Source organism: Escherichia sp. TC-EC600-tetX4, from assembly GCF_019356055.1.
In the GTDB taxonomy this organism is placed as follows: Bacteria; Pseudomonadota; Gammaproteobacteria; order Enterobacterales; family Enterobacteriaceae.
On sequence record NZ_CP079924.1, the window covers coordinates 230,687 to 288,357 of the forward strand.

The window sequence follows — 57,671 nt, forward strand, 5'->3', positions numbered from 1 at the left end:
TCATCGAGCCGTTTTACCCCAAGGCTGGTAATGGCCGGCGACCTTATCCGCTGGAAACCATGCTACGCATTCACTGCATGCAGCATTGGTACAACCTGAGCGATGGCGCGATGGAAGATGCTCTGTACGAAATCGCCTCCATGCGTCTGTTTGCCCGGTTATCCCTGGATAGCGCCTTGCCGGACCGCACCACCATCATGAATTTCCGCCACCTGCTGGAGCAGCATCAACTGGCCCGCCAATTGTTCAAGACCATCAATCGCTGGCTGGCCGAAGCAGGCGTCATGATGACTCAAGGCACCTTGGTCGATGCCACCATCATTGAGGCACCCAGCTCGACCAAGAACAAAGAGCAGCAACGCGATCCGGAGATGCATCAGACCAAGAAAGGCAATCAGTGGCACTTTGGCATGAAGGCCCACATTGGTGTCGATGCCAAGAGTGGCCTGACCCACAGCCTGGTCACCACCGCGGCCAACGAGCATGACCTCAATCAGCTGGGTAATCTGCTGCATGGAGAGGAGCAATTTGTCTCAGCCGATGCCGGCTACCAAGGGGCGCCACAGCGCGAGGAGCTGGCCGAGGTGGATGTGGACTGGCTGATCGCCGAGCGCCCCGGCAAGGTAAGAACCTTGAAACAGCATCCACGCAAGAACAAAACGGCCATCAACATCGAATACATGAAAGCCAGCATCCGGGCCAGGGTGGAGCACCCATTTCGCATCATCAAGCGACAGTTCGGCTTCGTGAAAGCCAGATACAAGGGGTTGCTGAAAAACGATAACCAACTGGCGATGTTATTCACGCTGGCCAACCTGTTTCGGGCGGACCAAATGATACGTCAGTGGGAGAGATCTCACTAAAAACTGGGGATAACGCCTTAAATGGCGAAGAAACGGTCTAAATAGGCTGATTCAAGGCATTTACGGGAGAAAAAATCGGCTCAAACATGAAGAAATGAAATGACTGAGTCAGCCGAGAAGAATTTCCCCGCTTATTCGCACCTTCCCTAAATTTGCGTCAGTGAAATTTATATTAAGTAGATCTTCGAAATAAAACCTTGACAAGGTTAGAACGAACCCGGACAGGTTCTGTCCTGTCATATTGAAATCAATAAAGTTGGTTCCGGCAAAGACTTTCATCCTGTTTTTATTTTCACTGTGCTCAATATATAACTTCGTCATTTTTTGATACAGGCTTTGAATATCTTTTATATTAGTTGGTAAGTCAGCTCGTTGTTCAGCAATAAAATTAGTATCTGAAAACATGGTTTGGACACTGAATGTTATGGGTATTCCCTCTTCTACGCTAATTTTAGTTATGATTGCCTTGTCGGGTTTAGGATTAGCGATAACAATGATTCGACATTCAGCACTTTTGTTTTTTTCATATCTAATGTTATTAATCTGATTAAGTATTGATTGTGTCTGTTGCGTAAGTTGTGTCGAACTTATCGTTTCAATGTTAGTAATAAGACTTACAAGTTGAGCCACAACTTTTGAGTAGTCTGCATTTGTATATGTAGTGTTCGTGTGGCACGCATTAATTTGTTGAAGTTGGTGTTGCGCTAAATCATATTGATCAGAGATATATCCTTCTCCAGAGAATGTGGAATTAATGGGTTGTTGTTCTTCCCAATTATCGCAAGGCCACTTCGGTGTGTCTGGCGTTTTAGCATTATCGGTATTTGTTGTGCAGTTATAAATATCGCCGTGATATGTATTTATTATACCTGGGGTAAAGTCAATTGACATAAAATTCCTTATTCATCATTTGTTTTATGCTAAGATGTTTAAATTGGATAATTAGAACAGGAATGGATTTTCTTCTACACACAATAAATGTAATGCGTTATATCTTCCTGATATAATTACCTTTGATTTCCCTTTTATCTCCACCCGGTAATATTTGTGTGTAAAAAAAGGGTAGTGATAGTATCGTAAAGGAAATCGTTAACAACTATCAAAATGCGCTCATTTTAAAAAGTTATTATGTTCTCTGATAGTGTGTGAAGTGATTTTTTTTGTGATGTTTTAGATGTGTAATAATAAAATGGGTTAAGGTATCTTATAATTATTTAATAATTTGTTGTGTAAACCACTGATAAATCATAATCCAGTACGTCTTTAAACTACTGCGCTGTATCGCTGATAACTAAGCAGCTCACTGATACACCATGCTGGACGCGATAATTGGAATCTCACGCAGGGAGTACTGTGTAAATAGCAAAATCGCCTGATGCGCTACGCCTGTCAGGCCTACAAATAACATACTATTCATCGAATTTTCATAACTTTGTAGGTCGGATAAGACGCGCCAGCGTCGCATCCGACATAAATAAAGCGCACTTTTCTAACAACCTGTGGGGGGGATATCGCCGCTTTATTTCAGGCGCTTACCCGCTTCATCAACCACTTTCTCGCCATCTTCCTTGGAGAATGCGCCTTTTTGCGCATCTGGCAGAATTTCCAGCACCACTTCTGAAGGGCGGCACAGGCGAGTTCCCAGCGGCGTCACCACAATCGGGCGATTAATCAGAATCGGGTGCTGAAGCATAAAGTCGATTAACCGATCGTCAGTAAATTTATCTTCCGCAAGGCCCAGCTCCTCATACGGTTCGACGTTTTTACGCAGCAGCGCGCGTACGGAAATCCCCATATCGGCAATGAGTTTGACCAGTTCATCGCGCGTTGGCGGAGTTTCCAGATAATGGATAATAGTCGGTTCTGTGCCGCTGTTGCGGATCATCTCCAGCGTATTACGCGACGTGCCGCAGGCCGGGTTGTGATAAATGGTAATGTTGCTCATATCAGTATCTCATTACAAAGTGAAAGAGAGACGTAGCGCCAGCGCAGCCAGCGTCACAAACAGCACAGGCAGGGTCATGATAATCCCTGTACGGAAGTAATATCCCCAGCTGATAGTCATATTCTTCTGCGAAAGTACGTGCAGCCAGAGTAGCGTAGCCAGGCTACCAATTGGGGTAATTTTCGGTCCCAAATCGCAGCCAATCACATTGGCATAAACCATCGCTTCTTTGATAACGCCAGATGCCGTGCTGCCATCAATGGACAACGCGCCAACCAGTACCGTCGGCATATTGTTCATAATAGAAGAGAGGAAGGCGGTGAGGAATCCGGTGCCGAGCGTCGCGGCCCACAGGCCGTTATCCGCCAGCACGTTGAGTACGCCAGAAAGATATTCCGTTAATCCGGCATTGCGCAGGCCATAAACCACCAGATACATGCCGAGCGAGAAGATGACAATCTGCCAGGGGGCACCGCGCAGGACTTTACCCGTATTAATCGCATGACCGCGTTTAGCGACGACAAATAATATCAGCGCGCCCACAGCTGCAATGGCGCTCACCGGAATGCCGAGCGGTTCCAGGACGAAAAATCCCACCAGCAGAAGCAGTAAAACAACCCAGCCAGTTTTGAACGTAGCAGGATCTTTGATCGCTTCTGCGGGAGATTTCAGCAGCGCCATATCGTAGTTCTGCGGAATATCTTTGCGAAAATAGAGATGTAACATCACCAGCGTGGCAACAATCGCGGCGATATCCACCGGCACCATCACCGAGGCGTATTCGCGAAAGCCGAGGCCAAAGAAATCAGCGGAAACGATATTCACCAGGTTGGAGACAATAAGCGGCAGGCTGGCGGTATCGGCAATGAATCCGGCCGCCATCACGAACGCCAGCGTAGTGCCTTTACTGAACCCTAAAGCCAGCAGCATGGCGATGACAATCGGTGTCAAAATAAGCGCCGCGCCATCATTGGCAAACAGGGCGGCAACGGCAGCACCGAGCAGGACAATCCAGGTAAACAGCAAGCGACCACGACCATTACCCCAGCGTGAGACGTGCAGCGCCGCCCATTCAAAAAAGCCGGACTCATCCAGCAGCAGGCTGATGATAATGACGGCGATAAACGCAGCCGTCGCGTTCCAGACGATATTCCACACCACCGGAATATCACCCGGATGGACCACGCCCGTAACTAACGCCAGTACTGCGCCGAGCGTTGCACTCCAGCCGATGCCTAAACCTTTCGGCTGCCAGATAACCAATACGATGGTCAGGACAAAGATAGCGCCTGCCAGTAACATAATGCCTCCCGGATAAAACACATCTGAAAATTCATATGTGTTTAGCTAAATTTTTAACTGCAAATGTTCTTACTGTCCCCGGAACAGTTTTGTCGAGCCAGGTTGCGGACAATCGCCTGAACCTTTTCCTGTTCACATCGCCAGGCCTCATCAATAATTTTCGCCGCCCATGCTGGAATATGCGGTGATAAGCGGTAATGAACCCACTTACCTTGCTTGCGGTCCAGCAATAGCCCGCTTTCACGCAGCAATGCCAGGTGGCGGGAGATCTTGGGCTGCGACTGGTCGAGAGCAGTGCAGAGATCGCAGACGCATAACTCTCCCAGTTCGCTGAGCAGTAAAACGATGCCCAGACGGGTTTCATCAGCAAGAATTTTGAACAATTGGATGGGTAACAGAAATGACATATTGCGCTCCTGATTGTTGCAGGTAGTGTCTCTCTTCGAAGCGGATAAGTCAAAAACATATATGACTTAACGAATGTGTAAGTGCAGAGGAAGGTAATAGGTGTGAATTTTGAGTTGGCTATTCATTTGAAAGGAGGTCTGAATCAGGACGTAAAAAAACCGACTTTGCGTCGGTTTTTTACTTTCCAGCCCTGAGTTGGTGGCTCTGGCTGGAGTGAGAGAGTTCTTATCTAACAGCTCAATACTATTAGCCAGTGGCTAACATTGCAAGAATTAGCGATTTCTTCAGCTGGCGGAGGGAGCACTTCGGTATATATCGCAGTGACGATTTATATACTTTCACTGGGTCATCGTCATATTAAGCCTTGTCCGAATCCGGATGTAAAAAAACCGACTTTGCGTCGGTTTTTTACTTTCCAGCCCTGAGTTGGTGGCTCTGACTGGAGTGAGATAGCCATCATCTAACGCATCAATGCTAATACCATACTGAAACTATTGCAAGGACGTGCTGGTTTTATAACCTGCATGTACTGTATGATTATCCAGTTAGCTCTGAGGCATTTTCACTCTGGCAATGCGCATAAACGCTTTCAAAGTCCTGGTCAGAAGTACGGGTGGTGCCGTTAACTGATGCTCTGGCCGGAGTGAGAGAGTTCTTATCTAACAATGAGACATGCGCCGTGACAGGCAGTGGATGAGTAAGCGGATGCATTCTCACTCCATCGCATGGAGAAAACGGGTGATTGATAAAGCAATCATCGTTCTAGGGGCGTTAATTGCGCTGCTGGAACTGATCCGCTTTCTGCTTCAGCTTCTGAACTGATAGCGGAAACGTAATTAAGGGCTAAGAGCACACTACTCTTAGCCCTTTAACATTTAACGCATTGTCACGAACTCTTCTGCCGCCGTTGGGTGAATGGCGACGGTATTGTCGAAGTCTTTTTTGGTTGCCCCCATCTTCAGCGCCACCGCGAAGCCCTGCAACATTTCGTCCATACCAAAGCCAATGCCGTGAATACCGACAATCTTCTCTTCCGATCCAACGCACACCAGCTTCATGCGGCACGGCTGGCGGTGAGTGGTGACGGCGGTATACATCGCGGTGAAAGAGGATTTATACACTTTCACCTGATCGTCGCCATACTGCTCGCGCGCCTGCGGTTCCGTTAAACCAACAGTACCAATCGGCGGATGGCTGAAGACCACGGTCGGAATGTTGCTGTAATCCAGATGCTCATCCGGCTTGTTATTAAACAGGCGTTCAGAGAGACGGCGACCCGCTGCAACTGCCACCGGTGTCAGCTCCACTGCACCCGTGTTATCGCCCACCGCGTAAATACCTTCAATATTGGTGTTTTGATATTTATCGACGACGATATAGCCTTTTTCGTTAGTTTTAACGCCAGCGGCTTCCAGGTTGATGTTGTCATTGGCAGGCTCGCGACCAATCGCCCAAATCAGGCAATCCACCGTTTCACTGCGACCATCTTCCAGCTCCAGCGTCAGGCTACCATCGGTATTTTTCACTACCGCTTTCGGGATGGCGTTGGTGTGCAGCTGCGGGCCTTCGGCGTTCATCACTTCGACCAGCGTTTCGGAAATCATCGGGTCGAAGCTGCGCAGCGGCGCATGTTTACGCACAAACAGATGCGTTTTCGCGCCGAGGCCGTTAATCACGCCCGCCAGCTCAACGGCGATGTAACCCGCGCCAACAACCGCCACGCGCTCTGGCAAAGCAGGAAGGGCGAAGAAGCCATCAGAATCAATACCGTATTCCACGCCCGGAATATCCGGGTGGCTCGGACGACCGCCTGTGGCGATCAGAATATGATCGGCCGTGATGGTTTCGCCGTTTACCTCCAGCGTTTTGGCATCAACGAAGCGGGCAAAGCCTTTGATTACATCAACGTTATTTTTACCGAGCACGTTTTCATAGGAAGTATGAATACGGTCGATATAGGCGGTACGGCTGGCGATCAACGTTTCCCAGTTGAATTTATTGATAGTGGTATCAAAACCATAATCCGGGCCGTACATATGGATCGCTTCACGGATTTGCGCCGCGTGCCACATCACTTTTTTCGGCACACAGCCAACATTTACGCAGGTGCCGCCCAGCTCTTTGGCTTCAATCAGCGCACATTTCTGGCCGTACATAGCCGCGCGGTTGATGGAGGCGATACCGCCGCTGCCGCCGCCGATGGCGATGTAATCATAGTGTTTAGTCATGACAAAGTGTCCTTATCGTTGATTACCGCGATTGTAGCGCGAGACGTAATAGGTGCCAGCAATGGCTGCAATTACTCCGGCACGATCCAGCTTACGGTGGCGTGCCCGGTGCCTGCCGGAACCAGTTTGCTGTGCAGCCACGGCAGCACGTTATTCATCTGTTGTTCCAGTTTCCACGGCGGGTTAATCACAATCATGCCGGAAGCGGTCATGCCACGGCGATCGCTGTCTGGCAGTACCGCCAGTTCAATTTGCAGAATTTTGCGAATACCGGTCGCTTCCAGATCGTGGATCATGCGCTTAATTTGCTGACGCAGCACCACCGGATACCACAGTGCGTAAATACCAGTGGCGAAACGTTTGTAACCTTCTGCTATCCCGCTGACCACCGCTTGATAGTCAGTTTTCATTTCATACGGCGGGTCGATAAGGATTAAACCACGGCGGGAAACCGGCGGCAGTTTGGCCTTAAGCTGCTGGAAACCGTCGGCTTTTTCGACACGCGCACGGCTATCTTTCTGAAATTCAGAACGCAACAACGGGTAATCGCTCGGGTGCAGTTCGGTCAGTTGCAGGCTGTCCTGTTCACGCAGTAGCAGGCGAGCAATCAACGGCGAACCGGGGTAGTAACGCAACTGACCGCTACGGTTGAAGTGTTTTACCACATTGATGTACGCCTCCAGTTCTGCGGGCAAATCGTCCTGCTGCCAGATACGGGCGATGCCTTCGAGATATTCGCCGGTACGCTCGGCATGTTCGCTGCCTAACTGATAACGCCCGGCCCCTGCGTGGGTGTCGAGATAGAGAAACGGTTTATCTTTCTCTTTCAGCGACTCGATGATCAGGCTCTGAACGGTATGTTTAAGGACGTCGGCGTGGTTGCCAGCGTGAAAGCTGTGGCGATAACTGAGCATGGGTAAAGGTGTTCCGGTAAGTAAAAATCGGCCCGTATTCGGGGCGCACAAAAGCGTATCAGGACAGTATACCGAAAAGAGGCCGCCGCCGCGAAAGCGTAACGTTTCTCATTGAAATTCACTACACTTAACCCCATGCTACACACATTATGTAAAGCGCCTGTTGAGCGCTTCCTTAACCTCTTTAACCAGGACTGCGCGAATGACGAATCCGTTACTGACTCCCTTTGAATTGCCTCCGTTTTCTAAAATTCTCCCGGAACATGTCGTTCCAGCCGTGACTAAGGCATTGAACGACTGCCGCGAAAACGTGGAGCGCGTAGTAGCGCAAGGGGCACCGTACACCTGGGAAAATCTCTGCCAGCCGCTGGCGGAAGTGGACGATGTGTTGGGGCGTATCTTCTCCCCGGTCAGCCACCTGAACTCGGTGAAAAATAGCCCGGAACTGCGTGAAGCCTACGAACAAACCCTGCCGCTGCTGTCGGAATACAGCACCTGGGTAGGGCAACATGAAGGGCTGTATAAAGCGTATCGCGACCTGCGCGATGGCGATCATTACGCCACGCTGAACACGGCGCAGAAGAAAGCGGTTGATAACGCACTGCGCGACTTTGAACTCTCTGGCATAGGTCTGCCGAAAGAGAAACAGCAGCGTTACGGCGAAATTGCGACCCGTCTTTCTGAACTGGGCAACCAGTACAGCAACAACGTCCTCGATGCGACAATGGGCTGGACCAAACTCGTTACCGACGAAGCGGAGCTGGCGGGGATGCCAGAAAGCGCGCTGGCTGCGGCAAAAGCCCAGGCCGAAGCGAAAGAGCTGGAAGGTTATTTGCTGACGCTGGATATCCCAAGCTACTTGCCGGTAATGACCTACTGCGACAACCAGGCTCTGCGTGAAGAGATGTATCGCGCTTACAGCACCCGCGCCTCCGATCAAGGCCCAAACGCCGGTAAATGGGATAACAGCAAGGTGATGGAAGAGATCCTCGCGCTGCGTCACGAACTGGCGCAACTGCTGGGCTTTGAAAACTACGCCTTTAAATCCCTTGCCACTAAAATGGCAGAAAACCCGCAGCAGGTGCTGGATTTCTTAACCGATCTGGCAAAACGCGCGCGTCCACAAGGCGAAAAAGAGCTGGCGCAATTGCGTGCCTTTGCCAAAGCCGAATTTGGCGTCGATGAGTTGCAGCCGTGGGATATCGCTTACTACAGCGAAAAACAAAAACAGCACCTCTACAGCATCAGTGACGAACAGCTGCGTCCGTACTTCCCGGAAAACAAAGCGGTTAACGGCCTGTTTGAAGTGGTTAAGCGTATTTACGGCATCACCGCTAAAGAGCGTAAAGATGTTGATGTCTGGCATCCGGATGTACGTTTCTTCGAACTGTATGACGAAAATAACGAACTGCGCGGTAGCTTCTACCTCGATCTGTATGCCCGTGAAAACAAGCGCGGCGGGGCGTGGATGGATGACTGCGTAGGCCAGATGCGTAAAGCTGATGGTTCTTTGCAAAAACCGGTCGCGTATTTGACTTGTAACTTCAACCGCCCGGTAAATGGTAAACCGGCGCTGTTCACTCACGACGAAGTGATCACCCTCTTCCACGAGTTCGGTCACGGCCTGCACCATATGCTGACCCGCATCGAAACCGCTGGTGTTTCCGGTATCAGCGGTGTGCCGTGGGATGCGGTCGAACTGCCGAGTCAGTTTATGGAAAACTGGTGCTGGGAGCCGGAGGCGCTGGCGTTTATCTCTGGTCACTATGAAACCGGCGAACCGCTGCCGAAAGAGTTGCTGGATAAAATGCTGGCGGCGAAGAACTACCAGGCGGCGCTGTTTATTCTGCGTCAGCTGGAGTTCGGCCTGTTTGATTTCCGCCTTCATGCCGAGTTCCGCCCGGATCAGGGGGCAAAAATCCTCGAAACTCTGGCAGAAATCAAGAAACTGGTTGCCGTGGTGCCATCTCCGTCCTGGGGCCGTTTCCCGCACGCTTTCAGCCATATTTTCGCCGGTGGTTATGCCGCAGGTTACTACAGCTACCTGTGGGCTGACGTACTGGCGGCAGATGCTTTCTCGCGCTTTGAGGAAGAGGGCATTTTCAACCGTGAAACCGGGCAGTCGTTCCTCGACAACATTCTGAGCCGTGGCGGTTCAGAAGAGCCGATGGATCTGTTCAAACGCTTCCGTGGTCGTGAACCGCAGCTGGATGCGATGCTGGAGCATTACGGCATTAAGGGCTGATCATTCAGTGAAAATCTGCTTAATTGATGAAACAGGCACCGGAGACGGTGCCTTATCTGTTCTGGCGGCCCGCTGGGGGCTGGAGCACGATGAAGACAACCTGATGGCGCTGGTGTTAACGCCGGAACATCTGGAATTGCGCAAGCGTGATGAGCCAAAACTTGGCGGCATCTTTGTTGATTTTGTTGGCGGAGCGATGGCGCACCGACGCAAATTCGGCGGTGGTCGCGGTGAGGCGGTGGCGAAAGCGGTGGGCATTAAAGGCGATTATTTGCCGGATGTGGTGGATGCCACTGCAGGACTTGGGCGCGATGCCTTTGTACTGGCTTCAGTCGGCTGCCGCGTGCGGATGCTGGAGCGTAATCCAGTGGTTGCCGCGCTACTCGACGACGGCCTGGCGCGTGGTTATGCGGATGCGGAAATCGGCGGCTGGTTGCAGGAGCGGTTGCAGTTAATTCACGCCTCCAGCCTGACGGCGCTGACTGATATTACCCCGCGCCCGCAGGTGGTTTATCTCGACCCGATGTTCCCGCATAAGCAGAAAAGCGCGCTAGTGAAAAAAGAGATGCGTGTCTTTCAGTCGCTGGTGGGACCGGATCTTGATGCCGATGGATTACTGGAGCCTGCACGCTTGCTGGCGACCAAACGCGTGGTGGTAAAGCGCCCGGACTACGCGCCACCGCTGGCGAATGTCGCCACGCCAAACGCGGTAGTCACTAAAGGGCATCGCTTTGATATCTATGCAGGTACGCCAGTGTAAAACTAAAACAGGGTAGCGATAACGCTACCCTGCTTTCTGCAAGAATAATTAATGGCTTTCCGGCGTCGCAATCATGCGTTTCAGCCACGGCACCATCAACAGCATCACTACTGCAACGCCCAGCGTGACCAGACCAATCTTACCAAACACGTTGGTATAGACGGGCAACGTCTCAAGCGGATCGGTAATGTTGTCCGGCACCGCGGTAAATGTTGCCACATAGCCGCCCAGCAAGAACGCGGCAGCCTGCGTCAGGAACCACATCCCGAGAATAAAGCCCATCAAATGCTGCGGCACCAGGGCAGCAATCATCGCCAGGCCAAGGGCGCTAATAAACAGTTCACCTAAGCTCTGGAATAAGTACACCAGCACGATAAACCATGGCGATGTCAGCCCTTGTGCATCCGCAAACCACATTCCCGCAGCTGCCGCCGTCAAAAAGCCCAGTGAGCACATAAACATGCCGAGAGTAAATTTCATCGGCATCGAGAGGTCTTTGCCTTTGTTACCCAGATGCGTGTAAATGCCTGCCAGTATTGGGCTGGCGAGTACCACCCAGAACGGGTTAAGCGCCTGGAAGCTGACCGGGTTGATGGAAAAACCGAGAATTTCATGATGCACGTTGTTGATGGCAAAGAAGTTCAGCGATGTTGGCATCTGGGCGTAGAGAATGTAAAACACCACCGCTTCGAGCATCAGGACAAAGGCGACAAACATTTTATTGCGCCCGGTTTTATCCAGCTTGAATGCCTGACGAAAGAAGATGATGGTGACGACGATGGAGAGAACAATCAGCACCAGATTGGCGACTTCTACGTTGTGCATCAGCCATGCGCATACGAAGATCATCACCACGCTGCCAAGTAACACGTACAACAGTTTGCTGAAGCTCATTGGCCGGAAGTCGGGTTCAGAACCAATGTCTTTCACCATTCCACGACAGGCGATGTAAACCAGTAATGCGATAATTAACCCCGCCCCGCACAGGTTGTAGGTGACTGAATAACCGAATCTATCAGCGATCACAGGGGCCAGCGATAACGCTATCAACGAGCCGATGTTGATCGACATATAGAACAGGGTGAATGCGCCATCAAGCCGCGGATCTTTCGGCGGATAGCACTTCGAAAGCAAGCTGGCTGGGTTAGCTTTAAACAGGCCGTTACCGACAGCGATAGTCCCCAGGGCGATGAAAATCAGGTCAGGCTTAAGTAGCGACATGCCGGTCATGAAGTAGCCAATCGCCAGCACAAGTGCTCCAAGAACAATGGTGCGTTTGGTCCCCAGCAGGTGGTCGCCGACATAGCCGCCAATGGAAATGAGGCCATAGACCAGCGCAGCAAAAGCACCAAAAGTGACAAAAGCCTGCTCTTGCGAGAATCCAAGCTGTTTAACGAAGAAAACCGCCAGTACGCCCTGCACGCCGTAGTAGCCGAATCGCTCCCATAACTCGACAAAAAAGATCATGAAAAATGGGCGAGGTTGCTGCAGCATCCCCATGGGTGTTGTTGTATTCATATTTATTAACCTTCCAATACCATCCTGAAAAGTATGAACGCGTAAGGGATAACGCGCGAAAAAGTTTACATCTGTCAGAGATTCTTAATATTGATGCGGTGAATAGATTAATACACTATTACAACAGAAAATAACCAGATGATCACACTAATGATGGAAAATATGATGGTGTTAAATGTTGTATTGGCTGGGGATTTTGATTGCGTACGCAGACCGTAGGCCAGATAAGGTGTTTACGCTGATCAGGTAACAAGGCGCGCCAAAAAGCAAAACGCCCGCATATGCGGGCGTTCAGGAACACGTCGTAGAGGGAAGATTATTCTTCTTCGTCGCGCAGCGGAACAATCAGCATATCAACGTGAACGGTGTTGATCAGCTGACGTGCGGAAGACATCAGTTTGCTCCAGAAGTCCTGGTGGTGACCACAAACCACCAAATCCATATCGTATTTCTTGATTGCATCGACCAGAACCTGGCCCAGGTCGCCGCTGCCGCTCAGGGTTTCAGTGATTGGGTAGCCTGCATTAGTGGAAAGCTCGGTCAGTGCATGATGTGTCTCTTCAGAGATGCGTTTCTGCATATCACCCAGATTCACATCAATAAGCCCGGTGTATAGGTCAGAGTAGTTTACATCTACGTGGATCAGAGAAACTTTCGCATTGTAGGGGCGAGCCATAGAGACTGCTTTCTCTACCAGAACTTTGCTTTCCGGGGAGAGGTCGACCGCGATGAGAATGTGTTTATAAGCCATAGTGTTACTCCTTCCATAAAGTTGTCGATGACTGGCCAGCTAGCGTTTCTTGTGCCGTTACGTCACCCGCGTCCTGCGAACTACGTGCGCGGGGCTAACCCAGCCGTAAAGATTCAGTGTTAAGACCATCCTTACCTTATAGCGACCCGGATGATCCGTCAATCCGCCTTGCTTACTCGTTAGATAAACAAATTTTCGACATGAATATATTGATAGTGGTTAACCTTCTGGAAAAAAAACAACCTGATCTCCTACACTATCTATAGAGCCGCTCGTATGTTGGTCACCACAAAAGCGGTTTCTCCAGGACCTGGTGTTAACTGATTGGCAGCGTATCGGGAGCGGTAGCCCCGGGGTGGAACTCCGCGGGCAGGTCGCCGGGGAGGAGGTATGATAAGCACCGTCGCATTATTTTGGGCTTTATGTGTCGTTTGCATTGTTAACATGGCGCGCTATTTCTCATCACTACGCGCGTTGTTAGTGGTACTGCGTAACTGCGATCCATTGCTCTATCAATATGTTGATGGAGGGGGCTTTTTTACCTCACATGGCCAACCCAACAAACAGGTGCGTCTCGTTTGGTATATCTATGCCCAACGTTATCGCGATCATCACGATGATGAATTTATTCGCCGCTGTGAGCGGGTGCGTCGGCAGTTTATTCTGACCAGCGCATTGTGTGGTCTGGTGGTGGTCAGCCTGATTGCATTGATGATTTGGCATTAAGCACTTCAGCAATAATAACGCATAAAAAAAGCGGGCCAGTAAACTGACCCGCTCGAGACTGATTACAAACGCAAAATTGCCTGATGCGCTACGCTTATCAGGCCTACATAATCTCTGCAATCTATTGAATTTGCATGTTTTTGTAGGCCGGATAAGGCGTTCACGCCGCATCCGGCATGAACAAAGCGCACTATGTCACAATCTGAAGCGGGCCAGCTGACCCGCTCGTTTTGGTGCGTACGATTACAGGAACTGCAAGGAGAGCCAGTACAGCCCGCCGGAAAGCAGTACCGCAGCCGGAAGGGTAAACACCCAGGCCATCAGAATGCTGGTCACGGTTTTACGCTGTAAGCCGCCACCATCTACCACCATCGTCCCCGCGACAGAAGAGGAGAGTACGTGAGTAGTGGAAACCGGCATCCCGGTATAACTCGCCAGGCCGATAGACACTGCCGCCGTCATCTGGGCAGACATCCCCTGAGCGTAGGTCATGCCTTTCTTACCGATTTTCTCACCGATAGTCGTTGCCACACGGCGCCAGCCAATCATCGTACCGATACCTAACGCCAGCGCGACCGCCATGATGATCCACACCGGTGCATACTCGATGGTGCTAAGCATGTCGGACTTCAGTTTCTTCAACAGGCGCTGATCGTCAGCACTCACGCCAGGCATCTTCACCACTTTGTCGATAGTGTCAGAAACGCACAGCATAATGCGGCGCATCTGGCTACGTTGATCAAGCGACAGCTTGTCGTAGCTTTCCACATCGGTGGTCAACATACCTTTCAGGCGGTTGAGCGCGTTAATGGTATTCGACGGATGGCAGTGGAACTCCGCAGGTTGCGTTGCGCCAGCTTCCGGAGCCGGTACTAACTGATCAGCACCGGTAGCCTGTTTGAGCAGCGCAGGATGCTGCTCAAAGTAAGCTTCGACGTTGTTGATGGCATCACGGGTACGGGTGATTTCGTAGCCAGTGGCATTCATGTTCACCACGAAGCCTGCTGGCGCGACGCCAATCAATACCAACATAACCAGACCAATGCCTTTCTGACCATCGTTCGCGCCGTGCGAAAACGCCACGCCGATAGCGGAAAGGATCAGCGCAATACGCGTCCAGAACGGCGGCTTTTTCTTGCCGTCTTTCTTTTCACGCTCCGCTGGGGTCAGGTGGATACGGGCGCGTTTCTTGGTGCCGCTCCAGTAGCGACGCAGCAAGAAAATCAGACCGCCAGCAAACACCAGGCCGACAATAGGGGAAACGATCAGAGAACCGAAAATACTTAATACTTTCGGGATATTGAGTGCATCCACCACTGACGTCCCGGTCATCAACGCATTGGTTAAACCAATCCCGATGATCGCGCCAATCAGCGTATGAGAGCTGGATGCAGGTAAACCAAAGTACCAGGTACCCAGGTTCCAGATAATCGCCGCCAGCAACATAGAGAACACCATGGCAAGGCCATGAGACGATCCCATATTAAGCAGCAGATCCGTCGGCAGCATATGCACAATGGCATAGGCAACACTCAGACCACCCAGCAAAACACCCAAAAAGTTGAATACCGCCGCCATAACCACGGCGAGCTGAGAACGCATCGCGCGGGTATAGATAACGGTTGCCACGGCGTTGGCTGTGTCATGGAAACCATTGATGGCTTCGTAGAACAGCACAAAAGCCAGTGCAAGCAATAATAACAGCCCGGTATGCAAATCCAGGCCAGCAAACAAATGTAGCATAGGACGTTACGCCATTTTGAGGACATGAACGCGGCGCATTATCAGTGACTTTCGCGGCGCGGGCAAAGTGAAATATAGACTTTTTTTGATTTGCCCCCTGTATGGATTTCACTCAAAAAATAATTATCTTATATAATTCAGGCAAATACTTCCTTTTAGTAATATTGATGCTGGTGCGACCACTGAGGAATCTTTACAATTCACGCCCGTTTTTTCTAAGAGGAGCGCAACGTGGAAAGGTTTGATGCCATTATTATAGGCGCTGGTGCGGCGGGTATGTTCTGTTCTGCGCTGGCAGGTCAGGCAGGACGCCGGGTTCTGCTGATCGATAATGGTAAAAAACCAGGGCGCAAAATCCTTATGTCTGGCGGTGGGCGCTGCAACTTTACCAACCTTTATGTCGAACCAGGCGCTTATCTGAGCCAGAATCCGCATTTTTGTAAGTCTGCACTCGCACGTTTTACCCAGTGGGATTTCATTGATCTGGTCAATAAACACGGCATCGCCTGGCACGAGAAAACGTTAGGGCAACTCTTCTGCGATGACTCCGCGCAGCAGATTGTCGACATGCTGGTGGATGAGTGCGAGAAGGGCAATGTGACCTTCAGATTGCGTAGCGAAGTGCTGAGTGTGGCGAAGGATGAAACAGGCTTCACGCTTGATCTGAACGGCATGACTGTCGGTTGCGAAAAGCTGGTCATCGCGACTGGTGGGCTGTCAATGCCGGGGCTGGGCGCGTCGCCGTTTGGTTATAAGATTGCCGAACAATTTGGCCTCAACGTGCTGCCGACCCGCGCGGGTCTGGTGCCATTCACTCTGCATAAACCGTTGCTCGAAGAGTTACAGGTGCTGGCGGGCGTGGCGGTGCCTTCCGTGATTACCGCTGAAAACGGCACCGTTTTCCGTGAGAACTTACTCTTCACCCACCGCGGCTTGTCTGGACCGGCGGTGTTGCAGATTTCAAGCTACTGGCAACCGGGGGAATTTGTCAGCATCAATCTGCTACCGGATGTGGACCTCGAAACCTTCCTGAATGAGCAGCGTAACGCACATCCGAATCAAAGCCTGAAAAACACACTGGCGGTTCATCTACCGAAGCGGTTGGTTGAACGCTTACAGCAACTCGGGCAAATCCCGGATGTTTCGCTAAAACAGCTCAACGTGCGTGACCAACAGGCACTGATTAGCACATTGACCGACTGGCGCGTACAACCCAACGGCACTGAAGGCTATCGCACTGCCGAAGTGACGCTCGGCGGCGTGGACACCAACGAACTCTCTTCACGGACGATGGAAGCGCGCAAAGTGCCTGGGCTGTACTTCATCGGCGAAGTGATGGACGTCACCGGCTGGCTGGGGGGCTATAACTTCCAGTGGGCGTGGTCGAGTGCGTGGGCTTGTGCGCAGGATTTGATTGCAGCAAAGTCGTCCTGACCTATTTCCTAAAGATGAAAATTATTAGAGTCGCATTAAAAATGAGCTAATTTTGATAGTGGTTATCTTGTGATTATTTTCTAATGAGCCCGTGAACTGAAACCCTCCATGCTTAATATAAGGTGGATGGAAAGGTGATTGAAAACTCACTCAGTGGCCAGATCTTTATGAAATATGAACAGGTTGAAAAAAACAGTAACTTTGCTGTTTTTTATACTTAACCACTATGCATTAATGCTGCGTTATTTCATGATGCCTAAGAAAAACCAGCGTTACGCAAATGGTCAACGCTGGTTTTATCCGGTACGTTGCAATTATTTTTTAGCAGAACCCGCTTCTAATATTGAAACGATTGAGAACAACGTAAAGCATACCGCTCCCAAACCGACCAGAACTCGCGAAGGAATAAAATATCCCATGTCGGTCTGCGCCATTTCCGCAAGAAACGATGCCAGGAAAAGGCAAAACAGGCAGGTGAAGACGGGAATCATCGGTATTCTGTTGGCTAACGAACAGGTACGTCTCCATACCAGTGCCAGTAGCCAGACTTTTGAGAATATGCTGTAACAGATCATTCCGAGGCAAATAAGAATAATGCCGGGAGCCAGTCGGGCGCTTGCATCGGAACTGACTAAGACGTATATCCCCTGCAGTACCGTGATTGAGCCGAGAAAAATAACCCAATAACACCACAGCCAGTGTTCTTTAGTTGAAAACGTATTACGTGTTTGATGGACAATTGTGGCAACAAGGCCAATTAGACAGGCACAGATTGCGGTTAACCCAAGCAATACGTGACCCGCGACATAATGCGGAGTTATGTCAGCACTACGTAACAGCGTAATAGACCAAATGAAACCGAGCAGGGTGAGTAAAACGGGAACGGCAATGAGGCAGTTACCGATTAATGAAGAATAAGCCTGTACCGGTGTTCCGTCGCTCTTGCTCCCCGCTGCATTTTTGGGAATGAGCAGAAAGTGACCGGATGACGCTGCCACCGTCGATACACAGGCGGCAATCATACCAACGCCGAAAATAACATGGCCGGCGACAAACTCGTCTGCCATCACATCATTGCCTGCTAACAGTGCCCAACCCCATATCATGGTGATAATTGACCCCGCATAGCCAATAATGGGGAACAATGTATTGTAAAACGTATTAACGCCGCGCGTGAGCTGCGAAATGATAATAAATGCGGTAGTGAATAATGCCAGGCATATGGCCGCCAGAGAAATCAGCACATGACCCGCGACGAAATACTCGCTTTGCCCTGAACTTTCCAGCACAAAGCCACCTAACGCGATACAAATTAAGCCCATAATCAAAGGGATTAATTTGAAAAGCCACCCGATATATATGTTCACTTTAAACTCCTCAGGTATCCCTGCTAATATTGAAATATGCATTAATGATAATTTCATCCTGTTAATATAATGACGAGATATCATTAAAGACAAATGCATAGCATAACTATAGCGGGGTTTACTTTGCAGAGCGCTACTTTTCAGCGTTCAAAAGGCCATGATAAATAAAAATTTATCCTAAGATTAATTCTTATGCTGTTGTTTTTTACAATTATCTTCCAGGGAGGGATTATTCTTCATTATTTGGTAAAAGACCGGATAGTCTCGGTGCTTAAAATCAGCGAACATATAAGTATTATTATTTTATATCGTCGTAAATCTGTTTTTCAGACAAGTATCATTTATTTTGTTACAAACAATTCAAAAATATCACAGGTTATTTATGAAAGCAATTGACAATCAGATTAGAAACATCTCTTCAAGCCATCAAGATAAGCATTCAGATAAAGTTAACAGTCATCAACACCATGGCAAGGTTGATAAAACACATCGTGCAAAGATAGTTGAATTTGATAAACTGGATAATGATTCGCAAATAGATAACGATTTTGGCCTGCATATCATCTATTTCCTGCAACATGGTCACTGGAAGGTAAATGATCGTAGTCACCAGATGGAGAAAGTATGGTTTTATAATAGTGAACCTTCTATAGATATTCAAGAATATAATAGATTCGCCGACAATACTACTGATACGTTTATCTTTACAATTATACCAGACAATAACCATGTGTTAAAATTATCGTCTCCCATTACCGTTACTGTTGAGTGTAAGGGCGGTTATTATTTTATTAATTCCTCTGGAGATAAATCAGATATAATTTATAAAGTTGATGGGCTTTCTATCATAGCGAGAAATTTCTTTACTCTTCTTAGTGGTAATTTCAAACCTGACTGGCGTTGGGATGTCTCTAAAGAGACGTTTACTAAGGAAAAGTTTGATAGCTATGTTAAATCTGTGTTTTCAAAAATAGACTTCTATAAACAGTGTGGTGTGATTAACCCACAAAATGCCAACACGGCTTATTTTGGCGATACAGATGGAAGAGTAGGCGCTGTACTTTATGCATTGCTCGTTTCAGGGCATATAGGCATCAGGGAAAAGGGTTGGAGTTTATTATGTGAATTATTAAAACACGAAGAGATGGCTTCATCTGCATACAAACATAAAAATAATAAAGTGCTCTACGATTTATTAAATACGAGAGACATGATCTTGAATGAGTTGCATCAACATGTTTTTTTAAAGGACGATGCGATAACCCCTTGTATCTTCCTTGGGGATCATACAGGCGATAGATTTAGTACTATTTTTGGTGATAAATATATCCTTACTTTGCTAAATTCTATGCGAAATATGGAGGGTAATAAAGATAGCCGTATTAATAAAAATGTCGTCGTTCTGGCTGGAAATCATGAAATCAATTTTAATGGTAACTATACTGCACGACTAGCAAATCATAAACTCTCTGCCGGTGATACGTATAACTTAATTAAAACGCTCGATGTTTGTAATTATGACTCAGAAAGGCAAGTTTTAACCAGTCATCACGGAATAATAAGAGATGAAGAAAAAAATGTTATTGTCTCGGTGCTTTGCAGGTTCCATTTAATCAGATGAAAAATCCTACTGATCCTGAGGAATTAGCCAATATTTTTAATAAAAAACATAAAGAACACATGGATGATCCTCTATTCCATCTAATCCGAAGCAATACTTTGAAACCCACACCTGTATATGCTAATTATTTTGATAACACTACTGATTTCAGACCAGCACGTGAACGTATCTTCATATGTGGGGAGACACTCAAAGGTGAAGACCCCAGCAAATACATTAGACAAAAATATGGGCATCATGGGCCCGGGGTAGATCATAATCAACAATTTGATAATGGTATTATGGGGCTAAATTCCCTGAAGGAAGCACGTGATAAAAATAATAAAATAATTTATTCCTCAGGGCTTAGTTGTTTTCAACTACATTAAAACTCCATGAATACGGTGGTATGTCTTTTTAATCCTGCCAGTATTTCATAGGTTTTCTTAATCGATTGTAGAGGCATGTTCTGATGACGCCTCTACAATCTTTAGGGACTTTCTCTGCTATGAGATAAGAAATTTCATATTATGCTTTGAGGCTGAATGATTTGTGCAAAATATAATTATTTTCCCATCGAACATGAGGTGTATGTCATAAGATAAAATGTTAACTATGTATTCCTCGCGGTAAATAATATGAGGTAAAATATGAAAATTGGAACTGTGGCAGGCACTAACGACAGTACAACGACAATCGCAACAAATGATATGGTGCAAGAGCATGTTACCAACTTCACTAAAGAACTGTTTGGGTATATTGCAAATGGTATAGGTGATGATATATCAAGTATTGCCAGGACAATGCTCGGTGAGGTTGTGGAAAAAATAGATGATTGGCAAATAGAACGGTTCCAACAATCTATTCAAGATGACAAAATTTCATTTACCATACAAACGGATCATTCAGAAAAATATAGTATGCTATCGGGCATGCGTGCTCATATTCTACGTAGGAATAATAATTATCAGTTTATTGTGACAATTAATAGCAAAAATTACGGTTGCTCTCTTGATAATACCGATATTAATTGGTGCAGTATTGTTTATTTACTTAATAATATGACAGTAAATGATAATGCTAATGATGTTGCAGTTACTGAGTCGTACAAACCCATCTGGAACTGGAAAATATCGCAATATAATGTATCTGATATTAAATTCGAAACAATGATAAAACCCCAGTTCGCTGACAGAATCTATTTCTCCAATTGTTTACCCGTTGATCCCACAAGTACCAGACCAACCTATTTTGGTGATACCGATGGCTCAGTCGGTGCAGTTTTGTTCGCGCTTTTCGCAACGGGACATTTGGGAATCATGGCTGAAGGAGAAAATTTCCTTAGCCAGTTGCTTAATATAGAAGATGAAGTTCTCAACGTATTGCTAAGGGAGAACTTTAATGAGCAACTTAACACTAATGTTAATACAATAATCAGTATCCTGAACAGAAGAGACATTATTTTAGAAAGTCTTCAGCCTTATTTAGTTATTAATAAAGACGCTGTGACGCCATGTACGTTTCTGGGCGACCAAACCGGCGATCGATTTAGCAATATCTGTGGTGATCAATTTATCATCGATTTGTTAAAACGCATAATGAGTATCAATGAAAATGTTCATGTATTAGCTGGAAATCATGAAACGAATTGCAATGGTAACTATATGCAGAACTTCACGCGTATGAAACCACTCGATGAGGATACCTACTCTGGGATAAAAGATTATCCTGTATGTTTCTATGACCCCAAATACAAAATAATGGCAAATCATCATGGGATAACTTTTGATGATCAGCGAAAACGTTACATTATAGGACCGATAACAGTCTCTATTGATGAAATGACCAATGCTCTCGATCCGGTCGAATTAGCGGCAATTATCAATAAAAAGCATCATGCTATAATTAATGGCAAAAAGTTTAAAACTAGCCGGGCTATCTCTTGTCGATCCTTTAATCGTTATTTTTCTGTTTCGACAGATTACAGACCTAAACTTGAAGCACTATTAGCATGTTCACAAATGTTAGGTATAAATCAAGTTGTTGCACATAACGGAAATGGTGGAAGAGAACGCATAGGCGAAACGGGGACAGTTTTAGGTCTTAACGCCCGTGACAGTAAACATGCTGGAAGAATGTTCAGCATGCATAATTGCCAAATTAACCCTGGTGCAGGGCCTGAGATAACCACTCCCTGGAAGTCTTACCAGCATGAAAAAAACAGAAATGGACTTATGCCTTTGATTAGAAGGCGCACAATGTTACAGCTCTGAACCATAGACAACATGAATATTAATGTTACTATCTGGTTGAGACTGTTGATAAAACGTAAAAAGGAATGCTCTGTTCCTGCAACTGAACAGGCGTGAAACGCTATCCAACAGGATGGATACCGTTTTGTCAGCCAGTTTTATAGATCACACTTATGAGTATGCGTGTTTCATTTACGGCCAGGAATGCTGATGATGACAACATTACTACCCGTTTTCACTAAGCCTTCCCCGTTGGCGCTCAATGCTCTGCGCGCTGGTCGTATTTGCCGTTTCCTTCTTATCCCGGATGGAAGAATCCGCTGAACGTCGTTCGGCGGCAGTTGTAACACGCGTCGTTTGCTTACAGGGATTATGGCGGGTCGATTATGGATAAGAGTAAGCGCCATCTGGCGTGGTGGGTTGTCGGGTTACTGGCGGTGGCGGCTATCGTGGCGTGGTGGCTGTTGCGCCCGGCAGGTGTGCCGGAAGGCTTTGCTGTCAGTAATGGGCGCATTGAAGCGACGGAAGTGGATATTGCCAGCAAAATTGCCGGGCGTATCGACACCATTCTGGTGAAAGAAGGCAAGTTTGTTCGCGAAGGTGAAGTGCTGGCGAAGATGGATACTCGCGTGTTGCAGGAACAGCGACTGGAAGCCATCGCGCAAATCAAAGAGGCACAAAGCGCCGTTGCTGCCGCGCAGGCTTTGCTGGAGCAACGACAAAGCGAAACTCGTGCCGCACAGTCGCTGGTTAATCAACGCCAGGCAGAACTGGACTCCGTAGCAAAACGTCATACGCGTTCCCGTTCACTGGCCCAACGAGGGGCTATTTCTGCGCAACAGCTGGATGACGATCGCGCCGCCGCTGAGAGCGCCCGAGCTGCGCTGGAATCGGCGAAAGCTCAGGTATCGGCTTCTAAAGCGGCTATAGAAGCGGCACGCACCAATATCATTCAGGCGCAAACCCGCGTCGAAGCGGCACAAGCCACTGAACGGCGCATTGCCGCAGATATCGATGACAGCGAACTGAAAGCCCCGCGTGACGGACGCGTGCAGTATCGGGTTGCCGAGCCAGGCGAAGTGCTGGCGGCAGGCGGTCGGGTGCTGAATATGGTCGATCTCAGCGACGTCTATATGACTTTCTTCCTGCCAACCGAACAGGCGGGCACGCTGAAACTGGGCGGTGAAGCCCGGCTGATCCTCGATGCCGCGCCAGATCTGCGTATTCCTGCAACCATCAGTTTTGTCGCCAGTGTCGCCCAGTTCACGCCAAAAACCGTCGAAACCAGCGATGAACGGCTGAAACTGATGTTCCGCGTCAAAGCGCGTATCCCACCGGAATTACTCCAGCAGCATCTGGAATATGTCAAAACCGGTTTGCCGGGCGTAGCGTGGGTGCGGGTGAATGAAGAACTTCCGTGGCCTGACGACCTCGTGGTGAGGTTGCCGCAATGACGCATCTGGAACTGGTTCCCGTCCCGCCTGTCGCGCAACTGGCGGGCGTGAGCCAGCATTATGGAAAAACCGTTGCGCTGAACAATATCACTCTCGATATTCCGGCCCGCTGTATGGTCGGGCTGATTGGCCCGGACGGCGTCGGGAAGTCGAGCTTGTTGTCGTTGATTTCCGGTGCCCGCGTCATTGAACAGGGCAATGTGATGGTGCTGGGCGGCGATATGCGCGACCCGAAGCATCGCCGCGACGTCTGCCCGCGCATCGCCTGGATGCCGCAGGGGCTGGGCAAAAACCTCTACCACACCTTGTCGGTGTATGAAAACGTCGATTTTTTCGCTCGCCTGTTCGGTCACGACAAAGCGGAGCGGGAAGTGCGAATCAATGAGCTGCTGACCAGCACCGGGTTAGCACCGTTTCGCGATCGTCCGGCAGGGAAACTCTCCGGCGGGATGAAGCAAAAACTTGGGCTGTGCTGCGCGTTAATCCACGACCCGGAACTGTTGATCCTTGATGAGCCAACAACGGGGGTTGACCCGCTCTCCCGCTCCCAGTTCTGGGATCTGATCGACAGTATTCGCCAGCGGCAGAGCAATATGAGCGTGCTGGTCGCCACCGCCTATATGGAAGAGGCCGAACGCTTCGACTGGCTGGTAGCGATGAATGCCGGAGAAGTGCTGGCAACTGGCAGCGCCGAAGAGCTACGGCAGCAAACGCAAAGCGCTACGCTGGAAGAAGCATTTATAAATCTGTTACCGCAAGCGCAACGCCAGGCGCATCAGGCGGTAGTGATCCCACCGTATCAACCTGAAAACGCAGAGATTGCCATCGAAGCGCGCGATCTGACCATGCGTTTTGGTTCCTTCGTTGCCGTTGATCACGTTAATTTCCGCATTCCACGCGGGGAGATTTTTGGTTTTCTTGGTTCGAACGGCTGCGGTAAATCCACCACCATGAAAATGCTCACCGGACTGCTGCCCGCCAGCGAAGGTGAGGCGTGGCTGTTCGGGCAACCGGTTGATCCAAAAGATATCGATACCCGCCGTCGGGTGGGCTATATGTCGCAGGCGTTTTCGCTCTATAACGAACTCACCGTGCGGCAAAACCTTGAGTTACATGCCCGTTTGTTTCACATCCCGGAAGCGGAAATTCCCGCAAGAGTGGCTGAAATGAGCGAGCGTTTTAAGCTCAACGACGTTGAAGATATTCTGCCGGAGTCATTGCCGCTCGGCATTCGCCAGCGGCTTTCGCTGGCGGTGGCGGTGATTCATCGCCCGGAGATGTTAATCCTCGATGAGCCTACTTCTGGTGTCGATCCGGTGGCGAGGGATATGTTCTGGCAGTTGATGGTCGATCTCTCGCGCCAGGACAAAGTGACTATCTTCATCTCCACCCACTTTATGAACGAAGCGGAACGTTGCGACCGCATCTCACTGATGCACGCCGGAAAAGTGCTTGCCAGCGGTACACCGCAGGAACTGGTTGAGAAACGCGGAGCCGCCAGTCTGGAAGAGGCATTTATCGCCTATTTGCAGGAAGCGGCAGGGCAGAGCAACGAAGCCGAAGCGCCGCCCGTGGTACACGACACCACCCACGCGCCGCGTCAGGGATTTAGCCTGCGCCGTCTGTTTAGCTACAGCCGCCGCGAAGCGCTGGAACTGCGACGCGATCCAGTACGTTCGACGCTGGCGCTGATGGGAACGGTGATCCTGATGCTGATAATGGGTTACGGCATCAGTATGGATGTGGAAAACCTGCGCTTTGCGGTGCTCGACCGCGACCAGACCGTCAGTAGCCAGGCGTGGACACTCAACCTCTCCGGTTCCCGTTACTTTATCGAACAGCCGCCGCTCACCAGTTATGACGAGCTTGATCGTCGGATGCGTGCGGGCGATATCACGGTGGCGATTGAGATCCCGCCCAATTTCGGGCGCGATATCGCGCGTGGTACGCCTGTGGAACTCGGCGTCTGGATCGACGGAGCGATGCCGAGCCGTGCTGAAACGGTAAAAGGTTACGTGCAGGCCATGCACCAGAGCTGGTTACAGGATGTGGCGAGCCGACAATCGACACCCGCCAGCCAAAGCGGGCTGATGAATATTGAGACGCGCTATCGCTATAACCCGGACGTAAAAAGCCTGCCAGCGATTGTTCCGGCGGTGATCCCGCTTCTGCTGATGATGATCCCGTCAATGCTAAGCGCCCTTAGCGTGGTGCGGGAAAAAGAGCTTGGGTCGATTATCAACCTTTACGTGACCCCCACCACGCGTAGTGAATTTTTGCTTGGTAAACAGTTGCCATACATCGCGCTGGGGATGCTGAACTTTTTCCTGCTCTGCGGCCTGTCGGTGTTTGTGTTTGGCGTACCGCATAAAGGCAGTTTCCTGACGCTCACCCTGGCGGCGCTGCTGTATATCATCATTGCCACCGGAATGGGGCTGCTGATCTCCACCTTTATGAAAAGCCAGATTGCCGCCATTTTCGGAACGGCGATTATCACGTTGATCCCGGCGACACAGTTTTCCGGGATGATCGATCCGGTAGCTTCGCTGGAAGGGCCTGGACGTTGGATCGGCGAGGTTTACCCGACCAGTCATTTTCTGACTATCGCCCGCGGGACGTTCTCGAAAGCGCTGGATCTGACTGATTTGTGGCAACTTTTTATCCCGTTACTGATAGCCATCCCGCTGGTGATGGGCTTAAGTATCCTGCTGCTGAAAAAACAGGAGGGATGATGCGCCATTTACGCAATATTTTTAATCTGGGTATCAAAGAGTTGCGCAGTCTGCTCGGTGATAAAGCGATGCTGACGCTGATTGTCTTCTCGTTTACGGTGTCGGTGTATTCGTCAGCGACCGTTACGCCAGGATCGTTGAACCTCGCGCCGATCGCCATTGCCGATATGGATCAATCGCAGTTATCGAACCGGATCGTTAACAGCTTCTATCGTCCGTGGTTTTTGCCACCGGAGATGATCACCGCCGATGAGATGGATGCCGGACTGGACGCCGGACGCTATACCTTCGCGATAAATATTCCGCCTAATTTTCAGCGTGATGTCCTCGCCGGACGCCAGCCGGATATTCAGGTGAACGTCGATGCCACGCGCATGAGCCAGGCATTTACCGGCAATGGGTATATCCAGAATATTATCAACGGTGAAGTGAACAGCTTTGTCGCGCGCTACCGTGATAACAGCGAACCGTTGGTATCGCTGGAAACCCGGATGCGCTTTAACCCGAACCTCGATCCCGCGTGGTTTGGCGGGGTGATGGCGATCATCAACAACATTACCATGCTGGCGATTGTATTGACCGGATCGGCGCTGATCCGCGAGCGTGAACACGGCACGGTGGAACACTTACTGGTGATGCCGATAACGCCGTTTGAGATCATGATGGCGAAGATCTGGTCGATGGGGCTGGTGGTGCTGGTGGTATCGGGATTATCGCTGGTGCTGATGGTGAAAGGTGTACTGGGCGTACCGATTGAAGGCTCGATCCCGCTGTTTATGCTGGGCGTGGCGCTCAGTCTGTTTGCCACCACGTCAATCGGCATTTTTATGGGGACGATAGCGCGTTCAATGCCGCAACTGGGGCTGCTGGTGATTCTGGTGCTGCTGCCGCTGCAAATGCTTTCCGGTGGTTCCACGCCGCGCGAAAGTATGCCGCAGATGGTGCAGGACATTATGCTGACCATGCCGACGACACACTTTGTTAGCCTCGCGCAGGCCATCCTCTACCGGGGTGCCGGATTCGAAATCGTCTGGCCGCAGTTTCTGACGCTGATGGCAATTGGCGGCGCATTTTTCACCATTGCGCTGCTGCGATTCAGGAAGACGATTGGGACAATGGCGTAAATACAATTGCCCGATGCGTAAGCTTATAGGGACTACGCATCGGTGCAATTTATTGAATTTTAGTTGTTTTTAGGCCGGATAAGGCGTTTATGAACTGACCCCCAAAACCTGGACAGTTTCAGTTAACCGGCTTTTTGATACTCAGTCCTGTATTCAGGGCAAGATTACGAAAGCCCGCTCCCCGCAAGGACTGACGCCAGATAGTTTCTGTCCATGGCTGCTTTTCGCATCTTACGTCTTAACCCTGCCTTGAATACCTTATCATTCGTCAAAATATTAATAGCAATGTGCCGTATCCCTGAAAATAATTCTGCTGCATTTCCTCTTCTTATTTTGCAGTCGTCTTCATTCATTACCACGTCCAGACGCCAGTGCAGCTTATTCTCCACGTGCCAGTGATTTCGGATCGCTGTGGCGAATTTCTCAGCGGTTAAATCAGCAGAACTGATATAATATCTGACCGTCATTTCTGGCTCTTTCTTTTGTTCTGCTATTATGGACCGAAAGGAGACTGCCACGCATAATTTCTTCAGCCCTTTCCATTCAAACGTGAAATCAATAAGTTCATCAGGGACATCGCAAACAATATGAAGACGGATTTCTTCTCTGCCGTGACTCTTTTCACTGATTGCGTAACTGTCATGCTCTGGATTATTTAATTCTTTCAGCGGAAATTTTTCCTCAAAGGCTTTATTTAGCCGCCCCTGGGTTCCTTTTACCGCGAATAAATAATCACCTCCCTGTTTTTGTATCTTCTCTGCAATATCTTTCTGGCAACCCATCGCATCAGTTGTGATGATTTTTCCTTTAATATCCAGCATGTTAAGAAGTTCTGGGATAGCTGTAATCTCATTAGATTTCTCATCCGTCTTGATCTGTCCGATGACCAGACTGTGCATTGTTGAGAACGCACTAATGACATGAATCGCTCCCCTGCGGCGACTCTTGTCATAAGAGTGCCGGAGCGTTTTTCCATCAATTGCAATGACGTCTTTATCATCTGAAGAATGGCAGTCACGCATCCAGTTAATAAAGCACTCGTGAAATTTTGCAGGACTGATACAGGATACAACTCTGGCAATGGTATCGTGAACAGGAATACCATTTTCAAAATCACCATATTGCTTCAAAAAATCGAGATGTGTTTCCCCAAAATCCTCTATATCTTCCCAACCTTCTGCACCAGAAATAACGGCACAAATAGTCAACAGTAGAATATCCGATAATTTATGTTCCACTTTCCAGGTTTGTCTGTAATCGGGGATAATAGAAATATGTTCCATCAATTTTTTAAGTTCCATTTTGTTCTCCTTAATTAGGTAAGGAGTATTTGATCATGTATAAGCAATAAAAAACAGCTTCAGGTAATAAGGAATATCTCAATTTTTAAACATAAAATGCGAATTATTTAGTGCAAAAAGTGAACTTTTGATGATCTTTCCCTGGCCGTTGACTCGATTGCCGTAGCTCGAACGCAAGCACTCTTATCATTCAATGCCATATTGTTCAAAATATTAAAAACATTATCTTCGCATTTTTTGCAAATTTATATTTGCCCGAGTATAAATGCTCCGATATCTCTACGGATATAATTTTTGTCAGTGCAGAATTCAATTGCCAATCTAACAGCGTCTTGCCCCCCTCTTAACTGTAATACTCTGGCAGATGAAATCCTTTTCAAGGAATTGCGATCATCAAGTAAGCGAAATAATTCATCATCATTTAGTTTCTTACATTTATTATATAAACCATACTCTTTACTTGCCTTTCTTTTCTGGTATGTATTTGACATTGCAGGAACCTCCATAAAGGCTATCTTTTTCTATCGTTTGACTGTCTGGAGTCCTCCACCTACTCTGCCATCAGCGCACACGATGTTTGATTATCCTTACATACTTATTTTCCGTGGCCAAAATTCAGAATTCTCCCATCATTTTTGCCTATTTCTATAATAAAAACCCCACCAGCAATTTGGTCTGAGTGAATGGTACCTTCAACAACCCAACTTGTTGTTAACTCAGTGATTTCGTATGGTTTTTCTTCTTCTGCGGCATCCTGTCCATAACGATTCTTAACATATATCTCAGCTAATTCCAATGCTATAGCTTTATTTTTAACCAAATTTCTAACGGTATATTTACCTTCACTTTCATACTTGCGCATTATTTTAATATTATTATTACACTGCGCCCATGTGTTGTATGTAAAAACAAACAAAGATACAATGACACAGTTCCTAAACAATATTTTTTTACATATTACCATGAACTCTGCAGACATTAGGTAATCCTTTTCTGTTTGTTATTTCCTTCCCGTGGTTATCTATTGCTTTAAAATTACCACTGGGCGTACCTAAATAAAATGACTTGATATTGTTATCTTTACTTTTAACTATTTTCTCATCTTTACCTGAAAATATTTCGTCCCAATATTCTCCATGACTATCTGCACCATGAGTATGATAAGCTGATACTTTCTCAGTACCATTAGGGCAAGGGCTATTGAATGGATATGATCCTTTTCTTTCTCCTCGGTTAGGTGCTGTTGAGAAATATCTGCCACTATTATCCTTACATATTAAACCAGCGAACTCTTTATCTTCGCAAATAGATTGGCTATTTATTTTATTTAAGGCGTCATATGCGGTGCTATCTATAGAATCAAATTTATCTGGACCTATCATAGCGGATAGTGTGCCGCAAAGACCATTAGTACATGCCCCCGATTTTGCATCCTCCCACATAGATAAACCCAGGGGGTCGATGTCTGATATCGGATTCAATTGATATCCATACAGGTTCCATCCCCCCTTCAGTCCAATCGGATCCTGAGTGATATATCGCCCCTGCAGCGGGTCATAATAGCGGTGGCGGTTGTAATACAGGCCGGACTCCTCATCATACTGCTGCCCCGGCAGCCGGATAAGCTGCTGCAGCTGATGCGGGTTCTCTTCATTCAGCAGGTTGCCCCATTCATCATATTCTGCGCACCACGCTGTTGCCCCTTCCGTGCTGATGAGCGCCAGCGGCAGGCCGCGATGGTCGCAGTGGTACAGGTGGATTTTTCGCGCCGGCGTGTACACCGGGTCCATCTGGTTTTGCATCTGCTCCACGGTCAGGCCGCACGATGCCAGCCAGCGGCGGCTTTCCTCACTCACCCGGTCAGCCAGGATTTCACTTTCCAGCCGGTCGAGCATCTGCACCAGCACCGGCGGGAACACCACACTGCCACCGTCTTCGCCGCCGGACTGCTGAAGGGCATCCGCCAGGCTGCGGCGCTGCGTTTTCGCCAGCTCACCGGTGGCAGTTTCGACCCTGATGAGTGGCGTGAAGCTCCCCGGCTGATAAATCGTCTGGATGCGGCTCCTGTCGTTCTGTATCGTGGTCAGCCGGTCGCCGTCCCAGCCGTACCAGGTCACTTGCGGTTTCCGTGACAGCGACATCCAGCCCGTCAGGTCCCGTTCACGCCGCCACACCCGTTTTGCCACCCTGCGGCCCAGCGGGTCGTAAAGATAGCGACTTTCGACCAGCGGCTCTTCATATTGTGTCCGCGTGTAGTGCACCAGCCGGTGCTGACTGTCGTAATGGTACCGGTGAGTCCGCTCATCATCCGTGCGGATAACCCCTTCCGGGATGAGGTCGGTTTTCTCTGTCAGCCTGCCGTGACGGTCATACCGGTAAAGATAGTGCGCGTCACGGGCGATACGGTTATCCGGCCACATGCTGAGGGTGCTGTCCGGGTGCAGCTCCGGGTCGGGCAGGCGGTTACCTGCCGGGTCTGTGGCATACGGGATGCGGATATCCAGATTCGCTGCGGTGGTGTGAACGCCGGTCAGCCTGCCGGTGGTGCTGTAGCTGTAACTCCGGGTCTGGCGCGGGCTGCTGATGCGGATGAGTTCGCCGTTGTCGTTCCAGGTGTAATCGCGGTCAGACAGCAGGCTGTTCAGGTGCTGGCTCTGTAACTGCCCGGCAGGGGTATAAGCGGTGGTGAGTTCATAACGGCCGAAGCTGCGCAGCGTTTCCCGGTGCAGGCGGTCGCGGGTGTACTCCACCAGCGGTGTGTCGCCGAGTTTCATGCCTGCCAGGTAACCGCTGCCGTAGGTCAGCCATTCCACGGCGGGCAGGCTGTCCGGTATACAGCGGTTCGCCAGCCCCTGCGCGTTGTACGCATGTCTGGTCTCATGCTGCCAGAGCAGTGCTTCCGTCTGCGGGTGATGCACCGTCTGACGCTCACCGGTCAGCCGGCCTTTCTCATCATACCTGTAATGCACCGCCACCCGGTGCCCTTCGCTGATATGGCTGATGTCTGTCAGCCAGCCACGTTCGTCATACTGCCACCGCTCTGCGGTTTCACCCTTCACGGTGCGGTGCGTGAGGCGGTCTGCTTCGTCATAGTGCCAGTGGGTGACCAGACCCTCATCCTCGCTGCGGATAAGTTTGCCGGTCAGGTCGTGGTGATAACGCTGTGTGCGGCCGTCAAAGCCGGTTTCCTGTATCAGCCGGTCAAGTACATCGTAACGGAAGGTGGTGTGGCTGCCGTTTTCACTGGTCAGGCGGATGACCCGTCCGGCAGCATCGTATTCCATACTGCGCGTCAGCCCGCCCTGCGTGGTACGGACGGCCTTTCCCCACGCATCGTACTGTGTCCCGTTTCTGCTGCCGTCCGGGGCAATGACGGCGGTCAGGTCACCGGCGATGTTGTATTCATACCGCGTTTCATGGCCCTGCGTGTCTTTCACGGCAATTAACTGTCCACGGCTGTCGTATGCGCGGTACTGACTCAGCCCTTCCTCGCGGTGCACCGCCGTCATCTGCCCGAAGCGGTCATGGTCATAACGGGTTACATAACCGGAACAGTCGGTGAAGCTCAGCAACTGACCGTAACGGCTCCACGTCATGGTTTTCCGGCTGCCGGTGGCATCTTCCGTTGCGCAGGGTAAGTCACTGTGTGGATTATCATAACGGTAGCGGGTGATATCGCCGTCAGGGGCAGTTTCCTGAATCAGACGGCCCAATTCATCATATTCCCGGCGCAATTCCAGCCCGTCAGGCCCGGTGGCTGACGTTAACTGGTTGTGGTGGTTATAGTAAAACGCCGATGCCCTGCCATCCGGCGTGGTTATGCGCGTGATGAGGCCCGTCACCACATCCGGGCTGTACTCTGTTGTCCTGCCTGCGGCATCCGTCTGTGCCCTGAGCCTGCCCACGGCGTCAAACTGACTCTGCGTGACGCTGCCGTCCGCGTGTTCCTTTTTCACCACCCGCTTCAGCCCGGCTTCGCCCTGCGTGTGCAGCACTTCACGGCGGTCCAGGCTGTCGGTGATGGTGATGCGGTCTTTCTCATACTGATACGTGTAGCTTAAGCCTGCCGGGTTTAGCTGTTCTGTCACCCGCCCGTCGCTGTCGTAACGGTAACGGATTTCCGGCCGGCCCGTGTGACGGTGCGCCACCATCCGGCCCCGGTATTTATCATCGTAAGTAAAGCTGCGCACCTGTTTGCCACTACGGTCATACACCACCGCCAGTTCGCCGCGGGGCGTCCAGCCATAGCGCACCAGCGGCGCGGCAGGTAAATTCTCCGGGTATTCCGGGTCGTGCGTCAGCCACACGGCAGACAGACGGATGCCGTTGTCCCGGCCATATTCGGTGTAACCCGGCAGGGTATCAGGAAAAGCGGACGGTTCCGTCCCGCCGGAAATGGCCTGCTGCCGGGCTTCTTCTGCCCGCTGCGCCTGCGTGGTCAGTACCAGCCGGAAGTGACGCCAGGCACCATCCGTCACGCCGGTGATTTCGCCGCTGAATTCACCGGCGGCTTCGCGGTGGAACGTCTGTGTGCGCCCGAAGCGGTCCACCAGCCCGGTCAGTACCCGGTACGGCGGCAGCGGCGCAGGCAGCACCTCATCCGCTTCCGGCACCCGCTCACACCAACCGAGCAGCCACCACGGCCCCTGCGGACTGTTTGTCGCCAGATAACGATGCGGACTTAAGCGGAGTTCTTCCGGCAGCGCCTGCCAGAGTGCGGCCAGCCGGTGACCTTCATCCAGTTTCGCCACGCCGCCGCGCACCAGCCACAGTGACTCGCTGCGGCTGTAACCGTCCTCACCGGGAAACAGGTGCTCAAAATACAGGCTTCTGCCGCCGTTATCACTGAGTATCAGTGTGTTATCGCGCAGCTGTAAGCGGATATCCGCAGGCATTTTCCAGCCGGGGCCGAGGCTCCCCACCGGCGCGGGCGTTTTTGTCCGGTAACTGCTGTAGGTGCGGGAGAGGATGAACGGCAGCGGGCCGGGCAGGGCGATGTCGGTTTCACCGGGAAGGACCTTTGCACCGAGCAGGGGATTGACCGGATGGCCGGACGTCACTCCGCCGGGGCACACCGAACAGGCCACGCCGGTGGGGGCACCAATACGTACCCCGGCTGAACCCTGAACAATGCTACCGCCATACTGCGTCATGTCACCCTGACGCGCCGCCGGTTTTCCGCTCATCGTAAAATCCTTTTCTATTATTTTAATGACAGTATCTTCATACGAAAAAGCGAAGAAAAACTTGTGGTCACAATGAATTGAAGATTTTTAGGAATATATTTAGAACGTTACAAAAGAGAAGGTTCGGATAGGGTATTTAGAGAGGAATCAGGTGTGCTAGTGGCCCTTTGTTGATCGTTCACCAAAGGACCCAATAATAGACTCAATCTTCCTTCGGCAAGCACTGCAAATGCCCGTGCCGCACGCCGCGCTGGGCGATAACGTCATCGGCAAAATGCTGCACGTCACCCATGTCACCTTTCAACACGGCGATTTCCAGACAGTCGTCGTGGTTGATGTGCACATGCAGCGTGGCGACGGAGAGGTCGTGGTGATGATGCTGGGTGGAGACAATGCGGCTGGCTAAGTCGCGTTTTTCGTGTTCATACACATACGACAGCACCGCGAAACCTTGCGTGCCGTGCTGCTGGGTGGCCTCTTGCGCCAGGGCGCTACGCAGAATGTCGCGGATAGCTTCGGAACGGTTGTTATAACCACGACGCTGGCTCAGGCTGTCCAGCGTCTCCAGTAAATCGTCATCAAGCGTGATGGTGACTCGTTGCATTTGCGTTAAACCTTTTCTGTGGTGCGACGGCGCACGGGGAATGCGGGTAATACCGCGTTTTGTAGCACACGTCCGGCGTCAGAGGAAAAGGTTAATTTCTCTCCCACCACCTGGGTTTCGACGATTTGTCCGTTGTCCATAACCATTACCCGCTGGCAAAAGCGTTCTACCAGGCGTAAGTCGTGGGTGATGAACAGGCAGGCGGTGCCAAACTGTTGTTGTAGCTTTTTCAGCAGGCGAATGACACCCGCCTGTAACACGAGATCAAGGTTAGAAACGGCTTCATCCAGAATCAGTAGTTTCGGTTCGACCGCCAGCGCGCGAGCCAGGCAGACGCGCTGGAGCTGGCCGCCGCTTAACTGCGGTGGGCGTTTGTCGAGAACGCTGTCATCGAGATCGACCGCCTTCAGCATTTCGCTGGCGCGCGCCAGTTGTTCGGATTTTTTCAGTGATAGCAGGTGGCGCATCGGTTCACGCAGGATCTCGCGCACGGTTTTGCGCGGATTCACGGCGCTGATGGAGTCCTGAAATACCATCTGAATATCGCGGCGGAACGCTTTACGCTGGGCGCGATTGAGTTTCGCCAGCGGTTCGCCACGCCAGCTAATATTCCCCTGCGCGGGCGATTCTAAACCCACCAGCAACCGCGCGAGGGTACTTTTCCCGCAGCCGCTGCGCCCCAGCAGGGCGACGGTTTCGCCGCTTTTCAGGGTCAGGGAAACGTTATTCAGCACCGCCTGATGTTGATGTTTTCCGTTAAATCCACCGTGCGCATAGTGATGGGAAAGGCCGGAGATGTTAAGTAAAGTCATGATGCCAGCTCCATACCGTAGAGGGCGAGATGAGCGGAAACCAGGCTGCGCGTCACTGTATGTTTGGGGGCGTTAAACAGCGTTTCTACATCGCCCTGTTCGACAATCTTACCGTCAGACATCACCGCCACGTCATCCGCCAGACGCGCCACAACGCCCATATCATGGGTCACCAGCAGCATTCCCGGCGCTTGTTTTTGCATAATGCTTTCCAGCAGATCGAGGATGCGCGCCTGTGCTACCACGTCAAGGTCGGTGGTCGGTTCATCGGCGATGATAAACGGTGATTCACACAGCACCGCCATCGCAATCATCATGCGCTGCAACATGCCGCCGCTCATCTCGAACGGGTACAGCTTCAGCACGCGCGCGGCGTTTTCCAGCCCCACCGCTTCTATGGCAGCGGTAAGCGTAGCGTCATCGGCGGGTTTCCCTAACGCCAGGCAGGTTTCCCGCGCGTGGGTGTGCATGGTGTGCAGTGGATTAAAGGCGCTGCGCGGGTTCTGCATGATGGTGGCAATTTTGATGCCGCGCAGGGCGCAAGGCGAAACCGGTTTGCCATCGGCTAAAATTTCCCCCGCCGTCTGGCGAACGCCAGCGGGCAAAATGCCCAGCGTTGCGGCGCAGGTTAATGATTTCCCGCTGCCGCTACCGCCGACTAACGCCAGCACGCGCCCGCGTTGCAGGGTTAACGATACACCGTGTACCAGCGGCTGCGCGGCCTGTAGCGCGATATTACGTAGTTCAATCTGTTGCGGCATTAGTGTGCGTGCTCCGTCACCAGATGAGGGTCCAGATGATCGCGCAGTGCGTCACCCACCAGGTTAAAGGCCATCACGCTGATAAACAGCGCCAGCCCCGGCCAGAACATTTGCAGCGGCTGGGTCCAGATATACTGGCGCGCGTCGTTAATCATCACGCCCCATTCGGCGGTCGGCGCGGTCACACCGAGGCCAAGGAAAGACATCCCCGCGACGTGCAGCATCATATGGCCGATATCCAGCGTTGCCAGCACCAGCAGCGAAGGGATCACCGCGCCTGCCAGATGATCGACAAACACCCGCACATGGCCCGCACCGGAAAGCCGTGACGCCAGCACAAACTCGCGTTGGCGTAGTGAAATCACCAGGCTGCGCACCATGCGTGCATACCACGCCCAGTGCGACAGGGCGATGGCGATAATTACGTTGGTCAGCCCGGTGCCGAGCACGCCAACCATAAAGAACGACAGAATCGAGGTCGGGAAGGTCATAAACATATCGGCGACGCGCATGGTGGCCTGATCAACGCGCCCGCCAATCAACCCGGCGCTGCCGCCAATAACCAGCCCTAATGTCAGCACCAGCAGCAGGCAGGCCATTACCGAACCGAGCGACACGCGGGTCGCTGCCATCAGCCGCGAGAAAATATCGCGACCTAAGTGATCGGTGCCCAGCCAGTGCTGCGCATCCGGCGAAAGCAGGCGCGACGGCAAATCAATCGCCTGTGGGTCATACGGCAGCCACCACTGGCTGGTGAGCGCAATCAGCGCCAGCAGGGCGATAATGATCAGCGCCAGGCGTACCGACCAGCGGGAAGAGAGGAAAAAGTTCACGCGTGCGCTCCTTCATGACGACGAATGCGCGGGTCCAGCGCGGCGTTGAGCAAATCGACAATCAAATTACAGACCACAAAAACCACCACCATCATCAGCGTAAAGCACTGGATCACCGGATAGTCACGGTTAAAAATCGCCGACACCGCATAGCGCCCGACGCCCGGCCAGGCAAAGATGTTTTCGATAATCATCGTCCCGCCAATCAGTTCGCCGATATGCATCCCCACGGCGGTGATCATCGGCAGCGAGGCATTGCGCAGGATGTGGCGACGTTCGGTCTGTTTGTCGTTCAGGCCGCGCAGACGCGCCCAGGTGACGTGACGCTGACCGGCGACGTCCAGCATACTGGCGCGCAGTAAACGCGCGTTAATCGCCAGCGACATAAAGGCAATGGAAACCGCAGGCAAAATGATGTGCTGCCAGCCGCCGTAACCCATCGCGGGTAGCCATTGCAGATACACCGAAAACGCCATCACCAGTAAAAACGCCAGCCAGAAGTTAGGCATCGACACGCCAAGAAACGCGATGAAACGTACGGCGAAATCCGGCAGACGGTCGCGATGGCGCGCCGCCCAGATACCGAGCGGTACGGAAGTGAGCAGAATTAATACCAGCGCCGCACCTGCAAGTTCCAGCGTGGCGGGCAGGAAGTTCAGCATATCGTCCAGTACCGGGCGTTGGCTGGCGAATGAGATACCAAAGTCAAGATGCAGCGCCTTCCACAACCAGGTGCCGTACTGGACGTACAGCGGCTGATCCAGTCCCAGCATGGTGCGGGTAGAGGCCAGCATCTCCGGCGTCGGCGACAGGTTAGACAGACGCAAATAATCGAGCGCCGGGTCGCCGGTACCGAGGCGCAGCATCAGAAAAATGATCACCGAGGCGGCGAGCACCATCGGGATCAGCAGCAGAAAGCGGCGTAATACGTAACGCAACATTAAGGTTTCACCGGTTTAATCTGTTCGAACGGAATTTCGGTGGCGATCGGCGCGTAGGGGATGTTACCCAGCTCCGGTTTTGATACCACCATCATTGAGATGTAACTGATAGGCAGATAAACCGCCTCGTCATGCAGACGGGTCAGAATGTCGCGATACAGCGCCTGACGTTGCGTTTCGTCATGGGTCGCCAGCACTTCGCCGATCTCTTTATCAATCAGCGGTTTGTCGGCTAATCCTTGCTGTGCCTGGAAGTCAGCGTGTGACGGTACGCGCATTGAACTGAGGAAGGCGTGTGGATCATATGGCGCGCCCCAGGTGCGGTGGAAAATCATGCCAAAACGACCGTCGCGCTGACGAGCATAGATACTGCTCTCTTCTTCGCCAATCAGCGAGACATCTGCGCCAATCTGGCGCATATCAGCCTGAATGATTTCCGCCATCGATTTGCTTAACGCATCGGTGCCGATGAACGAAAGTTCAATGCGCAGCGGCTGACCATTTTTCTCGCGGATGTCTTTGCCCGCAGGCAGCGTCCAACCGGCTTTTTCCAGCAACGCTTTCGCTTTTTGCGGATCGTACTGGCTCGGTTTCAGGCCGAGGTTGGCGTAGGGCACAGAAGGGGCAAACAGGGTGTCGGCGACCTGCTGGGTGCCATACAACGCGTTATCAATCAGCGATTTTTTGTTTACCGCGTAATTAAGAGCTTCACGTACTGCCAGCTCGTTGGTGGGGGCTTTGGCGGTATTGAGCGCCAGCATCACGGTTTCGATCGGCTGTGACAGTTGGGTGTGGTAAGCCGGATTCTGGCTAAAGCGGGCGAAGGTATCGAGCGGTAATAACCCTTCGTTTCCGTACAGCAGGTCGATATCGCCAGTTTCAAACGCCACCGCGCGGGTAGTCGGGTCCGGGATGACGTTAAAGGTGATCTTTTTAATCGCTGGCTTTTCGCCCCAGTAGTTTTCGTTACGGACGAAGACATCGTACTGATTCAGTTTCGATTCCTGCAAAATCCACGGTCCGGTGCCAATCGGCGCTTTAATTCCGTTCATGGTTTCATGGTTTTTAAACTGCGAGGGAGCGATAAAACGGAAAGGACGGGGCAGGGCCAGTTCTTGCAGGAAAGGATAGTAGGCGCTTTTCAGGGTAATTTGCAGCTCTGTTTTACTGAGTGCTTTAACATCAACAATCTGGTTTGCCAGCTCCAGCCAGGCGTGACGTTGACGGTTATCGAGCACTGCGCGGAAGTTTTCTGCCGCCGCCTCGGCATCGAACGGTTCACCGTTGGAGAATTTCACGTCATCACGCAGGGTGAAGGTCCAGGTTTTACCATCTTCTGAATGAGTCCAGCTTTTTGCCAGCCACGGGATCACCGAACCGTCTGCCTGATATTTCACCAATGGTTCATAAACCATGCTCTGGGCGAACATCTGGTTAGGCGTGTAAAGGTGCGGGTTTAGTGGCCCGACATTCACCGGCCAGGCGGTGGTGATTTCATCTGGTGCAGCGGCATGGACGATAAAAGACGCACAAGCCAGCAGCGCAAATAGAGTGCGGCGGAGTGTGGAGAGCATGGTAACCCCAATGGATTAAAATAGATGGCGGAAATAAGTATGACGATTTTAAGTATTCGTCATACTGATTACCTGTTCTGGATCAATAGATGGGCAGTCGGGTGGGCGGATCAGTTAACTGAATCGATCCATTGCACACTGTCGGCGGTGAGCGTAAAGGGAGTAGGGGTGCAGATCGCAAGGCTTAAATTTTCAAGCTGACAATGGCTGACTGACAGCGAGGAGTGATAGGTGCTGTCTACGCTGACGATTTGCCAGGCGCTGCCGCCACGCTGTTTAACGATGGCTTCTTTGCGCGTCCAGATGCGCCAGAACATTTCCAGTTGCTGATCAGGATGCACGGCGTCCATCTCAGCGTGTTCCCCGAGGCTGAATACGGCGTTCGCCAGCCAGCGCCAGTTGGCGCGCGGGCGAATCACTTCGATATCGCAGCCGACTTCGCCTTCATCACTCAACAGCAGGGCGATATCGTCACCGCTATGGCTTAAGTTGAACCATAGCGGCATTTCCGGCGCAAATGCAGGTTTGCCTTGTTCGCCATAGATGATCTCCGGTAGCGGGGAAAGCGTGTGCGAAAGCAATGCACGCCCCGCCAGCCAGCGTTCGCGTCGTGGACCTTGCGGTGCTTGCTCGCGTAAACCCGGTGGCAGTGGAGCTGCGCTTAAGGTCGAAACTTTCCCCAGAACTATCCGATACATATCAGGGCCAACGTTTAATGGAAAATGAAAGTGCGTATCGTATCACTTGTCGCCTCATCCCGGTAACCGACTTTTCGGTCTGCCCGGCCCCAGTAAAATCGCCAGTTTGCTACCGCCTTTGGTGGTTTCCATCCAGATTTTACACACGCTGGTTAATGGCACCGAAAGTAGCATCCCTACCGGGCCGAGCAGCCATCCCCAAATTAACAATGAAAGAAATACCACCATGGTGGACATCCCCAGGCGATGGCCCATCATCCGTGGTTCTAAAATATTGCCGATGACCATATGGACCACTAAAAACAATGCGCCGACCAGAATACATTCGTAAACACCATTAAACAGCAGCACCTGAATCATTGGCGGTACGGCGGAAATTACCGCGCCGATATTGGGCACGTAGTTGAGCAAAAACGCCAGTACTGCCCACATCAGCGCAAACTGCACCCCCATCAGCTCCAGCCCCAGCCAGACGATGACACCTGTCCATAAACTGAGTAGCGTCTTCAATGCAAGATAGTGCGAAACGCCTTTAAGTGCGCGGTGTAATCCCGCGATGTGAATCTGTGGATTATTCAGCGCAAAACGCATTTTGTAAGGGACGTGGCGCACTTCAAACAGCATAAAAACTACGGTCATCACCAGCAAAAGCACGCTCGCCATTGCCCCGGAAAGCCCGGTCATTAGCGCTGTGGTGAAGGTAACCACTTTTTCCGAGTCCATCCGCTGCAGCATTCGCTCCGGCGACATATGCAAATTAAGAAAAGGCAACATCTCCTGCAATTTAAAAAGTTTGCGCGTCAGCTCCTTATTAAACTTCGGCAGCATAGAGATAAATTCGTTAAACGATGCCGCCAGTACGCCGACCAGCGCGGTTAGTGCGATCAGCATCACCACCACTACAATCGTAATGGCAACGGGGCGTTGTACTCCCCGACGAATAAACCAGGTGACGAGCGGGTTGAGGACGATGGCAAAAAACAGCGCCAGTAACAGCTGCACAATGATATCTGCCGCTGCGTGAATGCCCGCGAGGATCACTACCAGCGAGGCCAGCTTGAGCAGAATGTGCATGCCCGTTTTATCGGGTTGAGGGGTTTCCATTGGGGCTTCCTTGTGACTTTTTGTATTAAGTGTAGCGGGAGTCACGCCAGCAATATTCTGATTCTTACTGCTGATTTTCACGTCAGCACGTGGTAAAAATGAAACACTGTTGTAAAAATGTGGTGATCCTCATGCCCGAACCCGTAGCCGAACCCGCGCTAAACGGATTGCGCCTGAATTTGCGCATTGTCTCTATAGTCATGTTTAACTTCGCCAGCTACCTCACCATCGGGTTGCCGCTCGCTGTATTACCGGGCTATGTCCATGATGTGATGGGCTTTAGCGCCTTCTGGGCAGGATTGGTTATCAGCCTGCAATATTTCGCCACCTTGCTGAGCCGCCCTCATGCCGGACGTTACGCCGATTCGCTGGGACCCAAAAAGATTGTCGTCTTCGGTTTATGCGGCTGCTTTTTGAGCGGTCTGGGGTATCTGACGGCAGGATTAACCGCCAGTCTGCCTGTCATCAGCCTGTTATTACTTTGCCTGGGGCGCGTCATCCTTGGGATTGGGCAAAGTTTTGCCGGAACGGGATCGACCCTATGGGGCGTTGGCGTGGTTGGCTCGCTGCATATCGGGCGGGTGATTTCGTGGAACGGCATTGTCACTTACGGGGCGATGGCGATGGGTGCGCCGTTAGGCGTCGTGTTTTATCACTGGGGCGGCTTGCAGGCGTTAGCGTTAATCATTATGGGCGTGGCGCTGGTGGCCATTTTGTTGGCGATCCCGCGTCCGACGGTAAAAGCCAGTAAAGGCAAACCGCTGCCGTTTCGCGCGGTGCTTGGGCGCGTCTGGCTGTACGGTATGGCGCTGGCACTGGCTTCCGCCGGATTTGGCGTCATCGCCACCTTTATCACGCTGTTTTATGACGCTAAAGGTTGGGACGGTGCGGCTTTCGCGCTGACGCTGTTTAGCTGTGCGTTTGTCGGTACGCGTTTGTTATTCCCTAACGGCATTAACCGTATCGGTGGCTTAAACGTAGCGATGATTTGCTTTAGCGTTGAGATAATCGGCCTGCTACTGGTTGGCGTGGCGACTATGCCGTGGATGGCGAAAATCGGCGTCTTACTGGCGGGGGCCGGGTTTTCGCTGGTGTTCCCGGCATTGGGTGTAGTGGCGGTAAAAGCGGTTCCGCAGCAAAATCAGGGGGCGGCGCTGGCAACTTACACCGTATTTATGGATTTATCGCTTGGCGTGACTGGACCACTGGCTGGGCTGGTGATGAGCTGGGCGGGCGTACCGGTGATTTATCTGGCGGCGGCGGGACTGGTCGCAATCGCGTTATTACTGACGTGGCGATTAAAAAAACGGCCTCCGGAACACGTCCCTGAGGCCGCCTCATCATCTTAAAACTTACTGAATAACCAGCGTATTAATGATGTTTTCTGCGGTGGTCTGCGCTTTTTGCTGATCGTCAGCGGGCAGCGTAATTTGCATGGTCAGCAGTTGATTACCCACGTTACCCAGAATAACGGAAGAGTACGCCGTCTGGCCTTTCGCGGAGATAATACTGTCTAACTGCTGCATTTTGTGACCTTTCAGCTCAATGGCTTTATTGGTTACCACTTGCAGCTGCGGATCGCGGCTACGTTGCTGATCTTCCAGACGCTTCGCCAGCACCGCCAGATCTTCTTTCGGATCATCGCCCATGATGACGATGACTGCTTTCTGCCCGGTGGCGTCGGACCAGACATGCATGTTATTGGCCTGCGTTCCCAGCTTACCGCTCTGGTCGGTCATATCCGCTGGCAGCGAGAAACTTAACTTGCCATCAAGCAGGTTGACGGGATTCCCGGTAGCGTTACTTTCCGCGACCGAACCCTGCGCCGTAGCGTTAGTGTCTTTATCATCACAGGCCGCAAGCCCCATAACCAGCAGGCCAATTCCGACATATTTAACCAGATTGCGCATTGACTTCTTCCTTTCGATAAACGGCCATAACGGCTCATTCATCCATCTTATCACAACTCTGATAACGAACCTTTAACTCGCCTGCAAAGCGTTGATTTCGGATTTATCTGCCAGTCTTTTCAACAGCATATTGAGTAATACGCCATACATTGGCAGGAAGAAAACGATACTGATTAACACTTTGAAACAGTAATCGACCAGCGCGATTTCCATCCAGTGTTCAGCCATAAAGGCATCCGGGCTACGCCAGAAGGCAATGAAGAAAAAGGCCAGCGTGTCGCTGACGTTACCGAACAGTGTGGACGCTGTCGGTGCCAGCCACCAGCGGCGACTCTGACGCAGGCGGTTAAAAACGTGCACGTCGAGGATTTGCCCCAGCGCGTAGGCCATGAAACTGGCGGTGGCGATACGGGCGACAAACAGGTTGAAGTGGGCGAGTGCGCCGAATCCCTGCCAGGAACCCATATAGAATAGCGACGAGATGACGTAGGAGATTAATAACGCAGGGATCATTACCGCGAAGATAATGCGTCGGGCCAGCGGTGCGCCAAAAATACGCACGGTCAGGTCGGTAGCAAGAAAAATAAACGGAAAGCTAAACGCGCCCCAGGTGGTATGGAAACCCAAAATGGAGACGGGAAGCTGAACCAGATAGTTACTGGAGGTGATCACCAGCAGATGAAATAACGATAACCAGAACAACGCCTTATAGCGTTGAGTTTGCGAGAAAACGTTCATATTGTACCTTTTTGATTAACCATTGGGGTGAGGGAACCCAATACGTACGACACGTCTGTTACCTTAACATAATAACGTGCTTACCCTTTTTTCGAGCCGCCGCATGATACTGCTTTACGTTGACAATGCAATGGTTAATTTTCACGCAATCGTTAACCTAGTTTGCTTACGGACTCACAGGGCGTAAACTAGCGCCGTTTTTTTAAGTGATGAGAAGAAAATGACCGATCTCTTTTCCAGCCCTGACCACACACTCGACGCGCTTGGCCTGCGCTGCCCGGAACCGGTGATGATGGTGCGCAAAACCGTGCGCAATATGCAGCCTGGCGAAACGTTGCTGATTATCGCCGACGATCCGGCCACTACCCGCGATATTCCTGGGTTTTGTACCTTTATGGAACACGAACTGGTTGCTAAAGAGACGGATGGACTGCCTTATCGTTATTTGATTCGTAAAGGCGGTTGATAGGGGCTGATTGGCTTCGATGCCGCCTTTTCCCCTCACCCTAACCCTCTCCCCAGAGGGGCGAGGGGACCGATCGCGCTCAATGTTGCGATCGGTTTGCCTTATCTCCTGCGCAACAATCTTAACGCATTCGCTGTCACCAGCACCGTCGCCCCCGTATCTGCCAGCACTGCCAGCCACAACCCGGTCATCCCTAACAGCGTGGTGACGAGGAAGATCCCTTTCAGCCCCAGCGCAATAGTGATGTTCTGGCGGATATTGGCGTGAGTGGCGCGTGCCAGTTCAATCATTTGCACCAGGCCGCGCAGGTGGTTATGGGTTAATGCTGCGTCGGCGGTTTCCAGCGCCACGTCTGTGCCGCTACCCATTGCAATCCCGATGGCGGCAGCTTTCATCGCTGGCGCGTCGTTAATACCGTCACCGACCATCGCCAGCGGCGCATGTTGATTCAGCTCGGTCACCGCTTTGACTTTATCTTCCGGCAACAGGCCCGCTTTAAACTCCAGCCCCAGCTCCCCGGCAATTGCCGCCGCTGCGCGTGGATTATCGCCGGTGAGGATCACCCCTTTGACGCCCAGCGCGTTCAGTTCACTGATGGCAGTTGCAGCATCGGCGCGCAGGGTATCCTGTAACGCAATGACACCAAGCACGTCATCGTTACGTACTACCAGCACTACCGTTTGCCCGGCGCTTTCCAGTTCGTTAATTAAACCAGTAAATGCATCAGCGGGATGTTTCCCGGCAGCGCAAATCAATACGCGCTCACCGTTAACCTGCGCTTCAATGCCAGACCCGACCAGCGCCCGCTGTGATTCGGCGGTGGGAATGGCGAGTTCAGCAACCTGTGCTTCGCGTACGATGGCTTGCGCCAGTGGATGCGTCGCGCCTTGCTCGACCGCCGCCGCCAGTGTCAGCAGTTCAGATTCACTAATACCCGTTGCCGGATGAATCGCGGTAACGCGCGGTTTACCGACGGTCAGCGTACCGGTTTTATCAAACGCCACCTGAGTAACACGACCCAGCTGTTCCAGCGCCGCTCCGCCTTTAATCAACGCCCCACGACGCGCTGCCGCCGCCAGCCCGGAGGTAATCGCCGCAGGCGTTGAGATAACTAACGCACACGGGCAGCCAATCAGCAGCAGCGTCAGCCCTTTATAAATCCACTCCTGCCAGCTGGCGGCAAACAGCAGCGGTGGCACCAGCGTCACCAGCAGAGCGACGGCCATAATCGCGGGCGTATAGATACGGCTGAAACGGTCGATAAACCGCTCAATGGGAGCGCGACGCTCTTCGGCTTCTTCGATCAGTTTCAGAATCCGGTCAATGGCGCTGGCTCCCGGTTCTGACAGCACTTCCAACGTCACCAGACGGTCTACGCTGGTGGCACCAGCAGGGACTTTATCGCCCGTTGCGCGCTCCACCGGAATGGATTCGCCGGTCAGGGCGCTTTCATCAAAACTGGCAAACGGTGAGAGCAGTTTACCGTCGGCAGGCAAACGCCCACCTGCGGCGACTTCAATCACATCGCCAGGGCGCAGGCTGTTAATCGCCACCTCTTCCCGCTCACCCTTACGCAGGCGCGTGGCGGTTTCTGGTTTCAGCGCCATTAACGCGCTAACGCCCTGACGCGCGCGGCTGGCGGCCCAGCCTTCCAGTCGTTCACCAATCAAAAACAGCAGCAACACCATCGCAGCTTCAGCCGTTGCGCCAATAAACAGTGCACCAATAGCGGCTACGCTCATTAAGGTTTCAATGGCGAAGTAGCTGCCGGATTTGATCAACCGTAATGCCTGACGAGCAATCGGGTACAGCCCAACCAGCGTGGTCGCGATAAACGCCAGTTGCCCGAACGGATGATTGAACTGCTCCAGACCCCAGCTGATTGCCATCATCACGATTAGCGTAATCAGCGGCAGATTCTCTTTCAGGCGTGATGCTTGCGGTTCTTCGGCGGCCTGTTCATCGCGCAGGGAATAGCCTGCTTTTTGCAGCGCAGATTCAACTTGTGCACGAATGTCATTGTCGGCATCGACCACCAGTTTTTCGGTGGCGAACAACACCTGCACCTGATTCACGCCTGCAAGCTGGCGCACGGCATTTTCTACCTTGCGCGCACAGGCGGCGCAGTCCATGCCGCTGACTTTCCAGCTATAGCGGGTGCCGGAGACGTTTTCAGAGAGAGTTGGCGTGCTGGAACATGCGCCGTCGCAGCAACAGTCGTTGGCGTTCTGTACCGTGGTTAGCGGTTTGAACGCAGCAAATTGAGGGGCTTTCTTGCCGTGATTGTCAGGAGTCGACATGGCATCCTCCGGTTAAGTTTTTTCTCATTAACCGAAGGATACACTCTGGAGTCGACTCCAGAGTCAAGTTTTATCAGAGATACAGCGAGCGGACGATCAGGAAGTGACCGGCAAAGTAGCAGGCCGCAGCAATCGCGTTATCCGCACGGAAGCGTCGGCGATAGTGGCTCCCCAGCCAGACAAAGTTACTGATAAACAGCAACGAAGCGCCAACAAACGCAGAGAGCGCCGGAGCGGTCGGACGGAAGAACCACAGTTCACCTGCCAGCCACACCATCACCAGCGTCATGCCGATAAACGTGCAGATAGGCCAACGGTACTCTTCCAGGCGCGTCCAGATAATCGCCAGTAACAGCGCACCCAGAACCAGCAGCACCAGTGGTAGAGGCCAGAAGAAAGAGAGCGTCATCTGACTGGCGAAATAGATGGTGTACAGCAGGTGCGAGAGGAAAAACGCGCCGATGGCGTACATCAGACGTTGACGTGGCAACAGGGTTAGCGCATCGCCCAGCAGTGAGGCGCACAGCCCTGCCAGCACCAGATAGCTAATGGCGTCGAACATCGGCGCTTGCCAGGCCAGTAACAGCAGGAGAAGAAGGGTTAACGGTTTAAACACCCAGCGTTGCCAGGTTGGCCCACGATACGATGCATCCACAGATAGCCATGCGGAAAGACAGACAGCGATAAACGACCAAAGCATCTTAGTTCCTTGAATTCGTTATTTTTTCGTAAGCGGAATGCCTACGGTCTTGCTTCCAGTTTAGTGGCGAGGGTGGACGGATGACAACACCATAACTGGCAGGGTATGCTTATTTCCGCATTTTCCGATGAGGGATAAAGATGAGCAAACCACCTCTTTTCTTTATTGTTATCATTGGCTTAATTGTCGTCGCCGCATCGTTTCGTTTTATGCAACAGCGACGGGAAAAAGCTGATAATGATATGGCTCCGCTCCAGCAAAAGCTGGTGGTGGTGAGCAACAAGCGGGAAAAACCGATTAACGATCGCCGTTCGCGCCAGCAGGAAGTGACTCCGGCAGGCACCAGTATACGCTATGAGGCAAGCTTCAAACCGCAAAGCGGAGGAATGGAGCAGACGTTTCGCCTCGACGCCCAGCAGTACCACGCCCTGACAGTGGGCGATAAAGGTACGCTGAGCTATAAAGGAACGCGCTTTGTCAGCTTTGTAGGCGAACAATAAGGTTATTTTTTAACTTTAAATTTCTTCTGCCAGGCCAGCAGTTCAAACACGCCGAAAAGGAAAATCCGTACCTTTTCGGCGGTGGTCATCTGCGGGCCATCTTTCGGTAAAGTGGATTTCAATAGCGCCAGCTGCATACCATGCATCAGCACGGTAAAAATCAGCGCCACGTTAACGAAGATATTCAGCGGGCGTGGGAAGGGATGCACCAGGTTGAGGATTAAAAATCCCCAAACGCAGAGCATTAACAAACGACCAATATTAATCAGCATCACTTTCTCCTTGTGCTTCGCGTTGATACAGCCGATAAGCCACCTGACCCGCCACTTTTTCCCGATGTAATGACCAGTTTGCTGGAACAGTGGGCAGACCGTTTTCGACTTCGCTTTCGACATAAATCAGGGCTTCGTCAGCCAGCCAGCCGTTATCTTCCAGTAAATTTATCGTCTCTTCTAACAAGCCACGGCGGAACGGTGGATCGACAAACACGATATTATGCGGTGTACCTTTTTGCGCCAGGAATGACATCGCGTTGCTGTTCACCACGCGTGCATTGCCTGCTTTTAGTGTCGCCAGATTCTTAATTAACTGCTGAGAAACCGCGCGATCCATCTCAATCAACGTTGCCCCCGCAGCGTAGCGCGATAACGCTTCCAGCCCCAGCGCGCCGCTCCCGGCGAAGCAATCCAGACATTGGGCGTCAACAATGACCGGAGCCAGCCAGTTAAACAACGTTTCGCGTACGCGGTCGGTGGTGGGGCGCAGACCTGGGCTATCAGGAACCGGGAGTTTACGGCCTCGCCACTGCCCGCCAATAATGCGGATTTGGCCGCTGCCGGAATGATTCGGTTTTTTCATGATAAATTGCTCAATCCGCCAGATAACACATACTTGCAGGCGGTGATGTGAATTAAGTTAAGTGATAGACTATTTCATCATTTTTTTAGCTGCTATGTACATAGCGTTAACGCTGTGCCATGAAGCAACAGCGAGGAGTGTAGTCGCAAATGGCGAAAGAAAAAAAACGTGGCTTTTTTTCCTGGCTGGGCTTTGGTCAAAAAGAGCAGACCCCGGAAAAAGAGACAGAAGTTCAGAATGAACAACCGGTTGTAGAAGAAATCGTTCAGGCGCAAGAGCCTGTGAAGGCCTCTGAACAAGCCGTTGAAGAGCAGCCGCAAGCGCATACTGAAGCCGAGGCGGAAACTTTTGCTGCCGACGTTGTGGAAGTCACTGAACAGGTTGCTGAAAGTGAAAAAGCGCAGCCTGAAGCGGAAGTCGTTGCACAGCCGGAACCGGTCGTAGAAGAAACGCCGGAGCCAGTGGCTATCGAACGTGAAGAGCTGTCGTTGCCGGAAGACGTCAACGCCGAAGCGGTTTCGCCAGAAGAGTGGCAGGCTGAAGCGGAAACCGTAGAGATTGTCGAAGCGGCGGAAGAAGAAGCGGCTAAAGAAGAAATTACCGACGAAGAGCTGGAAACGGCGCTGGCTGCCGAAGCGGCAGAAGAGGCGGTGATGGTGGTTCCTCCGGCAGAAGAAGAGCAGCCGGTGGAAGAAATCGCTCAGGAGCAGGAAAAACCGACCAAAGAAGGTTTTTTCGCGCGCCTGAAACGCAGCCTGTTAAAAACCAAAGAAAATCTCGGTTCCGGATTTATCAGCCTGTTCCGCGGTAAAAAAATCGACGATGATCTGTTTGAGGAGCTGGAAGAGCAGCTTTTGATCGCCGATGTGGGTGTGGAAACCACACGTAAAATTATCACCAATCTGACGGAAGGCGCATCCCGCAAGCAGCTTCGTGACGCCGAGGCGCTCTATGGCCTGCTGAAAGAAGAGATGGGCGAGATTCTGGCGAAAGTCGATGAGCCGCTGAATGTTGAAGGCAAAGCGCCGTTTGTGATCCTGATGGTGGGCGTCAACGGTGTGGGTAAAACCACGACGATTGGTAAGCTGGCGCGTCAGTTTGAGCAGCAGGGTAAATCGGTGATGCTGGCGGCGGGTGATACTTTCCGTGCAGCTGCGGTTGAACAGCTTCAGGTCTGGGGTCAGCGCAACAATATTCCGGTGATTGCCCAGCATACCGGGGCGGATTCCGCCTCTGTTATCTTCGACGCCATTCAGGCAGCTAAAGCGCGTAATATCGACGTCCTGATTGCCGATACAGCCGGACGCCTGCAGAACAAATCGCACCTGATGGAAGAGTTGAAGAAAATCGTCCGCGTGATGAAGAAACTCGACGTTGAAGCGCCGCATGAAGTTATGCTGACTATTGATGCCAGCACCGGGCAGAACGCGGTAAGCCAGGCCAAACTGTTCCATGAAGCCGTTGGCTTAACCGGCATCACGCTAACGAAACTGGACGGCACGGCGAAAGGCGGGGTAATTTTCTCGGTGGCTGACCAGTTTGGTATCCCTATCCGCTACATTGGTGTCGGCGAACGTATTGAGGATTTGCGTCCGTTTAAGGCGGACGACTTTATAGAGGCACTTTTTGCCCGAGAGGATTAACAATGATTCGCTTTGAACATGTCAGCAAGGCTTATCTCGGTGGGAGACAGGCGCTGCAGGGCGTTACGTTCCATATGCAGCCGGGTGAGATGGCGTTTCTGACCGGTCATTCCGGCGCAGGGAAAAGTACCCTCCTGAAGCTGATCTGTGGGATTGAGCGGCCCAGCGCCGGGAAAATCTGGTTTAGCGGCCATGACATCACGCGTCTGAAAAACCGTGAAGTTCCGTTTCTGCGCCGCCAGATTGGCATGATTTTCCAGGATCACCATCTACTGATGGACCGTACTGTCTACGATAACGTGGCGATCCCGCTGATTATCGCCGGTGCCAGCGGTGACGATATTCGTCGCCGGGTGTCGGCGGCGCTGGATAAAGTCGGGCTACTGGACAAAGCGAAGAACTTCCCTATTCAGCTTTCGGGCGGTGAACAACAGCGTGTTGGCATTGCCCGCGCGGTGGTGAACAAGCCCGCGGTACTGCTGGCGGACGAACCGACTGGTAACCTGGACGACGCGCTGTCGGAAGGCATTTTACGTCTGTTTGAAGAGTTTAACCGCGTTGGGGTAACCGTATTGATGGCAACGCACGACATCAACCTGATCTCGCGGCGTTCCTATCGCATGCTCACCCTGAGCGATGGTCACTTGCATGGAGGCGTGGGCCATGAATAAGCGCGATGCAATCAATCATATTCGGCAGTTTGGCGGGCGTCTTGATCGCTTCCGTAAATCGGTCGGCGGCTCAGGCGACGGCGGTCGTAACGCACCAAAACGCGCGAAATCCTCGCCAAAACCGGTAAATCGCAAAACCAACGTTTTCAACGAACAGGTGCGCTATGCCTTCCACGGCGCATTGCAGGATCTGAAAAGCAAACCGTTCGCCACGTTTTTAACGGTGATGGTTATCGCCATTTCTCTGACGCTGCCCAGCGTCTGTTATATGGTGTACAAAAACGTTAACCAGGCGGCGACGCAGTATTATCCGTCACCGCAAATCACTGTTTATCTGCAAAAAACGCTGGACGATGACGCTGCTGCGGGCGTGGTGGCACAGTTGCAGGCCGAGCAAGGCGTGGAGAAAGTGAACTATCTTTCTCGTGAAGACGCACTGGGTGAGTTCCGTAACTGGTCTGGTTTTGGTGGTGCGCTGGATATGCTGGAAGAAAACCCGCTTCCGGCAGTGGCGGTGGTGATCCCGAAACTCGATTTCCAGGGGACGGAATCACTGAATACGCTGCGTGATCGTATCACGCAGATTAACGGCATTGACGAAGTGCGGATGGATGACAGCTGGTTTGCCCGTCTGGCGGCGTTGACCGGGCTGGTCGGGCGCGTTTCGGCGATGATCGGCGTGTTGATGGTGGCGGCCGTGTTCCTCGTCATCGGTAACAGTGTGCGTCTGAGTATCTTTGCTCGCCGTGACTCCATTAACGTACAGAAACTGATTGGTGCGACAGATGGATTCATCCTGCGCCCGTTCCTGTATGGTGGCGCACTGCTGGGATTTTCTGGCGCATTGTTGTCATTAATTTTGTCAGAAATTCTGGTGCTGCGATTGTCATCGGCGGTTGCGGAAGTGGCACAGGTTTTCGGAACGAAGTTTGATATCAATGGCTTATCATTCGATGAATGCCTGCTATTGCTGCTGGTATGCTCGATGATTGGCTGGGTGGCAGCGTGGCTTGCCACGGTACAACATTTACGCCACTTTACGCCTGAATAATAAAAGCGTGTTATACTCTTTCCCTGCAATGGGTTCCGTAGCAGGGAAAGAGACCCCGTTGTCTCTTCCCGGTATTTCATCTCTATGTCACATTTTGTGCGTAATTTATTCACAAGCTTGCATTGAACTTGTGGATAAAATCACGGTCTGATAAAACAGTGAATGATAACCTCGTTGCTCTTAAGCTCTGGCACAGTTGTTGCTACCACTGAAGCGCCAGAAGATATCGATTGAGAGGATTTGAATGACTGACAAAATGCAAAGTTTAGCTTTAGCCCCAGTTGGCAACCTGGATTCCTACATCCGGGCAGCTAACGCGTGGCCGATGTTGTCGGCTGACGAGGAGCGGGCGCTGGCTGAAAAGCTGCATTACCATGGCGATCTGGAAGCAGCTAAAACGCTGATCCTGTCTCACCTGCGGTTTGTTGTTCATATTGCTCGTAATTATGCGGGCTATGGCCTGCCACAGGCGGATTTGATTCAGGAAGGTAACATCGGCCTGATGAAAGCAGTGCGCCGTTTCAACCCGGAAGTGGGTGTGCGCCTGGTCTCCTTCGCCGTTCACTGGATCAAAGCAGAGATCCACGAATACGTTCTGCGTAACTGGCGTATCGTCAAAGTTGCGACCACCAAAGCGCAGCGCAAACTGTTCTTCAACCTGCGTAAAACCAAGCAGCGTCTGGGCTGGTTTAACCAGGATGAAGTCGAAATGGTGGCCCGTGAACTGGGCGTAACCAGCAAAGACGTACGTGAGATGGAATCACGTATGGCGGCACAGGACATGACCTTTGACCTGTCTTCCGACGACGATTCCGACAGCCAGCCGATGGCTCCGGTGCTCTATCTGCAGGATAAATCATCTAACTTTGCCGACGGCATTGAAGATGATAACTGGGAAGAGCAGGCGGCAAACCGTCTGACCGACGCGATGCAGGGTCTGGACGAACGCAGCCAGGACATCATCCGTGCGCGCTGGCTGGACGAAGACAACAAGTCCACGTTGCAGGAACTGGCTGACCGTTACGGCGTTTCCGCTGAGCGTGTACGCCAGCTGGAAAAGAACGCGATGAAAAAATTGCGTGCTGCCATTGAAGCGTAATTTCCGCTATTAAGCAGAGAACCCTGGATGAGAGTCCGGGGTTTTTGTTTTTTGGGCCTCTGTAATAATCAATTTCCCCTCCGGCAAAACGCCAATCCCCACGCAGATTGTTAATAAACTGTCAAAATAGCTATTCCAATATCATAAAAATCGGGTATGTTTTAGCAGAGTATGCTGCTAAAGCACGGGTAGTCATGCATAAAACGAAATAAAGTGCTGAAAAACAACATCACAACACACGTAATAACCAGAAGAATGGGGATTCTCAGGATGAACATAAAGGGTAAAGCGTTACTGGCAGGATGTATCGCGCTGGCATTCAGCAATATGGCTCTGGCAGAAGATATTAAAGTCGCGGTCGTGGGCGCAATGTCCGGTCCGGTTGCGCAGTACGGTGACCAGGAGTTTACCGGCGCAGAGCAGGCGGTTGCGGATATCAACGCTAAAGGCGGCATTAAAGGCAACAAACTGCAAATCGTAAAATATGACGATGCCTGTGACCCGAAACAGGCGGTTGCGGTGGCGAACAAAGTCGTTAACGACGGCATTAAATATGTGATTGGTCACCTCTGTTCTTCATCAACGCAGCCTGCGTCTGACATCTACGAAGACGAAGGCATTTTAATGATCACCCCAGCGGCAACCGCGCCGGAGCTGACCGCCCGTGGCTATCAGCTGATCCTGCGCACCACCGGCCTGGACTCCGACCAGGGGCCGACGGCGGCGAAATATATTCTTGAGAAAGTGAAACCGCAGCGTATTGCTATCGTTCACGACAAACAGCAATACGGCGAAGGTCTGGCGCGAGCGGTGCAGGACGGCCTGAAGAAAGGCAATGCAAACGTGGTGTTCTTTGATGGCATCACCGCCGGGGAAAAAGATTTCTCAACGCTGGTGGCGCGTCTGAAAAAAGAGAATATCGACTTCGTTTACTACGGCGGTTATCACCCGGAAATGGGGCAAATCCTGCGTCAGGCACGCGCGGCAGGGCTGAAAACTCAGTTTATGGGGCCGGAAGGTGTGGCTAACGTTTCGCTGTCTAACATTGCGGGCGAATCAGCGGAAGGGCTGCTGGTGACCAAGCCGAAGAACTACGATCAGGTTCCGGCGAACAAACCCATTGTTGACGCGATCAAAGCGAAAAAACAGGACCCAAGTGGCGCATTCGTTTGGACCACCTACGCCGCGCTGCAATCTTTGCAGGCGGGCCTGAATCAGTCTGACGATCCGGCTGAAATCGCCAAATACCTGAAAGCGAACTCCGTGGATACCGTAATGGGACCGCTGACCTGGGATGAGAAAGGCGATCTGAAAGGCTTTGAGTTCGGCGTATTTGACTGGCACGCCAACGGCACGGCGACCGATGCGAAGTAATCATTAATCGGCAACTTTGGGTTGCCGCCAAATTGCTAATATCGAGTACGTTGCTTCATGCCGGATGCGGCGTAAACGCCTTATCCGGCCTACAAGATCCAAAGAAATCAGTAAATTGCAACACACATTGTAGGCCTGATAAGCGTAGCGCATCAGGCAATATCACTTTTGAAATCAAACTTGACGATTAACACTTCTCCCAGCCGCCCTGTTGTGCCGTAAACCCCAGCGCCTGCATAAACGCCGTCATCACACCGCGATCTTCCACGCCTGCATCCGCCATCCACCAGCATGAAACGCCAGGATTGTTACGCAAAACCTCTTCCAGCAGATATTGCCCCACACCGCGACGGCGGGTGACTTCCCGCACGCGCAGGGAATCCAGTGCTCCCTCGGTGCCGCTTAAGGTTACCCGCACGGCAGCGAGCAGGCGCTCGTTAAAACGCGCGGCGTAGATACGGTGGTTATCGTCAACCTGTAACGAGGAAGGGGAATACTCCGGCCAGATCTTTTGCAGGTCAATCCGGTCTTGGTCGCTAAATTTTTCTAATCGAATGATGGTCAGCTTCATGGGTAACCCGTGTAAATCACAAAAGTGGAACCAGTGTAGCGAAATAATTTAATCGGAGGCTTTCTCTTTTTTATTTCTTTTGGCAGGTGATTAATTTTTTAACAGCAATAATTACAAAATTAAAACATTAGAGAATGAAAAATGTCCAGCATAATCCCCTGAATGATAGTGAATTATTCCGCCCTTTGTGCCGTTATTTTATGCTGACAAAGGCACTTTTTTCTGTTTATCTATCAATAAATTCAGAATATTATCTGTTCTTAATCGACTGAAAAATAGGGATTTTAATCGCTATTATCACAAAATACTGCGCTAACCCCTTAATCAGACAGGCAAAAACAGTGCAGTATAAAAAAAGAACAGTCTGATTTGTTAACACATAAAAACAAAGCAACACAACATCACGAATGGGGATTTTTGACTATGAAACGGAATGCGAAAACTATCATCGCAGGGATGATTGCACTGGCAATTTCACACACCGCTATGGCTGACGATATTAAAGTCGCCGTTGTCGGCGCGATGTCCGGCCCGATTGCCCAGTGGGGCGATATGGAATTTAACGGCGCGCGTCAGGCAATTAAAGACATTAATGCCAAAGGGGGAATTAAGGGCGATAAACTGGTTGGCGTGGAATATGACGACGCATGCGACCCGAAACAAGCCGTTGCGGTCGCCAACAAAATCGTTAATGACGGCATTAAATACGTTATTGGTCATCTGTGTTCTTCTTCTACCCAGCCTGCGTCAGATATCTATGAAGACGAAGGTATTCTGATGATCTCGCCGGGAGCGACCAACCCGGAGCTGACCCAACGCGGTTATCAACACATTATGCGTACTGCCGGGCTGGACTCTTCCCAGGGGCCAACGGCGGCAAAATACATTCTTGAGACGGTGAAGCCCCAGCGCATCGCCATCATTCACGACAAACAACAGTATGGCGAAGGGCTGGCGCGTTCGGTGCAGGACGGGCTGAAAGCGGCTAACGCCAACGTCGTCTTCTTCGACGGTATTACCGCCGGGGAGAAAGATTTCTCCGCGCTGATCGCCCGCCTGAAAAAAGAAAACATCGACTTCGTTTACTACGGCGGTTACTACCCGGAAATGGGGCAGATGCTGCGCCAGGCCCGTTCCGTTGGCCTGAAAACCCAGTTTATGGGGCCGGAAGGTGTGGGTAATGCGTCGTTGTCGAACATTGCCGGTGATGCCGCCGAAGGCATGTTGGTCACTATGCCAAAACGCTATGACCAGGATCCGGCAAACCAGGGCATCGTTGATGCGCTGAAAGCAGACAAGAAAGATCCGTCCGGGCCTTATGTCTGGATCACCTACGCGGCGGTGCAATCTCTGGCGACTGCCCTTGAGCGTACCGGCAGCGATGAGCCGCTGGCGCTGGTGAAAGATTTAAAAGCTAACGGTGCAAACACCGTGATTGGGCCGCTGAACTGGGATGAAAAAGGCGATCTTAAGGGATTTGATTTTGGTGTCTTCCAGTGGCACGCCGACGGTTCATCCACGGCAGCCAAGTGATCATCCCACCGCCCGTAAAATGCGGGCGGGTTTAGAAAGGTTACCTTATGTCTGAGCAGTTTTTGTATTTCTTGCAGCAGATGTTTAACGGCGTCACGCTGGGCAGTACCTACGCGCTGATAGCCATCGGCTACACCATGGTTTACGGCATTATCGGCATGATCAACTTCGCCCACGGCGAGGTTTATATGATTGGCAGCTACGTCTCATTTATGATCATCGCCGCGCTGATGATGATGGGCATTGATACCGGCTGGCTGCTGGTAGCTGCGGGATTCGTCGGCGCAATCGTCATTGCCAGCGCCTACGGCTGGAGTATCGAACGGGTGGCTTACCGCCCGGTGCGTAACTCTAAGCGCCTGATTGCACTCATCTCTGCAATCGGTATGTCCATCTTCCTGCAAAACTACGTCAGCCTGACCGAAGGTTCGCGCGACGTGGCGCTGCCGAGCCTGTTTAACGGTCAGTGGGTGGTGGGGCATAGCGAAAACTTCTCTGCCTCTATTACCACCATGCAGGCGGTGATCTGGATTGTTACCTTCCTCGCCATGCTGGCGCTGACGATTTTCATTCGCTATTCCCGCATGGGTCGCGCGTGTCGTGCCTGCGCGGAAGATCTGAAAATGGCGAGTCTGCTTGGCATTAACACCGACCGGGTGATTGCGCTGACCTTTGTGATTGGCGCGGCGATGGCGGCGGTGGCGGGTGTGCTGCTCGGTCAGTTCTACGGCGTCATTAACCCCTACATCGGCTTTATGGCCGGGATGAAAGCCTTTACCGCGGCGGTGCTCGGTGGGATTGGCAGCATTCCGGGAGCGATGATTGGCGGCCTGATTCTGGGGATTGCGGAGGCGCTCTCTTCTGCCTATCTGAGTACGGAATATAAAGATGTGGTCTCATTCGCCCTGCTGATTCTGGTGCTGCTGGTGATGCCGACCGGTATTCTGGGTCGCCCGGAGGTAGAGAAAGTATGAAACCGATGCATATTGCAATGGCGCTGCTCTCTGCCGCGATGTTCTTTGTGCTGGCGGGCGTCTTTATGGGCGTGCAACTGGAGCTGGATGGCACCAAACTGGT

General features: G+C 51.5%; 51 protein-coding genes and 4 pseudogenes (2 of these 55 running past the window's edge). 26 read left to right on the forward strand and 29 right to left on the reverse strand.

What is annotated here, in order from left to right; all coding sequences use genetic code 11:
* Positions 1-863 carry the 3' portion of an IS5-like element IS5 family transposase gene (locus KXD89_RS01055; protein ID WP_000019403.1) on the forward strand. 118 nt of this gene lie to the left of the window's left edge, so the window shows 863 of its 981 coding nt (coding positions 119-981); its start codon lies beyond the left edge, outside the window; the stop codon is at positions 861-863.
* A 144-nt stretch (positions 864-1,007) separates the two neighbouring features.
* Here KXD89_RS01055 and KXD89_RS01060 read toward each other — a convergent pair.
* From KXD89_RS01060 to arsR, 4 genes and pseudogenes are all read right to left on the reverse strand, one after another.
* Positions 1,008-1,754: pseudogene (locus KXD89_RS01060) on the reverse strand (hypothetical protein); the annotation flags it as partial.
* Positions 1,755-2,382: 628 nt separating this feature from the next.
* Positions 2,383-2,808, reverse strand: a complete 426-nt coding sequence (gene arsC / locus KXD89_RS01065) for a glutaredoxin-dependent arsenate reductase (RefSeq protein ID WP_000065769.1) — start codon at positions 2,806-2,808, stop codon at positions 2,383-2,385.
* Between the two features lie 12 nt (positions 2,809-2,820).
* On the reverse strand, positions 2,821-4,110 hold the full coding sequence (gene arsB, locus KXD89_RS01070) for an arsenite/antimonite:H(+) antiporter ArsB (protein ID WP_000922639.1): 1,290 nt from the start codon (positions 4,108-4,110) through the stop codon (positions 2,821-2,823).
* A gap of 53 nt (positions 4,111-4,163) precedes the next feature.
* Complete coding sequence (arsR, locus tag KXD89_RS01075; RefSeq protein ID WP_000008957.1) at positions 4,164-4,517, reverse strand: As(III)-sensing metalloregulatory transcriptional repressor ArsR; 354 nt, start codon at positions 4,515-4,517, stop codon at positions 4,164-4,166.
* A 739-nt stretch (positions 4,518-5,256) separates the two neighbouring features.
* Between arsR and dinQ the strand changes: the two genes are divergently transcribed.
* On the forward strand, positions 5,257-5,340 hold the full coding sequence (dinQ, locus tag KXD89_RS01080) for a damage-inducible type I toxin DinQ (protein WP_001295215.1): 84 nt from the start codon (positions 5,257-5,259) through the stop codon (positions 5,338-5,340).
* Positions 5,341-5,393: 53 nt separating this feature from the next.
* Here the strand turns inward: dinQ and gorA are convergent, their stop codons facing one another.
* Positions 5,394-6,746 (reverse strand): glutathione-disulfide reductase, encoded by a 1,353-nt coding sequence (gene gorA, locus KXD89_RS01085; RefSeq protein ID WP_000160816.1) that lies wholly within the window; start codon positions 6,744-6,746, stop codon positions 5,394-5,396.
* 71 nt (positions 6,747-6,817) lie between these two features.
* Positions 6,818-7,660: a 23S rRNA (adenine(2030)-N(6))-methyltransferase gene (gene rlmJ / locus KXD89_RS01090; protein WP_001300574.1), complete on the reverse strand. Its 843-nt coding sequence runs from the start codon at positions 7,658-7,660 to the stop codon at positions 6,818-6,820.
* A 202-nt stretch (positions 7,661-7,862) separates the two neighbouring features.
* Between rlmJ and prlC the strand changes: the two genes are divergently transcribed.
* Complete coding sequence (prlC, locus tag KXD89_RS01095; protein ID WP_001298719.1) at positions 7,863-9,905, forward strand: oligopeptidase A; 2,043 nt, start codon at positions 7,863-7,865, stop codon at positions 9,903-9,905.
* 7 nt (positions 9,906-9,912) lie between these two features.
* The gene (gene rsmJ, locus KXD89_RS01100; protein ID WP_000686620.1) at positions 9,913-10,665 is read left to right on the forward strand and encodes a 16S rRNA (guanine(1516)-N(2))-methyltransferase RsmJ; all 753 of its coding nucleotides are present in this window, start codon (positions 9,913-9,915) and stop codon (positions 10,663-10,665) included.
* A gap of 48 nt (positions 10,666-10,713) precedes the next feature.
* Here rsmJ and dtpB read toward each other — a convergent pair whose 3' ends face one another.
* Positions 10,714-12,183, reverse strand: coding sequence for a dipeptide/tripeptide permease DtpB (dtpB, locus tag KXD89_RS01105; RefSeq protein ID WP_001098652.1), 1,470 nt, complete (start codon positions 12,181-12,183; stop codon positions 10,714-10,716).
* Positions 12,184-12,348: 165 nt separating this feature from the next.
* Here dtpB and KXD89_RS22265 point away from each other — a divergent pair, with 165 nt between their 5' ends.
* Together KXD89_RS22265 and KXD89_RS01110 are read left to right on the forward strand one after the other, a co-directional pair.
* Positions 12,349-12,402: a protein YriB gene (locus KXD89_RS22265; RefSeq protein WP_211180512.1), complete on the forward strand. Its 54-nt coding sequence runs from the start codon at positions 12,349-12,351 to the stop codon at positions 12,400-12,402.
* The gene (locus tag KXD89_RS01110; protein ID WP_223200729.1) at positions 12,380-12,433 is read left to right on the forward strand and encodes a hypothetical protein; all 54 of its coding nucleotides are present in this window, start codon (positions 12,380-12,382) and stop codon (positions 12,431-12,433) included. The genes KXD89_RS22265 and KXD89_RS01110 overlap by 23 nt, the downstream gene beginning before the upstream one ends.
* A gap of 66 nt (positions 12,434-12,499) precedes the next feature.
* Here the strand turns inward: KXD89_RS01110 and uspA are convergent, their stop codons facing one another.
* Positions 12,500-12,934, reverse strand: coding sequence for a universal stress protein UspA (gene uspA, locus KXD89_RS01115; RefSeq protein WP_000323571.1), 435 nt, complete (start codon positions 12,932-12,934; stop codon positions 12,500-12,502).
* 390 nt (positions 12,935-13,324) lie between these two features.
* On the opposite strand from uspA, the gene uspB reads away from it, so the two are divergent.
* Positions 13,325-13,660, forward strand: a complete 336-nt coding sequence (gene uspB / locus KXD89_RS01120) for a universal stress protein UspB (RefSeq protein ID WP_000626187.1) — start codon at positions 13,325-13,327, stop codon at positions 13,658-13,660.
* Between the two features lie 243 nt (positions 13,661-13,903).
* Here uspB and pitA read toward each other — a convergent pair whose 3' ends face one another.
* Positions 13,904-15,403 carry an inorganic phosphate transporter PitA gene (gene pitA / locus KXD89_RS01125; RefSeq protein WP_000902780.1) on the reverse strand — a complete coding sequence of 500 codons (1,500 nt, stop codon included), beginning with the start codon at positions 15,401-15,403 and terminating at the stop codon, positions 13,904-13,906.
* Between the two features lie 231 nt (positions 15,404-15,634).
* Here pitA and KXD89_RS01130 point away from each other — a divergent pair, with 231 nt between their 5' ends.
* Positions 15,635-16,837 (forward strand): NAD(P)/FAD-dependent oxidoreductase, encoded by a 1,203-nt coding sequence (locus KXD89_RS01130; RefSeq protein ID WP_000439170.1) that lies wholly within the window; start codon positions 15,635-15,637, stop codon positions 16,835-16,837.
* Positions 16,838-17,151: 314 nt separating this feature from the next.
* On the opposite strand, the gene KXD89_RS01135 is transcribed toward KXD89_RS01130, so the two are convergent.
* A complete protein-coding gene (locus KXD89_RS01135; RefSeq protein WP_001028905.1) occupies positions 17,152-18,204 on the reverse strand; it encodes a DUF2776 domain-containing protein in 1,053 nt (350 codons plus the stop codon).
* A 382-nt stretch (positions 18,205-18,586) separates the two neighbouring features.
* Here KXD89_RS01135 and KXD89_RS01140 point away from each other — a divergent pair.
* The 6 genes and pseudogenes from KXD89_RS01140 to KXD89_RS01165 all read left to right on the forward strand — a co-directional run bounded on the left by KXD89_RS01140 (position 18,587) and on the right by KXD89_RS01165 (position 27,366).
* Positions 18,587-20,193: pseudogene (locus tag KXD89_RS01140) on the forward strand (YhiJ/YhiL family protein).
* Between the two features lie 261 nt (positions 20,194-20,454).
* Positions 20,455-22,077, forward strand: a complete 1,623-nt coding sequence (locus KXD89_RS01145) for a YhiJ/YhiL family protein (RefSeq protein ID WP_001393583.1) — start codon at positions 20,455-20,457, stop codon at positions 22,075-22,077.
* A 189-nt stretch (positions 22,078-22,266) separates the two neighbouring features.
* The gene (gene yhiY, locus KXD89_RS01150; protein ID WP_001296785.1) at positions 22,267-22,380 is read left to right on the forward strand and encodes a protein YhiY; all 114 of its coding nucleotides are present in this window, start codon (positions 22,267-22,269) and stop codon (positions 22,378-22,380) included.
* 62 nt (positions 22,381-22,442) lie between these two features.
* Positions 22,443-23,510 (forward strand): HlyD family secretion protein, encoded by a 1,068-nt coding sequence (locus KXD89_RS01155; protein WP_000361477.1) that lies wholly within the window; start codon positions 22,443-22,445, stop codon positions 23,508-23,510.
* On the forward strand, positions 23,507-26,242 hold the full coding sequence (gene rbbA / locus KXD89_RS01160; protein WP_000149156.1) for a ribosome-associated ATPase/putative transporter RbbA: 2,736 nt from the start codon (positions 23,507-23,509) through the stop codon (positions 26,240-26,242). The genes KXD89_RS01155 and rbbA overlap by 4 nt, the downstream gene beginning before the upstream one ends.
* The gene (locus tag KXD89_RS01165; protein ID WP_001216257.1) at positions 26,242-27,366 is read left to right on the forward strand and encodes an ABC transporter permease; all 1,125 of its coding nucleotides are present in this window, start codon (positions 26,242-26,244) and stop codon (positions 27,364-27,366) included. Before rbbA ends, KXD89_RS01165 begins: the two co-directional genes overlap by 1 nt.
* Before the next feature lie 164 nt (positions 27,367-27,530).
* Here the strand turns inward: KXD89_RS01165 and KXD89_RS01170 are convergent, their stop codons facing one another.
* From KXD89_RS01170 to KXD89_RS01225, 12 genes and pseudogenes are all read right to left on the reverse strand, one after another.
* Entirely contained in the window at positions 27,531-28,667 is a 1,137-nt protein-coding gene (locus KXD89_RS01170) for an ISAs1-like element ISEc1 family transposase (RefSeq protein ID WP_000420980.1), read from the reverse strand.
* A gap of 140 nt (positions 28,668-28,807) precedes the next feature.
* A pseudogene (locus tag KXD89_RS01175) lies at positions 28,808-29,158 on the reverse strand (lyase); the annotation flags it as partial.
* A gap of 104 nt (positions 29,159-29,262) precedes the next feature.
* On the reverse strand, positions 29,263-29,646 hold the full coding sequence (yhhH, locus tag KXD89_RS01180; RefSeq protein ID WP_001271686.1) for a protein YhhH: 384 nt from the start codon (positions 29,644-29,646) through the stop codon (positions 29,263-29,265).
* Positions 29,618-33,853, reverse strand: coding sequence for a rhs element protein RhsB (rhsB, locus tag KXD89_RS01185; protein ID WP_000015298.1), 4,236 nt, complete (start codon positions 33,851-33,853; stop codon positions 29,618-29,620). The genes yhhH and rhsB overlap by 29 nt, the downstream gene beginning before the upstream one ends.
* 202 nt (positions 33,854-34,055) lie before the next feature.
* Positions 34,056-34,457 carry a nickel-responsive transcriptional regulator NikR gene (nikR, locus tag KXD89_RS01190; RefSeq protein WP_001190062.1) on the reverse strand — a complete coding sequence of 134 codons (402 nt, stop codon included), beginning with the start codon at positions 34,455-34,457 and terminating at the stop codon, positions 34,056-34,058.
* Between the two features lie 5 nt (positions 34,458-34,462).
* Positions 34,463-35,269 carry a nickel import ATP-binding protein NikE gene (gene nikE / locus KXD89_RS01195; RefSeq protein ID WP_000173631.1) on the reverse strand — a complete coding sequence of 269 codons (807 nt, stop codon included), beginning with the start codon at positions 35,267-35,269 and terminating at the stop codon, positions 34,463-34,465.
* A complete protein-coding gene (gene nikD, locus KXD89_RS01200) occupies positions 35,266-36,030 on the reverse strand; it encodes a nickel import ATP-binding protein NikD (protein ID WP_001136229.1) in 765 nt (254 codons plus the stop codon). Before nikD ends, nikE begins: the two co-directional genes overlap by 4 nt.
* Positions 36,030-36,863 (reverse strand): nickel ABC transporter permease subunit NikC, encoded by an 834-nt coding sequence (nikC, locus tag KXD89_RS01205; protein WP_001008963.1) that lies wholly within the window; start codon positions 36,861-36,863, stop codon positions 36,030-36,032. The genes nikD and nikC overlap by 1 nt, the downstream gene beginning before the upstream one ends.
* Positions 36,860-37,804, reverse strand: a complete 945-nt coding sequence (nikB, locus tag KXD89_RS01210) for a nickel ABC transporter permease subunit NikB (protein WP_072647353.1) — start codon at positions 37,802-37,804, stop codon at positions 36,860-36,862. The genes nikC and nikB overlap by 4 nt, the downstream gene beginning before the upstream one ends.
* Positions 37,804-39,378: a nickel ABC transporter substrate-binding protein gene (nikA, locus tag KXD89_RS01215; protein ID WP_000953361.1), complete on the reverse strand. Its 1,575-nt coding sequence runs from the start codon at positions 39,376-39,378 to the stop codon at positions 37,804-37,806. Before nikA ends, nikB begins: the two co-directional genes overlap by 1 nt.
* Positions 39,379-39,488: 110 nt before the next feature.
* On the reverse strand, positions 39,489-40,076 hold the full coding sequence (gene acpT, locus KXD89_RS01220; protein ID WP_000285774.1) for a 4'-phosphopantetheinyl transferase AcpT: 588 nt from the start codon (positions 40,074-40,076) through the stop codon (positions 39,489-39,491).
* 54 nt (positions 40,077-40,130) lie between these two features.
* The gene (locus KXD89_RS01225) at positions 40,131-41,180 is read right to left on the reverse strand and encodes an AI-2E family transporter (protein ID WP_001300885.1); all 1,050 of its coding nucleotides are present in this window, start codon (positions 41,178-41,180) and stop codon (positions 40,131-40,133) included.
* A 131-nt stretch (positions 41,181-41,311) separates the two neighbouring features.
* On the opposite strand from KXD89_RS01225, the gene KXD89_RS01230 reads away from it, so the two are divergent.
* Positions 41,312-42,529, forward strand: a complete 1,218-nt coding sequence (locus KXD89_RS01230) for an MFS transporter (protein WP_001300943.1) — start codon at positions 41,312-41,314, stop codon at positions 42,527-42,529.
* 3 nt (positions 42,530-42,532) lie between these two features.
* Here KXD89_RS01230 and dcrB read toward each other — a convergent pair whose 3' ends face one another.
* Positions 42,533-43,090: a phage sensitivity protein DcrB gene (gene dcrB / locus KXD89_RS01235; RefSeq protein ID WP_001245295.1), complete on the reverse strand. Its 558-nt coding sequence runs from the start codon at positions 43,088-43,090 to the stop codon at positions 42,533-42,535.
* Between the two features lie 72 nt (positions 43,091-43,162).
* The gene (locus KXD89_RS01240; protein ID WP_001100469.1) at positions 43,163-43,828 is read right to left on the reverse strand and encodes a 7-cyano-7-deazaguanine/7-aminomethyl-7-deazaguanine transporter; all 666 of its coding nucleotides are present in this window, start codon (positions 43,826-43,828) and stop codon (positions 43,163-43,165) included.
* Between the two features lie 220 nt (positions 43,829-44,048).
* Here KXD89_RS01240 and tusA point away from each other — a divergent pair, with 220 nt between their 5' ends.
* Positions 44,049-44,294: a sulfurtransferase TusA gene (tusA, locus tag KXD89_RS01245; RefSeq protein ID WP_000130621.1), complete on the forward strand. Its 246-nt coding sequence runs from the start codon at positions 44,049-44,051 to the stop codon at positions 44,292-44,294.
* A gap of 101 nt (positions 44,295-44,395) precedes the next feature.
* On the opposite strand, the gene zntA is transcribed toward tusA, so the two are convergent.
* Together zntA and KXD89_RS01255 are read right to left on the reverse strand one after the other, a co-directional pair.
* A complete protein-coding gene (gene zntA, locus KXD89_RS01250; protein WP_000106551.1) occupies positions 44,396-46,594 on the reverse strand; it encodes a Zn(II)/Cd(II)/Pb(II) translocating P-type ATPase ZntA in 2,199 nt (732 codons plus the stop codon).
* A gap of 73 nt (positions 46,595-46,667) precedes the next feature.
* A complete protein-coding gene (locus KXD89_RS01255; RefSeq protein ID WP_000964718.1) occupies positions 46,668-47,294 on the reverse strand; it encodes a lysoplasmalogenase in 627 nt (208 codons plus the stop codon).
* A gap of 140 nt (positions 47,295-47,434) precedes the next feature.
* Between KXD89_RS01255 and KXD89_RS01260 the strand changes: the two genes are divergently transcribed.
* Entirely contained in the window at positions 47,435-47,794 is a 360-nt protein-coding gene (locus KXD89_RS01260; RefSeq protein WP_000042895.1) for a DUF2500 domain-containing protein, read from the forward strand.
* 2 nt (positions 47,795-47,796) lie between these two features.
* Here the strand turns inward: KXD89_RS01260 and KXD89_RS01265 are convergent, their stop codons facing one another.
* Together KXD89_RS01265 and rsmD are read right to left on the reverse strand one after the other, a co-directional pair.
* The gene (locus KXD89_RS01265; RefSeq protein WP_001311191.1) at positions 47,797-48,066 is read right to left on the reverse strand and encodes a DUF1145 family protein; all 270 of its coding nucleotides are present in this window, start codon (positions 48,064-48,066) and stop codon (positions 47,797-47,799) included.
* The gene (rsmD, locus tag KXD89_RS01270; RefSeq protein ID WP_000743193.1) at positions 48,056-48,652 is read right to left on the reverse strand and encodes a 16S rRNA (guanine(966)-N(2))-methyltransferase; all 597 of its coding nucleotides are present in this window, start codon (positions 48,650-48,652) and stop codon (positions 48,056-48,058) included. The genes KXD89_RS01265 and rsmD overlap by 11 nt, the downstream gene beginning before the upstream one ends.
* A 149-nt stretch (positions 48,653-48,801) precedes the next feature.
* Here rsmD and ftsY point away from each other — a divergent pair, with 149 nt between their 5' ends.
* From ftsY to KXD89_RS22535, 6 genes and pseudogenes are all read left to right on the forward strand, one after another.
* A complete protein-coding gene (gene ftsY / locus KXD89_RS01275; protein WP_072647352.1) occupies positions 48,802-50,295 on the forward strand; it encodes a signal recognition particle-docking protein FtsY in 1,494 nt (497 codons plus the stop codon).
* Between the two features lie 2 nt (positions 50,296-50,297).
* On the forward strand, positions 50,298-50,966 hold the full coding sequence (ftsE, locus tag KXD89_RS01280; protein WP_000617723.1) for a cell division ATP-binding protein FtsE: 669 nt from the start codon (positions 50,298-50,300) through the stop codon (positions 50,964-50,966).
* A complete protein-coding gene (gene ftsX, locus KXD89_RS01285) occupies positions 50,959-52,017 on the forward strand; it encodes a permease-like cell division protein FtsX (protein ID WP_001042003.1) in 1,059 nt (352 codons plus the stop codon). The genes ftsE and ftsX overlap by 8 nt, the downstream gene beginning before the upstream one ends.
* A gap of 244 nt (positions 52,018-52,261) precedes the next feature.
* The gene (rpoH, locus tag KXD89_RS01290) at positions 52,262-53,116 is read left to right on the forward strand and encodes an RNA polymerase sigma factor RpoH (protein ID WP_000130217.1); all 855 of its coding nucleotides are present in this window, start codon (positions 52,262-52,264) and stop codon (positions 53,114-53,116) included.
* A gap of 270 nt (positions 53,117-53,386) precedes the next feature.
* Positions 53,387-54,490, forward strand: a complete 1,104-nt coding sequence (gene livJ, locus KXD89_RS01295) for a branched chain amino acid ABC transporter substrate-binding protein LivJ (protein ID WP_001021996.1) — start codon at positions 53,387-53,389, stop codon at positions 54,488-54,490.
* Between the two features lie 59 nt (positions 54,491-54,549).
* Positions 54,550-54,649, forward strand: a pseudogene (locus KXD89_RS22535) (hypothetical protein); the annotation flags it as partial.
* Positions 54,650-54,677: 28 nt separating this feature from the next.
* On the opposite strand, the gene panM reads toward KXD89_RS22535, so the two are convergent.
* On the reverse strand, positions 54,678-55,061 hold the full coding sequence (gene panM / locus KXD89_RS01300; RefSeq protein ID WP_000778768.1) for an aspartate 1-decarboxylase autocleavage activator PanM: 384 nt from the start codon (positions 55,059-55,061) through the stop codon (positions 54,678-54,680).
* 423 nt (positions 55,062-55,484) lie between these two features.
* Between panM and livK the strand changes: the two genes are divergently transcribed.
* The 3 genes in view from livK to livM are tightly spaced (at most 47 nt apart) and all read left to right on the forward strand, a layout consistent with a single transcriptional unit that may run on beyond the window.
* Complete coding sequence (livK, locus tag KXD89_RS01305; protein WP_000827696.1) at positions 55,485-56,594, forward strand: high-affinity branched-chain amino acid ABC transporter substrate-binding protein LivK; 1,110 nt, start codon at positions 55,485-55,487, stop codon at positions 56,592-56,594.
* Positions 56,595-56,641: 47 nt separating this feature from the next.
* A complete protein-coding gene (livH, locus tag KXD89_RS01310) occupies positions 56,642-57,568 on the forward strand; it encodes a high-affinity branched-chain amino acid ABC transporter permease LivH (protein WP_001295111.1) in 927 nt (308 codons plus the stop codon).
* Positions 57,565-57,671: the 5' portion of a branched chain amino acid ABC transporter permease LivM gene (gene livM / locus KXD89_RS01315; protein WP_000803813.1), read on the forward strand. Its footprint extends 1,171 nt past the window's final position; 107 of the gene's 1,278 nt are visible here — the first part of the coding sequence; it begins with the start codon at positions 57,565-57,567; its stop codon lies beyond the right edge, outside the window. The genes livH and livM overlap by 4 nt, the downstream gene beginning before the upstream one ends.

What these genes read in the sequence shown, in the direction of transcription:
- arsC (WP_000065769.1), bottom strand. Translation starts at nt 2,808, where the DNA reads ATGAGCAACATTACCATTTATCACAACCCGGCCTGCGGCACGTCGCGT.
- arsB (WP_000922639.1), bottom strand. Translation starts at nt 4,110, where the DNA reads ATGTTACTGGCAGGCGCTATCTTTGTCCTGACCATCGTATTGGTTATC.
- arsR (WP_000008957.1), bottom strand. Translation starts at nt 4,517, where the DNA reads ATGTCATTTCTGTTACCCATCCAATTGTTCAAAATTCTTGCTGATGAA.
- gorA (WP_000160816.1), bottom strand. Translation starts at nt 6,746, where the DNA reads ATGACTAAACACTATGATTACATCGCCATCGGCGGCGGCAGCGGCGGT.
- rlmJ (WP_001300574.1), bottom strand. Translation starts at nt 7,660, where the DNA reads ATGCTCAGTTATCGCCACAGCTTTCACGCTGGCAACCACGCCGACGTC.
- prlC (WP_001298719.1), top strand. Translation starts at nt 7,863, where the DNA reads ATGACGAATCCGTTACTGACTCCCTTTGAATTGCCTCCGTTTTCTAAA.
- dtpB (WP_001098652.1), bottom strand. Translation starts at nt 12,183, where the DNA reads ATGAATACAACAACACCCATGGGGATGCTGCAGCAACCTCGCCCATTT.
- uspA (WP_000323571.1), bottom strand. Translation starts at nt 12,934, where the DNA reads ATGGCTTATAAACACATTCTCATCGCGGTCGACCTCTCCCCGGAAAGC.
- uspB (WP_000626187.1), top strand. Translation starts at nt 13,325, where the DNA reads ATGATAAGCACCGTCGCATTATTTTGGGCTTTATGTGTCGTTTGCATT.
- pitA (WP_000902780.1), bottom strand. Translation starts at nt 15,403, where the DNA reads ATGCTACATTTGTTTGCTGGCCTGGATTTGCATACCGGGCTGTTATTA.
- KXD89_RS01145 (WP_001393583.1), top strand. Translation starts at nt 20,455, where the DNA reads ATGAAAATTGGAACTGTGGCAGGCACTAACGACAGTACAACGACAATC.
- yhiY (WP_001296785.1), top strand. Translation starts at nt 22,267, where the DNA reads ATGATGACAACATTACTACCCGTTTTCACTAAGCCTTCCCCGTTGGCG.
- KXD89_RS01155 (WP_000361477.1), top strand. Translation starts at nt 22,443, where the DNA reads ATGGATAAGAGTAAGCGCCATCTGGCGTGGTGGGTTGTCGGGTTACTG.
- rbbA (WP_000149156.1), top strand. Translation starts at nt 23,507, where the DNA reads ATGACGCATCTGGAACTGGTTCCCGTCCCGCCTGTCGCGCAACTGGCG.
- KXD89_RS01165 (WP_001216257.1), top strand. Translation starts at nt 26,242, where the DNA reads ATGCGCCATTTACGCAATATTTTTAATCTGGGTATCAAAGAGTTGCGC.
- KXD89_RS01170 (WP_000420980.1), bottom strand. Translation starts at nt 28,667, where the DNA reads ATGGAACTTAAAAAATTGATGGAACATATTTCTATTATCCCCGATTAC.
- yhhH (WP_001271686.1), bottom strand. Translation starts at nt 29,646, where the DNA reads ATGTCTGCAGAGTTCATGGTAATATGTAAAAAAATATTGTTTAGGAAC.
- rhsB (WP_000015298.1), bottom strand. Translation starts at nt 33,853, where the DNA reads ATGAGCGGAAAACCGGCGGCGCGTCAGGGTGACATGACGCAGTATGGC.
- nikR (WP_001190062.1), bottom strand. Translation starts at nt 34,457, where the DNA reads ATGCAACGAGTCACCATCACGCTTGATGACGATTTACTGGAGACGCTG.
- nikE (WP_000173631.1), bottom strand. Translation starts at nt 35,269, where the DNA reads ATGACTTTACTTAACATCTCCGGCCTTTCCCATCACTATGCGCACGGT.
- nikD (WP_001136229.1), bottom strand. Translation starts at nt 36,030, where the DNA reads ATGCCGCAACAGATTGAACTACGTAATATCGCGCTACAGGCCGCGCAG.
- nikB (WP_072647353.1), bottom strand. Translation starts at nt 37,804, where the DNA reads ATGTTGCGTTACGTATTACGCCGCTTTCTGCTGCTGATCCCGATGGTG.
- nikA (WP_000953361.1), bottom strand. Translation starts at nt 39,378, where the DNA reads ATGCTCTCCACACTCCGCCGCACTCTATTTGCGCTGCTGGCTTGTGCG.
- acpT (WP_000285774.1), bottom strand. Translation starts at nt 40,076, where the DNA reads ATGTATCGGATAGTTCTGGGGAAAGTTTCGACCTTAAGCGCAGCTCCA.
- KXD89_RS01225 (WP_001300885.1), bottom strand. Translation starts at nt 41,180, where the DNA reads ATGGAAACCCCTCAACCCGATAAAACGGGCATGCACATTCTGCTCAAG.
- KXD89_RS01230 (WP_001300943.1), top strand. Translation starts at nt 41,312, where the DNA reads ATGCCCGAACCCGTAGCCGAACCCGCGCTAAACGGATTGCGCCTGAAT.
- dcrB (WP_001245295.1), bottom strand. Translation starts at nt 43,090, where the DNA reads ATGCGCAATCTGGTTAAATATGTCGGAATTGGCCTGCTGGTTATGGGG.
- KXD89_RS01240 (WP_001100469.1), bottom strand. Translation starts at nt 43,828, where the DNA reads ATGAACGTTTTCTCGCAAACTCAACGCTATAAGGCGTTGTTCTGGTTA.
- tusA (WP_000130621.1), top strand. Translation starts at nt 44,049, where the DNA reads ATGACCGATCTCTTTTCCAGCCCTGACCACACACTCGACGCGCTTGGC.
- zntA (WP_000106551.1), bottom strand. Translation starts at nt 46,594, where the DNA reads ATGTCGACTCCTGACAATCACGGCAAGAAAGCCCCTCAATTTGCTGCG.
- KXD89_RS01255 (WP_000964718.1), bottom strand. Translation starts at nt 47,294, where the DNA reads ATGCTTTGGTCGTTTATCGCTGTCTGTCTTTCCGCATGGCTATCTGTG.
- KXD89_RS01260 (WP_000042895.1), top strand. Translation starts at nt 47,435, where the DNA reads ATGAGCAAACCACCTCTTTTCTTTATTGTTATCATTGGCTTAATTGTC.
- KXD89_RS01265 (WP_001311191.1), bottom strand. Translation starts at nt 48,066, where the DNA reads ATGCTGATTAATATTGGTCGTTTGTTAATGCTCTGCGTTTGGGGATTT.
- rsmD (WP_000743193.1), bottom strand. Translation starts at nt 48,652, where the DNA reads ATGAAAAAACCGAATCATTCCGGCAGCGGCCAAATCCGCATTATTGGC.
- ftsY (WP_072647352.1), top strand. Translation starts at nt 48,802, where the DNA reads ATGGCGAAAGAAAAAAAACGTGGCTTTTTTTCCTGGCTGGGCTTTGGT.
- ftsE (WP_000617723.1), top strand. Translation starts at nt 50,298, where the DNA reads ATGATTCGCTTTGAACATGTCAGCAAGGCTTATCTCGGTGGGAGACAG.
- ftsX (WP_001042003.1), top strand. Translation starts at nt 50,959, where the DNA reads ATGAATAAGCGCGATGCAATCAATCATATTCGGCAGTTTGGCGGGCGT.
- rpoH (WP_000130217.1), top strand. Translation starts at nt 52,262, where the DNA reads ATGACTGACAAAATGCAAAGTTTAGCTTTAGCCCCAGTTGGCAACCTG.
- livJ (WP_001021996.1), top strand. Translation starts at nt 53,387, where the DNA reads ATGAACATAAAGGGTAAAGCGTTACTGGCAGGATGTATCGCGCTGGCA.
- panM (WP_000778768.1), bottom strand. Translation starts at nt 55,061, where the DNA reads ATGAAGCTGACCATCATTCGATTAGAAAAATTTAGCGACCAAGACCGG.
- livK (WP_000827696.1), top strand. Translation starts at nt 55,485, where the DNA reads ATGAAACGGAATGCGAAAACTATCATCGCAGGGATGATTGCACTGGCA.
- livH (WP_001295111.1), top strand. Translation starts at nt 56,642, where the DNA reads ATGTCTGAGCAGTTTTTGTATTTCTTGCAGCAGATGTTTAACGGCGTC.